The sequence below is a fragment of the Acidovorax sp. genome, from assembly GCF_046341535.1.
Lineage (GTDB): Bacteria > Pseudomonadota > Gammaproteobacteria > Burkholderiales > Burkholderiaceae_C > Acidovorax.
This window is the reverse complement of the sequence record NZ_JBKDRI010000123.1, coordinates 1-55,250: the sequence shown is the minus strand read 5'-3', so window position 1 is coordinate 55,250 and position 55,250 is coordinate 1. Positions and strand designations below refer to the sequence as shown.

The window sequence follows — 55,250 nt, the reverse complement described above, 5'->3', positions numbered from 1 at the left end:
ATCGCGCATCCATAGCTGCGTGAGGCTGTGGTCACCCGCGCCGTCCCACTGCCGCGGGATGGCACCGGTCACAGGCCGCATTTCGTAGCGGCTGAGCCATTCCACACCGAAAGCGGGCGGGATGGCAGGGTGGTCGGCCGGACCCGGCACGGGCGGCATGGGCACATCGCCCGCGCTCCAGGTGTCACGGCGCACCGCCGTCACGGCAGTGGCGGTCGTGGTGACCACAGGGGCGCCGTCGGCATCAGCCTGCAGCACCGACAGCGTCCAGTGCTGGGTGGATCGGTTGGTGCGCACCGGCGTGGCCTGCACGGTGAACGGCCCGGCAGCCAGGGCGCCGGCGTAGTTGACGGTGAGCGACAGGGGCTCACCGAGCAGGTCTGGATGCTCCAGCACCGCGCGCAGCAAGGTGGCCGCCGTGACCCCGCCGAAGGGGCCCACCATGTTCCAGTAACCAGCATGGGTCTGGCCCGTGTAGTGACCGGGCGAGGCTGATGTGAGCGCAAGCGCCTGGTCTAAGGGATGAATGGATGAAGTCATGCCACCAGTGTGCCGCGAAACACAGCGACAGAGCGTCGTCCGAGTGACTGCGGAGAGGATCGCACAATAGCACCTGGTGTCTGCGTCCTTGCACGGAGGGCGGACCGCAATGGTTTGAAAAGACAACGCGGGCGGGGAAGGGGCCCTGGCTTCGACAGGCTCTGCCTGACCGGGTGGGGGGGGTGCGGCCCTGGCTTCGACAGGCTCAGCCCGAACGGGTTGGGGCGGCCCTGGCTTCGACACGCTCAGCCCTAACGGGCGGGGAGAAGGCTGGCGGGCGTTTTGCGGGCCGCTGGGTGCGCACTCCCCCAGCCCGTTCAGCCTGAGCCTGTCGAAGGCCGATACTAGTCCTTGCCCAGGAGCCTGTCACAGGGCCTCGATGATGCCGGCAGCGCCCTGGCCTGTGCCCACACACATCGTGACCATGCCGTACTTGAGCTTGTGGCGGCGCAGCGCATGCACCACCGTGGCGGCGCGGATGGCGCCGGTCGCGCCCAGCGGATGGCCCAGCGCTATCGCGCCGCCCATCGGGTTCACGTGGTCAGGGTTCAGGCCCAGGGTGTTGATCACTGCCAGCGACTGGGCTGCAAATGCCTCGTTCAACTCGTACCAGCCGATGTCGTCGCTCTTGAGCCCGGCGTAGCGCAGCGCGGCCGGGATGGCTTCGATGGGGCCAATGCCCATGATGTGCGGCGGCACGCCGCGTGCGGCATAGCTCACGAAGCGCGCCAGCGGCGTCAAGCCAAACTGCTGGACGGCCTTGTCGCTGGCCACGATGAGCGCACCCGCGCCGTCGCTGGTCTGCGAGCTGTTGCCCGCCGTGACGCTGCCGCGCGCAGCGAACACGGGCTTGAGCTTGGCCAGGCCTTCGAGGGACGTGTCGGGGCGGGGGCCTTCGTCCAGGCTCACGGTGCGGCGGTTTTCCACCACGCCGCCAGTAGCGAGGTTGGGCGAACGCTCCACGACCTCAAAGGGTGTGATCTCGTCGGCGAACTCACCGGCCTTTTGCGCCCGGATGGCGCGCAGGTGGGATTCGAGCGCAAAGGCGTCCTGCGCCTCGCGGCTCACTTTCCACTGCTGGGCCACCTTCTCGGCCGTGAGGCCCATGCCGTAAGCAATGCCTACGTTTTCGTCACGCGCAAAAATTTCGGCGTTGAACGAAGGCTTGTTGCCGCCCATGGGCACCAGGCTCATCGACTCGGCACCACCGGCAATCAGCACATCGGCCTCACCCACGCGGATGCGGTCGGCGGCCATTTGCAGCGCGGTAATGCCCGATGCGCAAAAGCGGTTCACGGTGACGCCACCGACGGGATGGTCAAACGCCAGGCCCACGGCCATGCGCGCCATGTTCATGCCCTGCTCGCCCTCGGGGAACGAGCAGCCGATGATGGCGTCTTCAATCGCCCTGGGGTCCAGTGTGGGCACCTGGGTCATGGCGCTTTTGATGGCGGCCACCAGCAGGTCGTCGGGGCGGGTGTTCTTGAAATAGCCGCGGCCCGAGCGCCCGATGGGCGTGCGCGTGGCCGCAACGATGTAGGCGTCCTGGACTTGCTTTTGAGCCATGGTGATGAAACTCCTTCAATTCTTTGTGGCGGGGCGGCTGGCGGGAATCCAGGCCCACGTGAATGCACATTCGACCGGCTCCACACCCGCCTCGTCGGTCACCGTGACGGTGACCTGCACCTCGCCCTTGTCATTGGCCTGCATGGCGGCGCGCTGCTCGGCAGTGAGCGTCGCCACGGCCTTGAGCCCGCCGGTGGCGCGCCTTTTGAACGCCATGCTGAACTCTTTGGCCAGGGGCAGGCAGTCGTCGCGCACGTTCATGCCCACGACCATGCCGGTGGCCGTCTCGGCCAGCAGGTTCATGGCCGATGCATGTACGCCGCCGATGTGGTTGCGCACGCGGTGCTCGTTGGGCAGGTGGGCCTCGACGCGCTCGGGCGTGAGCGATACAAACCTCACCCCGGCGGTGCCGGTAAAGGGCACGGCACGGCGCAGGATGACGTTCTGCACGAAGCCGCGCATGAAGGCGGGCGCCTCGTCCAGGCGCATCAGCGAGCGCTGGAGTTTGTTGGGGGCTGGTGGTACCGCGCTCATGCCTGATACCCATCGCACTGCACACAGCGCACATCGCGTGATACTGGCGCAGCCCAGACCCATGCGCCCGCGGAACTGGCTTTGCCAGGCCACCGGGTGCGTCCCCCTCCCGCAGGAGACGGGAAAGGCGCGAAGCGACTCAGGGGGTGCATCATCAATTGCGAACGGGTTTGCCCGTGGACAACATACCCAGAATGCGCTCATGCGTCTGGGGCTGGGCGATCAGGTGGCAGAACACCTTGCGCTCGAGCGTGAGCAGGTACTCCTCGCTCACGAGCGCACCGGCATCCACGTCCCCACCACAGACCACATCGGCGATCATTGCGCCGATCTTGAAGTCATAGGCGCTGATGAAACCGCCATCGCGCATGTTCACCAACTGGGCCTTGATGGTGGCCAGGCCGCTGCGGCCCGCCACAGGGAACAGGCGCCTGTGGGGCGCGCGCCAGCCGCTGGCCGCCATGGACTTGGCTTCGTTGATGGCCACGAAAAGCAGTTCGTCCTTGTGCGGCACGATGATGTCGCTCTCCAGCAGGTAACCCAGCTTGCGCGATTCCAGCGCGCTGGTGCCCACCTTGGCCATCGCGGCGGCGGTGAAGCCTTCGGTCAGGAAGGGCAGGATGTCCTTGCCCGTGGACGCAGCCATGTTTTCGGCCGCACGGCGGGCAATGTAAGTCAGGCCACCGGCACCGGGCACCAGGCCCACGCCCACCTCCACCAGGCCGATGTAGCTTTCCATGTGCGCCACGCGCCGGGTCGAATACACGGCCAGCTCGCAACCACCGCCCAGCGCCATGCCGTGGATGGCCGCCACCACCGGCACCTGGGCGTAGCGGATGCGCAGCATGAGGTTTTGCAGCTCTTGCTCCACGCTTTCGATGACGGGCGCACCACCCACCAGGAAGGCGGGCATCGTGGCTTCCAGGTCAGCCCCGACGCTGAAGGGCGCGTCACCCGACCAGATCACCATGCCCTGATATTCGCGCTCGGCCACATCGACGGCCTCGGTCAGGGCTTCCATCACCTCGGGGCTGATGGCGTGCATCTTGTTCTTGATGCTGGCGATCAGCACCTGGCCATCGAGCGTCCAGGTGCGCAGCGCTTTCGATTCCGCGATGGTGGTGCCAGCGGTGCGCCAATCGGGCAGCTGGGTTTCGCCCAGCAAGGTTTCAGGAAAGATCTGGCGCTCGTACACAGGCAATTGGCGGCGCGGCACGAACTGGCCTTGCGATGCGCTCCACGAACCCTGCGCGGTGTGTACGCCACCCGCCTCTGCCACAGGGCCCTTGAACACCCACTCGGGCAGCGGTGCCTTGCACAGCGCTTTGCCAGCGTCGATGTCTTCCTGGATCATCGTCGCCACATCCAGCCAGCCGGCTTCCTGCCACAGCTCGAAGGGGCCCTGCTTCATGCCAAAGCCCCAGCGCATGGCCTGGTCCACGTCGCGGGCGTTGTCGGCAATCGTGGCCAGGTGCACGGCAGCGTAGTGGAAGCTGTCGCGCAAAATAGCCCACAGAAACTGGCCGGGCGCGCCTTCTACGTTTCGCAGCAGGCGCAGGCGCTCGGCAGCGGGCTTTTTGAGCATGCGGGCGTAGACCTCGTCGGCCTTCTGGCCGGCGGGCACGTACTCTGCGCTGCCCAGGTCAAAGCGCATCACGTCGCGACCGACCTTCTTGAAGAACCCGACCTTGGTCTTTTGGCCCAGGTGACCCAGCTCCAGCAGCTTTTGCAGCACGACGGGGGTACCAAAGCTTTCGTAGAACGGGTCGGTCTCCAGGCTCAGGTTGTCCTGCAGGGTTTTGATGACGTGGGCCATGGTATCGAGGCCCACCACATCGGCCGTGCGGAAGGTGCCGCTGGATGCACGGCCGAGTTTCTTGCCGGTGAGGTCATCCACCACATCGAACGTGAGGCCGAAGTTTTCGACTTCCTTCATGGTGGCCAGCATGCCTGCAATGCCCACGCGGTTGGCGATGAAGTTGGGTGTGTCGTGCGCACGCACCACGCCCTTGCCCAGACCGCTGGTCACAAAGGCTTCGAGCTGGTCGAGCACTTCGGGCTGGGTGGTGGGCGTGTTGATCAGCTCCACCAGCGTCATGTAGCGCGGTGGGTTGAAGAAGTGGATGCCGCAAAAGCGCGGCTTGATGCGCTCGGGCAGCACTTCGGAGAGCTTGGTGATCGACAGGCCCGAGGTGTTGGACGCCAGGATGGCGTGCTGGGCCACATGGGGCGCAATCTTGGTGTACAGGTCCAGCTTCCAGTCCATGCGCTCGGCAATGGCCTCGATCACGAGGTCGCATTCGCCCAGCAGGTGCATGTGCTCTTCGTAGTTGGCCTGCTGGATCAGTGCCGCGTCGTCGGCCACGCCCAGGGGAGAGGGTTTGAGCTTCTTCAGACCTTCGATGGCCTTGCTGACGATACCGTTCTTGGGGCCTTCCTTGGCTGGCAGGTCGAACAGCACCACCGGCACCTTCACGTTGACCAGGTGCGCGGCAATCTGCGCCCCCATCACGCCTGCGCCGAGCACGGCGACTTTTTTCACTTGGAATCGAGACATGGATGTTGGTAGGTTCAGTCGGCTCGGGCTGAGTGTGAAGAAGCCTTGGCCAGGGGTGGATCAATGGATGAGAAGGCGCGCATTGAATGGACGCTGGAGCCGGTCTGGACGCTGCCCCATGGCCCAATGGATCCGCGCGCTTCGAGCGTGTTGCCGCCATCGGTGGGGGTCATATGCAGGGCCTCGTTGTAGTTGCCTTTAGGGACACCTGCGCCAGGGCGGGAATCGCAGCAACTATAAAAATGATAGCTAACAATGGCTTCAAAACATGCGCTCCCCGGCGAAAAAGCTTGAAATTTGCACGCAGCCGCCCGCATCAGGCAAGCGCCAGATCGGTATCCATCAGCACCTTGCTGCCGGCACGGGCCGTTTGCATGAGCGTGGCGGTTTCGGGGAACAGCTTGGCAAAGTAAAAGCGCGCGGTTTGCAGCTTGGCTCTGTAGAACGGGTCGGTGTTGCCAGCGGCGATCTCGCGCAGCGCCACCTGGGCCATGCGGGCAAAGAGGTAGCCAAACACCAGATGCCCCGCCACGCGCAGGTAGTCCACGGCGGCTGCGCCCACTTCGTCGGGGTTTTGCATGCCCTTAAAGCCAATCTCGGTGGTGAACTTGGTCATCTGGTCGCCCAGCATGGCCACCGGGTTGATGAACTCGGCCATCTTCTCGTTGACCCCTTCTTCTTCCACCAGTTGCCCGATCAGCTTGCCCAGCTTCTTGAGCGTGGCCCCGTTGTTGCCCAGCACTTTGCGGCCCAGAAGATCCAGCGACTGGATGGTGTTGGTGCCCTCATAGATCATGTTGATGCGGTTGTCGCGCACATACTGCTCCATGCCCCATTCCTTGATGAAGCCATGGCCGCCAAAGACCTGCAGGCACGCGTTGGTGCTGATGTGGCCGTTGTCGGTGATAAACGCCTTGACGATGGGCGTGAGCAGGGCCACGAGTTCCTCGGAGTCCTGGCGCACCTGTTCATCCGGGTGGCTATGCACCTTGTCGAGCAGCAGCGTGCAATAAAGCTGCAGCGCGCGGCCACCTTCGGCATAGGCCTTGGCGGTGAGCAGCATCTTGCGCACGTCGGGGTGCACGATGATCGGGTCGGCATCCTTGTCCTTGGCCTTGGTGCCCGACAGACTGCGCGACTGGATGCGGTCCTTGGCGTAGGCCAGGGCGTTCTGGTAGGCCACCTCGGTCAGGCCCAGCGACTGGTTGCCGACGCCCAGGCGCGCGGCGTTCATCATCACGAACATCGCCGCCAGGCCCTTGTTGGGCTGACCCACCATGGTGCCCATGGCACCGTCGAGCGCGATCTGCGCCGTGGCGTTGCCGTGGATGCCCATCTTGTGCTCCAGGCCCGTGCAGAAGATCGGGTTGCGCCCGCCCAGCGAGCCATCGGCGTTAACGTGGAATTTGGGCACCACAAACAGACTGATGCCCTTGCTGCCCTTGGGCGCATCGGGCAGGCGGGCCAGCACCAGATGGATGATGTTGGCGGCCAGGTCGTGCTCGCCTGCACTGATGAAGATCTTGTTGCCAGTGATCTTGTAGGTGCCGTCCGCCTGGGGCTCGGCACGGGTGCGCATCAGGCCCAGGTCGGTGCCGCAATGGGGTTCCGTCAGGCACATGGTGCCGGTCCAGTCGCCGCTGGTCAGCTTGGGCAGGTACAGGGCCTTTTGCGCATCGGTGCCATGGGCATGCAGGGCTTCGTAGGCACCGTGCGACAAGCCGGGGTACATGGTCCAGGCCTGGTTGGCCGAGTTCAGCATTTCGTACAGGCACTGGTTCAGCACAAAGGGCAGGCCCTGGCCGCCGTAGGCAGGGTCGCACGAGAGCGAGGCCCAGCCGCCTTCGACATACTTGGCGTAGGCATCCTTGAAGCCCGTGGGGGTTTTGACTTCGTGCGTGGTCTTGTTCAGCACACAGCCTTCGGTGTCGCCGCTGATGTTCAGCGGGAAGGCCACTTCGGCGGCAAATTTGCCAGCCTGTTCGATCACGGCGTTGATGGTGTCTGCATCCACGTCAGCGTGGGCGGGCATCGCCTTGAATTCATCGCTGACCTTGAGCACTTCGTGCATGACGAATTGCATGTCGCGCAGCGGCGGCGTGTAGGCAGGCATGGTCTTACTCCTCGGACGTGGTAATTGGGGCGGAAACTTTTCTGCGCCCGGCCGCCCGCGCGCGAGCAGCTGGTTTGTGGCTGGCCACCGTGGGGGCGCCATAGCGCGACAGGATGCTTTGGAAACCGTTCACGGCGCGCTCTGGCGAACCGGTATTGCGCAGGAATCGCGCTTCGTAATGCAGGGCCAGGATCAGGCCGTGGATCTCGAACAGCATCTGTGCGGGGTTCACATCGGCCTGAATTTCGCCCAGTTCCTGGCACTGCTCAATGGCGCGGCGCATGGCGTCATGCCAGGTCATGACCGAACTGGCCAGCGCGTCGCGCACGGGACCGGTACGGTCGTCAAATTCAACCGCCCCGCTGATGTAGATGCAGCCCGAATCAATTTCGATGGACGTGCGCTTCATCCAGTTGTCAAACAGCGCGCGCAGGCGTGGCAGACCGCGCGCGGCAGACATGGCCGGGTAGAACACCTCCTGCTCAAAGCGGGTGTGGTACTCGCGGATGACGGAAATCTGCAACTCCTCACGCGAGCCGAAATGGGCAAAAACGCCCGACTTGCTCATGCCGGTCACATCGGCCAGCGCGCCAATCGACAATCCTTCCAGCCCGATATGCGTGGCCAGACCGAGCGCCGCATCGACGATGGCGGCCTTGGTTTGCTGCCCCTTGTGCACGGCGGGACCTACCGCGCTGCGTGAGCGCGGTCGGCGATTGACGGATACAGAACTGGCAGGCATGGACACGAATAAAAACGAACGTTCGTTTTATTCTGCAACAGATTCGCGTCGCGGCTCAAACCCATTCAAAAAATAGGGAGCATCCCCCATCTGGCGCGCGGCGGGGTGGCCAGCGGGTGACCGGGATGGGCCCATTAAAGTCGCGCGCACCGGCACGCACGCACTTGCTACAGCAACAGGCCGAGGCTGGCCTCGAGATGCTCGGTTGGCAATCGGCGAAAGCCCGACCGGGCGTAGCGCTGAAGCCGCCCCAACGCAAACGATGTGAGCACACTGGCAGCCACCTGGGCATCCACGGTGGGCGTTCCTGACTGCGCCGTGACCCGCCGCAAGGACTGTCGCAGCGTGGATTCAATGCGGTCAAAAAACTGGCTCATGCGCTGCTGCAGGCGTTCGTGCTCAAACACCAGCGCGTCGCCGACCATGACACGCACCATGCCTGGGTTTCGTTCGCCAAACTGAAGCAACAACGCCACCACGCGCGCGGCCTCACGGGCAGCCTCTTGTGCCGACCGGGCATTGGCAGCGTCGGGCACGTCGCGGCCGATGATCTGCTGCACCAGCGAGAAGACGGTGTGCTCAATAAAGTCGATGAGCCCCTCGAACATCTGGGCCTTGCTGGCAAAGTGGCGGTAGAGCGCCGCTTCACTGACTGACAAGCGCGCCGCCAGCGCGGCGGTGGTAATGCGCTCGGCACCCGGCTGCTCGAGCATCGACGCCAACGCCTGCAAAATCTGCTCGCGCCGCTCGCCAGGTTTGGGCCGCTTGCGAGCCGCAGCCAGCACGTCTTCAGGCGAAGACGCGTCCGCAGCGGCGGCAGATTCGGTGCTGGGCAACGTATCGGACATGCGGGCAGTGCTGTGGGTGTGAGATGCGTCGGGGTCCCTGGTTGGGCCGCTTGGCCACCATCCATCCTAGGAGCCTGTCGGACTTGGAAATCGTCGGCTGCAAATCGACCGCAGCGGTCCATTTTTAACCGCCTTTTTGCCCCATAGCTCGGCTATGGGGCTGCAAATTCGGCAAAAACTGTCCTCGCTGGGGTCGATTTTCGCTTTCGACGCTCCAAGTCCGACAGGCTCCTAACTTCAATTCATTCTCGCACAGCCCCGGGCCCGCCGGTGCGACGCGGCGGGACAGAGCTGCAATCACAGGGGAAAGATGACCGTGATCCGCAGCCCGCGCTCGTTGGCCCCCGCGCCCAGCGTCAGCGTCGCGCGATGCACCTGCGCAATCTCGTCGGCAATGGCCAGCCCCAGCCCTGTACCCTCCCCCACGGCGCCAGGTACACGGTAAAAGCGCTGCATCACGCGGGTGCGCTCCGCCAAAGGCACGCCCGGACCATCGTCCTCGACTTCAAGGAACACCCGCGCAGGCCCAGGGCTGCCCGCGCGAGTACCACAACGAATGGTGACGACACCACCACACGGCGTGTACTTGATGGCGTTGTCCACCAAGTTGGACAGCATTTCGCGCACCAACCAACCATGCCCGTTCACATGCACCGGCTCGACCTCCAGCCCAAGATCCAGGCCCTTTTCCGTGGCGGCGTTCAGGAACGTTTCGAGCAGCGCTTCGCACAGGTCCTTGAGGTCCAGGCGCTGGGGGGGCAACGCATCGAGGCTGCGCGCATCCGCCCGGGACAGGGCCAGCAACTGGTGGGCCAGCTGGGACGTGCGTCGCGTCGCGTTGCGCAGCCTCTCGATCTGGTCCACGCGCAGCATGATGGAGCCGGGTGGGGTCTTCTCGGTTTCGGAAGTCAACCCCTCGGGGGCATCGACTGCCGGGCTGCGCGCCGGAATCGCAGCCTTTGCCATCATCGCCCAGGCTTCGACCTGGGCCTGCAAGCCCGCCAGCGGCGTGCGCAGCTGGTGCGCGGCATCTGCCACAAATCGCCGCTGCCCCTCCGCCTGCGCATTCACCAAGGCAAACAGGCGATTGAGCGAGTGCACCAGCGGGCGCACCTCGGTGGGCGACGATGCTTCGTCAATGGGGCTCAGATCCCGGGGCGAGCGGTGCTCCACCGCATCTGCCAGATCCAGCAGTGGCTTGAACGCCCGACGCACCGCCCAATGAATGGCCAGACCTGCCGCTACCACCAGCACCAGGTTGGGCAACAGCACGCGCGTCAGGAGTTGCTGCGCCCACTGCTGGCGCGGGTCGGAGCCGTCGGCCAGCGCCACCACCAGCTCGCCGGCTCCTGTGCGGCCCAGCTGCACGGCCACGCGGTAGGTTACTCCGCCAAACTCCACGCTGTGAAACTCCGGCGCATGCGTCGTCGGTACCGCCTCATGAATCCAGGCCTCTCCCAGCAGCAGCTGACCGTCGCGGTCACGCACGCTGAAGCCGGAGAACCCCTGGTTCTGACGCAGAAACTCTTCAATCGGCGGCGCAAGCAGCAACAAAGGAGAGTCGTCCTGACGAAAGGCGGGCGCCAGGATCGAATCGGCCAGCGCCGGCAGCAAGCGCACCAGCCGCTGGTCGTGCTGGACTGCCGCCTCGTCTGCCGACCGGTAGTCCAGCCACACGCCAAGCAGCGCCAGCGCGCACAACGGGAGCACCAGCAGCAGCAGCAGGCGATTGCGCAGGTCGGAGGTCATGGCCAGTAGGCCCGGACGCTGGAAGCCTTCAAATCGTGCCATCATGGAATCCGAGCCGCAACCACGCAGCGGCGGGCGTCAGCCGCCCTGCGATTCCAGGCGATAGCCAAAGCCACGAATTGAGCGCAGCGCCACGCCGTGCGGCTCGAGCTTGCCACGCAGACGAGACACATACACCTCCACGGCATTGGGCGTGATTTCCTTGTCCCAACCCGTCAGCGCCTGAAGCAGTTTGTCCTTGCTGGCAGGCTTGGGGGCGTTGATGAGCAGATATTCCAGCACCGTCCACTCGCGCGGCCCCAGCTCCAGCACCTGTTCGCCATCGGCCGTTCGGATACTGGCACGCCGCGCGGCTGTATCGAGCTCCAGCGGGCCAAAGCTCAGCACCGCCGAAGTCGCCGCCTGTGACCTTCGCAGCAAGGCACGCAGCCGGGCCAGCAGCTCGGGCAATTCGAACGGTTTGACCATGTAATCGTCGGCGCCCAGGTCCAGCCCCTGTACCCGGTCATGCAGCGCGTCGCGTGCCGTGAGGATCAGCACCGGCATCGCCGGACTGGCCATCTGCGGCCGGCGCAGGCGGCGCGTGAGCTCCAGACCATCCATGCCTGGCAATCCGATATCGATGATGGCTGCATCAAACGATTCGGCACGCAAGACCTCTTCGGCACGCTCACCGCTGCCCACCCAGTCCACCGCGTAGCCCGCGTCGCTCAAGCCCAGCTTGATGCCGCTGGCCAACATCAGGTCATCTTCGACGAGTAAAAGTCTCATCGCGCCTCCTGCAACATGCCCACAGGGGCAGCGACCACCGCATCGGACGTGTTGCAGTCAATCAAGGCTATGCAGCGCGCGCGACCACTCCAGACGAAGTGCGGGCAACCCAGGGTGCGGTTGTTCCTGGATGGGGTCAGTACGCTGGCCGGCGACATGGAAGGGTCAACTCGACATCCGTCAGTGCGAGCGGATCATGGTGCCGTAGGCCTGGTCCGTCAGGATCTCCAGCAGCATGGCGTGCGGCACCCTGCCGTCGATGATGTGCACGGCATTGACACCGGCCTTGGCAGCATCCAGCGCCCCGGCAATTTTGGGGAGCATGCCACCAGAAATGGTGCCATCCAGAAACAGCTCGTCGATCCGACGGGCCGTCAGGTCGGTCAGCAGGTTGCCCGCTTTGTCCAGCACGCCGGGGGTGTTGGTCAAAAGCATGAGCTTCTCGGCCTTGAGCACTTCGGCCAGCTTGCTGGCCACCACATCGGCGTTGATGTTGTAGCTCTCGTTGGCCTCACCAAAGCCGATCGGGCTGACAACCGGAATGAACGCGTCATCCTGCAGTGCCTTGACCACGCTGGGGTCGATGGAAACGATATCGCCCACCTGGCCTACGTCGTGCTCGAGGCTGGGGTCCTTGTTGTCCAGCATCTTGAGTTTGCGCGCCCGGATCATCCCGCCATCGCGTCCGGTCAGGCCCACCGCCTTGCCTCCTGCCAGATTGATCAGGCCCACGATGTCCTGCTGCACCTCCCCCGCCAGAACCCATTCCACCACTTCCATGGTTTCGGCGTCGGTCACGCGCATGCCCTGGATGAACGCCCCCTTCTTGCCCAGCCGGTTCAGCGCCGTATCGATCTGCGGCCCCCCCCCGTGGACCACAACAGGGTTCATGCCCACCAGCTTGAGCAAGACGACGTCTTCGGCAAAATCAGCCTGCAGGTCCGGATCCGTCATGGCGTTGCCGCCGTACTTGATGACAATGGTCTTGCCGTGAAACTTGCGAATGTAGGGCAGCGCCTGGGCAAGGATCTCAGCCTTGTCGCGGGGAGCAATCGAAGAAAGGTCGGTCATGGAGGCGGGCCAACGGAAGAAACGGGATGCGCAAATTGTGCCGCATTCCCAACAGGCTTTGACGGCACTGCGCGCGGGCACATTCAGTGCCTCAACCAGTTGGGTACTTTGAAACGAACAATCGCGAAATACGCCATCACGTAGCTGATGACGAACAGCGCGCAGAAGGCCATCAGCAAACCGGTATTGCTCCAAAAGAGCACAGCCGGCACAACCGTCAGCAGGGTAAAGCCCCACAGGTAGGGCGAAGTACGGTTATTGCGCATCAGCACGCGGCGCGACTCATCATCGTGAAACACCCCACGCACGATGCGCCGGTAGATGAGTTGGTGGAAGTGCAGCGCATCGGCAACGCCCGGTGACACGCCACGCACGGTCTTGCGGTAAATCGAAAAAACGGTCTCCCAGACCGGGTAAATCAGCAGCAGCATGGGAAACCAGGGGGACACCTCCGGATTGCGCTGAACCAGCGAGATGCTCGCCAGGGCAATCACGACGCCCCAGATGTAGGCCCCACCATCGCCGGCAAACAGCATGCCTCTGGGGTAGTTCCAAATGAGAAAACCAGCGGTTGCAGCAGCCGTGGACACCAACAGTGCTGCCAACGCCCGGTCCCCGACCTGAAGGGCCACATGCGCCAGTGCCAGGCATACGATCAGGGCCACCATACCCGCCAAACCGTTGTACCCGTCGATGATATTGAAGGCGTGGGGCAATCCGGCCACCGCCAACACCACAATGGCAACACCGAGCCAGGGCGCCAGCGCCAGCCAACCATCCAGCCATTGCAAGCCCGTCCGCGACAGGGTCAGATTCAACAGCAGCACCGCAAGGACACCCGAAGCGCCCGTGAGCAGCAATCGGTATCGCACCGATAGCCGCTGTGTCATATCCTCGGCAATCCCACCGAGCACGGACGGCAGCAACACCACCATCCACCCTCCCACCCAAATCCCCAACCGGAGGGAACCCGGGTCGCCCCATCGCATGGATTGCACGACACCAAGCCCCCAGCTACAGGCAATCCCCACCAGCAACGCCGCACCGCCCAGGCGCGGAATGTCGCCCAGGTGAAATCGCTGCGGCATTCCATCGCCGTACATGGACGCGTGACTGCGCATCCAGCGCACGATGTAGCCCGCTGCCAGCGCTGATGCGATAAAGGCGATAAACGACAGCCAGATCATGCGTCACCTGCCGGTTTCACGGGCACCAAGCAGTTCTCGCGCGCGTCCATTTCGGTCGATGACAGGGGCGAATGGTTGTGGGTCATGCCAGCGTCACCTCACCAGGCTGCGATAGATGCGCATGACCTTCGCCACATATTGCTGCGTCTCGGGGTAAGGGGGAATCTGGCGACCATACCGGATCACGGCTCCCTCGCCGGCGTTGTAGGCTGCCAATGCCAACTCGTGGTCGCCATCAAACATCCGCAGGAGGTCCGCCAAATAACGACTGCCAACTTGCGCATTCACCTTGGGCTCCATGACAGCGTGCTCCCCTGCGGCCGACGATCTGGACGCGACACCATAACGTTCAGCCGTTGCTGGCATCACCTGCATCAACCCCAGTGCGCCCTTGCTTGACACGGCTTTGTCGTTGAACGCCGACTCAGCAGCCGCGACCGCAATCACCAACGCCGGATCCAGTGAATACGACCGAGCCGCAGCCTCCAGATGAGGTTTGGCGGCATCGAAACCGGGATACCGCAATGCTGGCGTTGCGCCCTCCTTCACAGTCCGGTCCGACGCTACACGGGGAGTACGACTCAGCCATACTACACCTCGCGACGCAGGAGGGGCGACATTTCCCATGTGCACCACCCCCTCGCGATCGACGAATTGCCAGACTTGTTCTGCCTTGGCGGTCGCTGGCGCAACGGGCCACAACCCGACAAACAACCCGGCAAACAAGATCATGGCGCAGGGCAACCGGCCCACACCCGGCCGGGCCTCTGCTTTTGATTGCTTCTCAAGGCATCCTGAAACCATGGGCTTGTCTCTCACACTCGCCGCCAAATGACATTAAAAACGGACCGAGCCCAACTCCGCCCTCTGGATGGAGCACCGGTGGCAGGCCATGCCTGCCCGCGCCGTGACCGGATCAGGCGCGCTGGCATCCCGGCCGCGACCATTCCGGCCGGCACATCCTGGCGCACCACGGCTCCGGCCGCAACCACCGCACCCCGGCCAATGTTCACACCCTCGAGCACAATGGCTCCCGCACCAATCCAGGCCCCGTCTCCAATGGAGATCCTCGCGCGGGTGATCCGGTTTCGCGCAATGATTGCATCCCCCTCATCAATGGCATGACCGGCCGATAGCAGCTTGGCATGGGGCCCGATGAGCACGTCCTCCCCAATGGTAAGACCGCCCTCACCCGACAGGTACGCGCCCACATTAACGATCGTCCGGGCGCCAATCTGGATGCCTACGCAAGGGTCTGCAACCACATCACCCAGCACCAGCCGGGTATGGGCATAGATGCTGACACCATCGGCCAGTTGAAGCACCCCACCACGCTCGCCAAATCGCATCACCGACACGGTAGGGTCAATACGGCAGTCAGCGCCGATAACGTCTACTCCCGCGTGTGAACGCGTGATGTCGGGTACCCCTAGCAACATCTTGATTCCGTCCTCACCGAGCGTCAGCCACGGCTCCAGAGTCTTCGCAATCGCTGCAAGAAACTGGCTGCATGGGCCTCCTGCTCACGCAGCCTCAGGGCCAGGTCGGCTTCGATGGCACTCTTTTGGCTGCGAACGACATCATTTTCCGCGCGTAACTCACGGATTTCTGACTGCAACCTGCCAATGATGTCCTTGGCTTCAGAGAAAGCCTTTTGATGCTCCAGCAACGACGCGCGCTCGGTCTGATGCAGCACGGTCAGCGCCTGAAAGTCGCTTTGAAGCATTTCTGCGGCATTGCGCAAATCGCGAACCTCCCAGGCCGAAACATCCACGGTCGGCGTCACGACGACCATCCATTGATAGACATCAAAATCCTGCCAGCCCGCCAACAGCGCCTGGCGAAGATCCCCCGACAAGGCGCTCCAATACCAGGCGAATTCACTGTGCTCGACAGGCACTCGATTGGCCTCCCAGGCTCTGGGCGACCAGCTGCCCTCCAGGAGGGTTTTCTCGATGCTTCGCCGGGTGAAGAACCGGATATGGGTGCTGTCCAGTTGCCCTTTTTCAGAATAGTCAAAGATTCCGTGCCGCATCGCCGCCACAACGCCGGCGTAGGCAATATTGGGCACGGAGATCACAAGTCGGCCCATCGGATTGAGAAACGCACCCAGTCGCCTCAATAAATCCTCCGGATTTCGAAGGTGTTCCAGCAGATCGCATGCCAGCACCGCGTCAAATCGCCGACCGGCGATGGCGTCAAGCCAGTCCGTACCATCCAGGTTTCCCTCGATCACCTCCGCCCCCAGCGTGCGCAGTACCTTGAGCGCCTCGGGGTCATTCTCCACCACGGTTACACGATGACCTCGGGCCAGGAGAACACGGGTCATCGCCCCAGGGCCAGGCCCCAGTTCCAAGATGGACGTGCAGTCCAGCGGCACACGGCGCAGCAACCTGGCAGCCCATGCATCCCCCTCAGGATCGAAGGCGTAGTTGTAGCGCTCGACGTTGGTCATGGATTCCCCTCCGGCTTTTCTTCACGCGTCCACATCTGATCCCACAAACCCCACTGCCACCAGGCCCAAGGGCGTTGTACAACATCCCTCTCGAGCGTCTGCACCACCATATCAATGGCGTCGCGGGGGTTTTGCGGTAGCGGCTCAACAACCACCTCCAAATGACCCGGGTTGCGGGAATACGTGACAGCCTGCAGCATGGGCACGCCGGTGGATTGTGCAAGTCGCTCGATGCCTGTGGGCAAGTGCAGATACCCCCCCAGAAAGGGATGCGCGCGCAGGCGTCCGAACTCGGGCCGCCACGCATCCGCCAAAATCACCCAGCCCTGCCCCGCTTTCAGGCTTTCGTGTACCGCTCTCAGACCATCAGCGGTCGTATGCCATTTTCCCCCAGTCGCGCGTGTATACCCGTGGATTTTTCGCAGCAGGAAATCGCGCTGCGGTGCTGAAAGCTCGGGGTTGTCCAACACGGGCATGGTCAGGACGTTGGTCGCAACGCCTGCGCGAGCCAGCGCTACCGGCGCTGTCAAGAGCCGGTCATAGTGGTTGAGCACGAGGATGAAACCCTGGCCGCTGCCGATGAGCTTTTGTCCCAGGTCACCCCCGCGCAGCTCCACCCGCGGCCCTCCAAAGCGCCCCAGCCGGTCGAAGGCCATGGCATCGACCATTTCCTGCGCCAGCATTGCCAGGTGGGCTCTGGCCCACTGGGCGTATTGATCTGCCGACCGGCCAGGAAAGGCCCGGGCAAACAGGGCCTCCAGCCAACGCAGCACCGGCTGCCGCTCGACCGCAGACTCACGGCCGATGTACCCGGCAAGCCTCCAAGGTAATGCCGTGGGCAGCCGCGCCATGAGCGGGAACAACCGGTTCCGCGACAACGCAAGCGTCATTCCACCAGCACCCATTCATGCTCAAGCCAGGTGACCCCGAACTCGCGGTGCCTCTGGTTGAGCACCGTGAACGGCTGAATGAGTTCGGCCATGTCCAAGACCTGGATGCCAGAATCGTCCAGCACATACAGGCTCCAAAGGTATTCGCCGGAAAGCAAGGCAAGTCGTGGGAACCGCATGCGAATCCGGTGCGTGCCGGTTCCCTGCAGGGGCTTTCCATCGGCACGAAATTGGGTGCTGGTTCCGAAGACGTTGTCTTTGTCTGGACGGACAATCGCGAACAGCACATGAAAAGGCGCGTCGGCATACGACTCGATCACGATCTCAACCGACAGATCCTGGAATGAATCGACCTGTGCCGGGTTGATGCCATCGCCGGTCTCAATCGTGAGCCCGCCGATTTTCACCAGGGGCGCGCCCGATACCTGGGACGATGGCTGCGCCTCGGGCTCCTTGCCGATGGACTCTGCAGGCTCCACCCGCAAGTGGGCATACCGGCGCCGTTCGTGCGACTCATAGGCCGTCACCACATCTTCAGTCGCGCCGATGGCCTGAATGCGCCCACCGTGTATCCACGCCGCACGCTGGCAAAGACTGCGCACCTGATACAGGTTATGCGAGCAAAACAGCACCGTGGCACCCCGCTCGCGAAGCTCCAGAATGCGATTAAGGCTTTTTTTCTGGAAATGCAGATCCCCGACCGAGAGCGCCTCATCCACGATCAGAACGTCCGGATCGATCGCGGTGGCGGCTGCAAAGGCCAGCCGCATGAACATGCCCGAGGAATAGGTCTTGACCGGTCGCTCGAGGGTTTCCTGCGTCAGTTCCGAAAACGAAGCGGCATGGAGGATGAATTCCTCCATGGGCTCGCACTCCAGGCCATGCAAGGCGGCCATGAAACGAATGTTGTCATAGCCTGATTCCTCCGGGTGAAAGCCCGCGCCCAACTCCAGCAGCGCCGCCACGCGCCCCTCCTGGGTAACCTTTCCGTGTGTGGGTCGGATGGTGCCTGCAGCGATCTTGAGCAGCGTGCTCTTGCCTGCGCCGTTTTCCCCAATGAGCCCAAACGTTTCGCCCGCCTTGACGTCGAAATCCACGCCGGTGAGGGCTACATGGACGCGGTGCCGCTGCGAACGCGTCACCCACTCCCACAGCCTGTCTTGCGGGCGGGCATACACCATGTAGGTCTTTTCGATCCCTTCAAAGCGGATGGCCATGATTACAGCGCCTCGCCCAAAGCGGGTTTCATGGAGCGGAAGAACCACCAGCCCCCGCCCGCCAGCAGCACTACCCACGCCATCAGCGCGAAAGGCGTCCCCGGGGGTACCGGCATGTGCAACACGGTCGCCTGAACCATCAACACCAGGCAAGCCAGGGGGTTGAAAAGAAACCAGCTGTGGAATTTCTCGGGCACCTGCGACAGGGGGTACACGATGGGGGTGAGATAGAACCACAACTGCAGCCCAAAGGCCACCATGGAGCCCACATCGCGCCACAGAAAGTGCGCCATGCTCAATAACAGCGTGAGTCCGTAGGTCAGTGCAATCTGGGCCAGCACGAGCAGCGGCAACCACGCGAGCGAAGCGTGCAGCCCCAAACCCTCGCTGACGGACAGCACCAGCAAGAGCGCATACCCGATGGCGAGCACCAGGAGGCTTCCGCCGACCGATACGGCGGGAAGGATCTCCGCTGGCATGGGTTGTTTGCGCAAGAAGTCTTCATAGGCCGCCAGCGATCCAACGCCGCGACCGACCGCATCGGTAAACGGAAGCCACACTGCCAACCCGGCCAGCAAGTGCAGCAGGTAGCCGTTGTTCACATCCAGGCCCGGCACCCGTACAGCCAGCACCAACCCAAACAGCACATAAAAAATCGCCAGCGATGCCAGTGGCTGCACAAATGCCCAGGCAAAACCCAGCACCGATCCAGCGTAACGGGTCTTGAACTCCCGGACCAGCCAGTACCGCCACAAGACCCACAACTGCCGCGCCGTTCTGGGGGCCGCCGAAGACACAGCGGTCGAGGGGGGTTTCGCAACGGTCATGGAGCCGTCCGCAGCCACTGCACCGACATGGCCACGCCCTCTTCAAAGTTCATTTGCGGCATCCAGCGCAGCTCTTGCTGCGCCAGCCGGATATCGAGAACATTGACAGGCGGATCAAAGGGGCGGGCGGGATGGGCCCGTCGCTCCACGCGCTTGCCGAGCAGCTTTTCAAGCGTTTGGATGATGTCGTTGACGCTGTGTCCGACACCCCCGCCAATGTTGAAGGTGCGCGCCCGGCCATCATGGCGCGCTGCGGCCACAAAGGCACTGCCCACATCGGCCGCGTACACGAAATCGCGCACCACAGACCCATCGCCCCACACATCCACCGGCAACCCATTGAGTGCCCGGTGCGCGAATACCGCGATCACGCCCTGCACGCCATGGGGTTGCTGCCATTCGCCGTAAGGATTGCTCAGGCGCAGGATGCGGCAAGGCAGTCCGAACTGGGCCTCTGCGATACGCAAATGGTGCTCAATGGCGAGCTTGGTCGCGCCGTACGCACCCATGGGCAGGGTGGAATGGTCTTCGCTCAGCGGCACGGTGTTCGGGCGTCCGTACACCGCACCGCCAGACGACGCGAAGAGGAAGCGCGGGCGTGCCTGTCGTTGGCGCAGCGACTGCACCAGCCGCAGCGTGCCGACCAGGTTGGTTTGTGCATCCTCGACCGGATCCTCGCTCGCCGTGGCGGGAACCGTCGATGAGGCCAGGTGCACCACCACCTCCGCTCCACCCATTTCGTCCCACCACGAAGCGAGGTCAAAGCAGTCGGCATGCACTTGGCCCGCCAGCCAGGGCGCGGTGCCTGGCGCTGAGAGCATCCGGTCGATGGACCAGACTTCCATGCCGCTTGCCGCCAGCGAACGGCCGATATGGCGCCCCAAAAACCCGGAGCCCCCGAGAATCGCGCACCGCATCAGGCCACGCCCCGCAGTGCCTGCGCGCGGGCGCGCAAGAGACCTGCTTCAAAGTCCCGGGCTACGGTGTCCCAGGTCTGGGCCCGTGCGAATCCTTCGGCCTTCTGGCTGATGAGACGGCGTCGTTCGTTGTCCTGCAGCAAGGCGCACACCGCTTCGGCAAGCGCCTCCGGCGATGACTCCGCCAGGGTCACGACGTCGTCGTTGAGCAACCATTCCACGTTGGGGCCGCGATTGGAAACCACGGCGCATCCACTGGCCATCAGTTCCAGGGGCAGCAGCGACGCATTGGTGAGCGACAACACCAGGGCCGCATCGCACTGGCTGTAGAGATCAGGCAAGTCGTCAAGCGCCAACGTGCCGCATCCGAGGTGTGGAAACGGAATGTGATAGCCAGCGGTGTCCCAGCCCGCAAGCACGAACTGCACATCAGGCAGGCGCTCCCATACGGCATTGAGCACGAGCAGGCCGATTTCAAAAGCGCGGCGCGGCGTCGGAGGCCGGGCGTAGAAGAACACGCGTCGGATCTCAGGCTCGCGGCGTGGAAGACGTCGATAACGCTCCAGCTCGACGCCGAACCCCACGGCATGGGTGGTCATGCCGTATTCATGCGCCAGCTTTTGAGCCAGCCAGCCGCCCGCCGTGATGCCAAAGAATCCGAAGCGGTAGGTGTTTTCTGCCAGCACCGACTCGGACCCCACGGGGTAAAAATGGGGCTCGTAGTCCTGCACAAAATACAGCCTATACCGCGCACCGGTGAAGGCGCGCACGGAATACGCAGTGTCCCAGCCGGTGGCCAATGCAAATTCGCAGGGCGGCAGGGCATCCAGCCCCAACAGCACCTCGGCCTGCAACGGGAAGAAATGCTGGCAGATTTCATCGCGCGCTTGCTCGGCGTCCTGATGCATCACAGGGTTGCCGATCACGATCGTTGAGGTGTACCCCATCTGCTCAAGATGCCAGATAGTGCGAAAGATGTTCAGGTGCCCGCCCGAACCTACGTTGAAATCGGGTATGAACCAGAGCAGCGTGCCTTCGCGCACTGCCCCCGGTAGAGCTGGAAGCACATGCGGCAAAGCAAAGCCGTAGTGACGAAACACATCGACGTACCGCGCTGGCCCCATTCGCAACCGGCGCACTACGGCACGCATGGCGGGAATCACCCCTTCCTTGCGAATGATTTCGCTGACGCGCCAGACTTTCTTTCTAATGCTCAAGGCCATGGTCACGCAGTCCCGACGCGCTGCAGTTTTTCATCGCGCGATACTGAGCCCAGCAACCAAGTGGGCAGACGGTCATGGCAGGTACCCAGGTATTGCCCCAGAACGCGGGCAAGTTCAATGCAGGCCATGTACCCGGCGTTCTTGAACAAACGCCAGCCCCGCAGCCCACCGCTGCGCAGCCAGCCCAGGTCGCGCCGGGCCAGATGGGCGGCTGACTTCAACGCCCCGATCAGGCTGGCCTGGATGCGGTATCCGAAATACAGATGGAACGACCGGGCTTCGTCAAAATTGCGTTGCAGGGTTTCCCACACCCCGAAGTCGTGCGAGTGGTACACCACGGCATCCGGGACGAACGCTTTGGCATATCCGGCCTCGATGGCCCGCAAGGCCCAGGTTTGGTCTTCAGCAAAGGCCACTTCAGGCAAAGGAAGCTTTTGCCACACCGAGCGACGGATGCAGGCATTGTTGCTGGAGAAAAAATGCAGCCATTGCCGGTAGCCGGTATCGGTGGCGAAGCGGGCCGTGTCGTCCAGCCGCACCACTGCCAGGGCGCTTCCAAAACCGGCGAAATGCTGGTTCAGTTCGCAATGCGTGACGTGCCGCGCCTCAGGATGCGCGCGGTGCGGGCCAAACGCGCCCGCCACGTCAGGCCCTGCATCGCAGCCACGCACCATGTTGGCCAGCCACTGCGGGCTGGCGGGGCGCGCATCTTGCGTGATGAATACCAGAAACTCCCCGGCGGCCATCGAGGCCAGCTGGTTACGGGTGCGCCCGTGTCCAAAGTCGGCTGGCGCGATGACCTCGACGCGCACGCCGTAACGTCGGGCGAGTTCGACGGACCCGTCGGACGAGCCCGAATCCACCACAATCACCTCAAAAGGCCAAGGTGCCTGCTGGGCCAGTACTGCTTCAAGCACCTGGCCCAGAAGTGGACCGCCATTTTTGACTGGTATTAATACAGACGCTCGAATATCAGCCATGCGATGCAAAAGCAAGTCCGGGAAAAGGCCAACCCGGGAGTCTAACAAAGTCGCCTGCGCGCACCCATGGCCCGGCCAGCGCTGCTGCTACTTCGCCCCCTGCCCTCCAGGCTGACTTTCAGCCTTGCCCAGCGCCGCGCTGTTGGCCTTGGCCACCATCGCGCGAATGGACGCACGATCAATCTCCACGCCGTATCGCTTGAACAAATCGGTCCGTACCTGGTTTTTGGCTTCATCCCGGCAGTGGCTGACCGCACGGGTGGCGGCAAAGGATTTGGCCTCATCCCAGGTCAACTGGCGGGGTTCGCGCTTTTGCACCACCGCAAAAAGATACACAAAATCATCATCCTGCACCGGGCCGAGCAGCTCGCCCGCTTTGACCGTCTTCAGTGCGCGCATGATCATGTGATCGCCTTCGAGCGTGATCCAACCAAGATCTCCCTGCGCGTCTAGCGAATACTCGTTCTTGGCTCGCAAGGCGATGATGCCAAACGGGCGTTTCCCCTGGATGACGGATTGGGCCTGATCCTGAAGCCAGGCCATGGCCGACCCCCCGCCGATCTGCGTGGCTGCAGGCAAGATGATGCGCTCCACGCGGGCCTGTGCGGGCAGTTCAAACGCCTGGGGATTCGCGTCGAAGTACTTGCGTGCCTCTTGCTCATTGGCTGGCAGTTCGCAGGCGGGAGCCAGCTTTTTGTATGCCGCCAATGCATAGACATCGTCAAAACGCTTCAGAGCGCCCTCGCCGGTTCGTCGCGGCAAGCCCACACGCTCGGCATCGAGCACCAGGGTTCGGGTCATCGCCATCTCTTGCACAACACCTTCCACGCCCCACGCGTTGCGCGCATTTTGCCGAAGGTCAAGACGCGTGCCCAAGTAGTCCGACAAATCCTGCTCGGTGATTAGCTCGCCATTGGCCAGTCGCGCCAAAGGAGTTGCTCCGGGAGCCGGCTGGGCCCAGGCGCATCCCATTGCCGTAACCAGCAGCGTGCCAACCATCCAATTCATTTTCTTCATCCACATCGTTTTTCGTCCTGTCTATTGCTTGAAGGGCCGCGCCTGTTCCCACAGGGGGCCGTAGAGTATTTCGATGCCCATTTTCTTTGGCAGCACCGCCGAGTGGTAAGCCACGAGGTCCTGCACACCGTCCGCATCAGCGTCGATCAACTGTAGCGCTGTCGCAAAACCGTCGAGTGGGAGCCAGCGCGTTTCGAGCACATCGCCCTGGTCACCAAGGCGCTGCATGAACATGCGCGAGTCCATGCCCCAAATCACCAGGTCATCGCTCAACGGCAGAACACTCACGGTACCAACCTCTTGGGGTGCGGCGATCCACTGGAGTTCCCCGCTGTCCATGTTCATGCGCAAGTTGCGGCCACCCGTCTCCACGGCCACGTAGAGCCAGCGCCCGGAGGGGGAGGGCCGAGTGTGGCGCGGGATCACGCGGATGGGCACGGGCACGGTCAAGAGGTTGCGGGCAGGCTCCAGCAGCTTGTCAGAAGGGGCTATGGCCACACGCTGTTCATCAAGGCAGGCGGCCACCATCCCCCCTGCGGGCGCACCGGGAGCGCGCTGCACGCGCACGGGGTGCCAGGGTGCCTCGCACCATTGGACGCGCGTCACGGTGGTGGCGCTTTCTGGCTGGTCCGGCATAAAGTCAACCCACACGACTTCCTTGCCCGAATAGGGGGTTGCCAGCATGCGGAAGCGCCCTTGCGAGGCCTCCACCAGCACCACATCTCGGGGCGAGATACCAATGGGAATTTGCCTTAGCAGTTGCAAGCGCCCTTGCACCACGCGGAACACATCCAGGCTGAAGCTGTTCTCTACGGCGGCCACGACCAGATCGTCGGCGATCCAGATGGCGCTATCCGGGTGGTAGGCCAAAGGCTGGCGGTCCAGCAGGCGGGCCTGGCGGCCCTGCACCTCATAAAGCACCAGCGTGCTCTTTTCGTGCTCTACCGCCACCAGTCGGCACCCCGCAGCCGTGCAGCGCATTTGCCCGCCCCACGCCATGTCTACATCCATGCCGGTGCGCGCAATCGGCTTCACGGCAGTTTCGCTGCTGGCGGGCGCAGCACCGCCTGCCGTGGCCAGCCCAGGAACAGGCGCGGTTTGACAGGCAAGCAACATCAGCGGTGCAAGCACAGCTGCCGCGATTCGCAAAGAACGTCCCAGAATCATCATCAATGTCCTACTTTGAACCCACCAAAACAAATAGCGCCCGAGGGCGCTATTTGTTTTGCAGGTTGCACAACACAACCCCGTCTAAGCCTTAGCGGCGCGGCGAGCCGCGCCATCAAGTACTTAGTTTGCGTTGGCCAGGCGGTGTGCGCCCAGCAGCGTTTGAACAGCACCAAAGCTAGGAGCGATGATGGTGGAGAAAGACACCACGGAGCCGTTTGCGAGGGTGGCCAAGGCACCGGACGTTGGAGCACCCGATGGAAGCACGCCTGGGTTCCACTCGATGATACCGTCCAGGAACGCAGCTGGGCGGCCAGCGATGGTTTCTGGGTCGAACCACGACAGTTCGCTTTCAGCCAGCGGGAAGTTCACCGACTGACGGTTTTGAGCGTTGTCATAGATGTTGACGGTGTGGGTACCCTTTTGGTTACCCGTCGACCACACGGCGATACGGGTGTCGTTACCCGAATTCACGGTGCCGTCGATAAAATAACGCATGGACACTTGGGTCGTGGCAGCTACATCAGCGCCGCCAGCCACTTTGACCAGGCTATCAGCGCCCAAGGTGGTCAGGTTGGCCGCACCAGTGGTGGTCAGCGTCAGAGGGCCGTCGATCACAGGCGTGAAGGCCACGCTCTTGCTGGCGATGTCCACAAAGAACGCGTTACCAGCCAGCTGGCCGGAGGTTGCTGCGGACGTTTGGTCTGCCAGAACAGCGTTGGCAACATTACAAGCGTTAGCAGCCGTAGCGGTCGTACCGCCAGTACCCACAGCGAACACCATGTAGCCGCGTTTGCCTTCCATGCCAACACCAGACACAGCAGACCAGTTCACGCCGGTGTACTGCTTGTTGGTCATTGCAAAGCAGCCGTCCACGCCGTGGTTGGACTCTTGGTCGAACCAGGTCCAGAAAACGGGGATGGTACGGCCAGACTGGTTCACCAGACCGATAGCGGTGGTGCTGGCAGCGCCGTTGTGGATCACGTTAGGAACCACCAGGCCGTTAGAGAAAGTACCGACGGTATAAGCCTGAGCCACACCAGCCGACAGCGCAGCTGCCGCAACGGCTGCCAGAGCAAATTTTTTCATCTTAAATATCCTTAGAAAAAAGAAGGAAGCTTCCCACCCTTGCGGGCTGTGCAACCCATCCGTCAAACCGTTTGGGCTGCTGGTATCTTAGCCCGTGAACACGGGGTTTTCAATCCTTGCACCACTTTCATTTTTTTAGCCTCTGTTTTGTTGCGGTAACACAACGAAGCTCGACGTCGTGGTGGCCTTACAGGATGTTCTTGCGGTCGGCGTGGTACCACACGCCCTCAATCCGGACCCATTCGTCCTTCAAAACCACTTCCTGATTGTTCATCCGCAAGATAGGCACCGAATATTTTATCTTCACGTTGACGAGGGCTTTGTCGCCTTCGAGCGAAAGGACATCCTGCACCTCCACCGCGTCGTAAACGATGCCTTCGCGCTTGAGGTAGGCCTGCAAGGTCCACCCTGGTTTCTTGGACAGTTCCTCGTACTTCCAGGATGTGACGGGGTCGTTGTCCTGTACGGATTTCCAAAACTCCTGGGCCCGTTGCAGCAGCACAGCCCGGTCTCTGGCCGGTGAGGGCCCGCTTGCACAAGCCGACAAGGCAGCCACCAGCGAAACCGCCACTGGCGCAGCCAGGAGCCCCAGCACACGACGACGTTCAAACGCATTTTTTTTCATGTATCTCTCCTAGAAAACACTAATAGACCCAGCAAACCGACTCTATAAATTAGCGGAAAGTTCAGCGGGAAGGTTCAGGCGCGGTCAGGTCGCGCTCTAGCATGGGAAACGACTGAGCTGACATGGCGCGCATGCGCTGGCGCATCTCGGCGCTGGCGCTTCGCAGCGCGTCGTCGTCTTCCAGCGCCCGCGGCGTCATCAGTACCAGCAACTCGGTGCGGTTGTTGTTGTTGGTGTGGTTGCCAAACAATGCGCCCACCACCGGAATTGAGGATAGCAGGGGCACGCCGTTGCGGCCGGTGGTGTCGTTTTCGCGGATGAGGCCGCCCAGCACAATGGGCTCACCCGAGCGCACAGCCACCCGTGTCTGGATCTGGCGGGTCAGGAAGGCGCGCTGGCCGGTGGCGGTGTCCAGATCACCCACATCGGTGACCTGCTGCGAGATATCCAGGGTGATCAGCCCGCCTGCGTTCACCGATGGGGTGACCGACAGCATCACGCCCGTGTCCTTGTAGATGATGGATTCCGTGACCAGGTTGCCGGTGGTGACCGAGGTCGAGCTCTTGATGGGCTGCTGCTGGCCGACCTGGATGGTGGCGTTGTGGTTGTTGAGCACCATCACAGACGGGCTGGACAGCAGGCGCACCTGGGAGTTTTCTGCCAGGGCGTTGAGCGTGGCGCGCACCACGCCCGCCTTGTTCAATATGGTGTAGGAGAAACCGGGTTGCTTGGGGCCGATGTCGCCGGTCTGATTGAAGTTGAGCAGCGCCTGCCCGTCGCGCCCCCGCGAAAGGTTGTTTTGCACAAACCATTCCACACCGTATTGCAGGTTACCGGTGAGGCTGACTTCGACGATGCTGGCCTCGATCAGCACCTGGGAGGGCGCCTTGTCAAGCTCTCTCAGCGCCTGTTCGATGCGGCGGTATTCGGTGCGCGGCGCGCGAATGAGCAGGGCATTGCGCTTTTCGTCGGCCACCACGCGCACGTTCCCGTCGAGCTGGCTGGTGGATGTGAGGGATGCATTGTTGGGTGAGGTCCGGTTGGCGCCCGCCGAGGACTGCAGACCGCCGCTACCGAACATGCCGGGGTTGGTGCTGCCAGCCGCGCCTGTGCCCACGCGGTTGGCAGTGCCACCGGCCAACGGGGTGGAACCGAAACCGCCGGTGCTGCTGGCAGCCTGGCTGAACTGCGTGGGCGCTGATCCCGCCGCCACCCCTGGCCTTCCTTGTTCAGAGGCGCCGCCGAATAGGCCGTTGAGCATTTCGGCCAGCTGCAGGGCAGACCCGTTTTGTACCGGGTACACAAACAGGCTTGCTTCCAGCGAATCGGTCGGGCGGTCCAGCCGCCGCACCCATGTTTCGACCTGCGTGAGCAGATGGGCCCGGGGGGTGACCACCACCAGCGCATTGAGGCGCTCGACCGGGAACACGCGGATCAGCCCTCCGAGAGGGCCGGTGGGCTGAGATGTGGCGGCCGACGCTGCGCCAGCGCCAGCGCCGGTTGCCGCACCGCCTTGCCCGCCACGGCCTGCGGCGGTGGGGGCCGGCGTAGCAGCCCCGGCCGGCGCGTCGGCAGCCCCCAGCAGGGCCTGCATCGCGTCGCGCACCACGTTCACATTGGCGTTTTCCAGCACGAACACGCCCAGGGACATGCCGGAAAGGAAGTCAACATCAAATGACTCGACCATCTCCAGCCAGCCGCCCAGTTGGGCCTTGCTGCCCTGCAGCACCAGCAGGTTGCGGGTGCTGTCCACATAGACGATCGCCTCGCGCGGTGCAATGGGCGCCAGGATCTTGGCCATCTCGGCGGCGGCGATATGGTTCAGCGGCACGATGACGGTGCCCGAGCCGGACAGGTCCTTGAAGTTGGCCGCCCCCAGCACCGGGCGCGCCCCCAGCGTGACGGTGCGCTTGGTGACGTGGTAGACCCCGGCGTTGTCGCGAACGATGGCCAGATCGTGCGGCAGCAGCACGGCATCCAGCACATCCAGCACCTGGCTGCGCAGCAGCGGCTGACGGGTGTGCAGACTGACCACGGTGTCGCCGCCCGCGTCGATCGTGTAGTTGAGCTTGAGCAGGTCGCCCAGCAAGGCGGTGGCAAGGTTGCCGACCGTGACGTTTTCAAAGTTCAGCGACACCCTGTCCCCCTGGGCCAGCACGGGGTCCACCCGGGGTGCCTTGTCGCGCTTGAAGAGCTTGTCGTCGCCGGGGAACAGCTTGGTTCCTGCGGCAGGCCGGGTTTCGGGTGGTTTGACCGCCTCGGCTTTGGGCGCTGGAACGGCATTGCCAGCCGGCAGGGCAGGCGCGCTGGTGGCAGCCGCAGGTGCCGCCGCAGCGGGGGTGGACGCAGCCCCTCCCTGGGTGCTGCTGGCGCAACCCGAAGCCAGCAGCGCTAGCACGAGGATCGATGGCCGGATGTTCATAGGGTGTAACTCCACAATATGGGGTGCGCTGCAGCGGCGTGCCGCCGTCTAGGGGCGTGCCGCGGGGCTGCGGGCACGGTCCGCAGCCCCTGACTCCAGAGGGCGGTCCACGCGCTCATTGTCCGCAGAGACAAACGTGGCCCTGCGGCCATCGAAGGACTCGATGCGCCACGGACTGCTTTGCGCGGTGACTTTGAGGATGCTGCCATCGGCCCGTTGCAATATGGCCACGCTCTCGCGCCCGGACTCCAGGACCGCCGTCAGTCGCGCCTGCATCAGCTCGTTGGTCGTTCGGGTCTTTTTCTCTTCGACCACAATCGGTCGCCGGGAAGACCAGAGAACAGGGCGTTCTATCGCCTGCCGGGCCAAAACACGCGCATGCTGCTCCAGAGGCTCGACCTTCGGCAGATCGGGTTTGCGCGGGGGTGGTGGGGTCCATCGGTCTTTTTCGGCCAGCCACCAATAGCCACTTGCAGCCAGGGCGCCGGCGGCCACCACGGGTAAAAAGTGCCAGGGCTTGATCATTGCGTGGCTTTCTCGGGCGCCAGCGGCGCCTCCAGCTGCACCGTCAGGCGGGCGGTTTGCGGCCCCGGCCCTGACACCCCCCCTTCGCGCGTGATGTTGACCGTGCGCACCCAGAAGGGCGGGCGGTGAACCTGCAGGTTTTCCATGAAATTCACCAGCTTGACCCACTCGCCGGTCACCGTTGCGGTCAGGCGAATACGCGCCAGCTTTCCGTCAGCGGCGGGCTCCAACGCCACCTGCGACGACACCAGGGTGCTGCCGGAGTCCATGATCAGCTTGCGCAGCTGTTGCTGCACGTCGTTTTGCGCAGCCTCGCCCGATGGGTGCAGCCAGGGCGTCACCACCGTGTTGGCGGTATCCAGCAACGCCTTGATTTCAGCCTCGGCATTGACCACCCCTTCCAGCCGTTCGCTGCGCGGCTCCAGTTGCCCCAGCGCTTTTTCGTAGCGCACCCAGAGCATGCGGTAGGTGACCGCAGCGCCTGCCAGAACAATCAAAAATAATAGCAATAAAACGATTACAGACTTGCGCAACCAGGTGTTTTTATTCATGGTTTGGCCCCCTCGCTGCGCCAGCGCATCTCGAAGGCAAAGCGCTCCTTGCTCAAGGTGCCGTCGCGCACGTTGGCAGCCGTGGCGCGCACCTCCGCAAACCCCGGCTGACGACTGAGGTGCGCAATGAGATCGGTCGCATTGGATGTGAGGCCGGTGATGCGGATTTCGTTGCCGCTGATCTCGATGCGATCGAGCCAGGTATCGCCGGGCAGGGCAGCCGACAGACCATCGACCACGCTGGCCAGGGGGAGGTCGAGGGCGACGCTCTTGCGCAGGTCTTGCGCGATGTCTGCCTGACGCCGCAGATCGTCCATGTTCTGGCGCAGCGGGGCGGCTTGCGGAACCAGCAGGTTCACATGCTGCACCGCCCGCACCACGGCCTGGCGCTTGAGCACCAGCGGCATCAACGCAGGCAGCGACAACGCGATCAGCACCACCGCGAGCAGCGTCAGGCCGGCTGCATCCAACCAGCGCTGGCGCTTCACGGCCGATTGCCACGCCCGGCCCCGGACCGCCAATGCCTGCCCCTGCCTTGGCAGAAACACGGCCGCGCCGTCGCGCAGGCCATGCTGGGCAATCATGCGCTCAGAGGCGTTGCGTCGGCACATTGCCCACTGAACGGTCCATCCATCGCCCGGCGCTGGCTCAACGCGCCAGGCCGAGAGGATTTGGTCTGGCGGCAACGGCGAAACACGCCAGAGGGCCTCCTGTACCGCACCGCCCAGCGCTTTCGCGGGCATGGACGGGAGCTCTACCGTTCCCCACAGGCACTCGGACTCGGGAACCAGCACGCCCACGGCTTTGCGTTGGCCTGCCTGCTTGCGCAGGCGCTGGCCGGTCACGCGCCATCGCTGTCCGTCGGCGGCGATGACCATGCTGGAGTTGGCAGGCCAAAAGCCGCGTTCGGACAACACGCGCCGGAGGTCGCCCAAGCCCCATCGAAGCCGATCAAGCGTAGCTTGCAAGCGAACAGCCAGCTGCTTCCAAACTGTCATGGGTTGAATTCCTGTTCCGGCTTTTGAAAGCGGCGTGTTGGCTCGATGGAAAGCGTTGTCCAGGGCGTCAGCGAATCCGGGCGCTCGCTGAGGTCCATCCAGACTTCGCGCAGCCACCAGCGATCGCCCTCCGTTCGCACAAAGGCCCGCAAACGCAACGTTGGCGAGCCTGATGACCGGGATGGCGAAAAATACTCGGCAGCGGCTCCGGACAGAAGCACACTGGCACGCATTTCCGGTGGAGAGCTTTGCAGGCGAGCACCCAGACCCGGCTGACCCGTCAAGACGTCGATCAGCGCGGGAGGCGCAGAATCCACCTCGATGCGCTGCTGCCCGTTGATCCCCAAATGGGGCGCGATTATCGCATACAGCTCCGGTGTCATTCCGAGCACCGACATGAGTTCGGAGCGGTCTTCCAGAGCCGCATTGCGCGGCAGGGAGGGCCATCCGGCGGCACGGTACTGCGCGGCCTCGGCGCCCCCGACCCCACTGGGGGTGTCGTCTGGATCGATGAAATCCTGCACGCGCGAATTCAGGATGGCGGCCTCTCCCGCCGACATCCGCCCGGCGCGCTGGAACAGGGTCTGCAAAAGCCCCTCGCTGGCCACGTTGACATCCACCAGGCCGGACGATGGCGTGATTTCGACCCACACTTCGCTTTGACCCAAGGTCATGCGCTGCACCCGGTAGCCCAGCGGCTGGCCCTTTTCGGCGTTCAGCCGCTGCGCGACCAGCTGGACTGCACCGTCCAGCATGGACTCGGCGCGCAGGCGTTCAAGGTCCAGCGCCGTGCGTTGCGTCTGCTGGCGCGCGCCCCGCGCCCCGGCGGCCGCGACCAGCGACAAGGCGGCAACGAGCCACAGCACCATGATCAGGGCGGCTCCGCTCATGTTGCGCCGGGAGACAGGGGCGTTGGCGCGCAGCGTCATCAGCGGGCCCTCGCCAGCGAAAAGACCAAGGGAGGCCAGGGCCCGCGCTCATCGGCAATCTCGACCCGCACCCGCGACGGATATCTGCCTCTGGAGCCATCCCACTGCTGCGTCCATTGCCCGGTCTGGCCGTCCTGGTAATGCCATTGCAGCGTGCGTACATCGGGCAACAGTGTCTCGCGCACCGCAGCGCTCCAGTCCAGCGCCATCAGCGCGCCCTGATAGGGAACAGCCTCGATCGAGAGATCGATGCGCCCGGAATCCTGGCGCAACGGCGTGGCGCGAAAGACGTGGAGCCCGCCCGCGTCGCCGCGCTCAGGAAGCGGCGCGACCCAGATGGCGCCCGCAGCGTTACCACTGAAAAAGCTGACGAATACCGCCCCATCACGCCGACTGAGAAGCCGCAATGCGTCGAACTTGCGCCCCAGCCACTGGCTGACCACGAGCATGCGCTCGGAGCGCTCCATGACGCGCTGGTTGCGCTCTTCCGACCGCCCCATCGCGCCAAAACCGGCAAACATGAGGGCCACCACGGCGGCGGTCACGGCCAGCGCAATGAGCAGTTCCAGCAGGGTAAAGCCGCGCTCGTCTCGTATTGAAGCGCGGCTCATGAACCCGCCCGATAGGGTTTCCATGTGGACCAGGTCAGCACCACGGAGCCATCCACGACGCGGGCCACCTCGACGGTGACCCGGGCAGCGCGCAATGGCTTGCCCGCCACCGCACGCCCATCCCCGGCACTCAGGGCAATTTCTTCGGGCTGCAGGACCAGGCGCCACTGCCAGTCACCCGCCACGCCCTGGGGCTGACTCTGCGCATCTTCTGCGAAGGTGCTGCCCGCCAATGCAGAGCGGGCCACCAAGGCGGCCTCGATGCGCGACTCGACGTCCATCGCCACCTTAGAGCTTTGGCCGACCGTCCGGTAGAGGCTGGCCAGCGCAATGGATGCGATGGACATCGCCACCAGCGCCTCCAGCAGGCTGAATCCGGACTGCCGCCGAGCCCGTGCAGGCCAGCGCTTGCTGCATCGTTGCCGAAACCGACACCACGCGCGCCCAGCGGATGCCATGGCGGTCATGACTCGGACGCCACTGCAATTTGCTCGACGGTTCCCAGGAGCCAGTTCACCCGAAACTCGGCACCCTTGGCACCCCGCGACACCACCAGCCGACCGCCCCGCGCCCCGCCATCCGCATTGAAAACAAAAATGGGAGCGCTCGCTGAGGGCGGCGCTGCGGGGTTGCGCTGGGCCACGTCCCATTGAACCGTGAGCGAATCGGGTATGTCGAGCGACATCTGCTCACCGACCATCAGCCTGCGGGTTTGCGGGTCGTACACCACGGGGACGGGGCGCCCCTCCTGGACGCTCAGGGCGCGTGCCTGGCGCAGTTGACCGGCAATATCGCGCACCGTCTGGTGGTAGCGCGAGCGCTCCAGATAGGACTGCCCCCCCAAACCTGCAAACGCCGTAGCAACCGCTGCCACGGCCAGCACCACCAGGAGTTCCAGCAGGGTGAAGCCGACCGCAGGGCCGCGCACGCACCTGGCGCGAGACAGCCGCATCATGCGATGGGCATCACCCGACGGACACATCGATACGCACGATGCGCACGATGCGCATCAGTTATAGACATCGGCGTTTTCGCCGTCCCCACCGGGTTTGCCATCGGCCCCCAGCGAAAACACGTCGGGTCCACCATTGCGGCCCTGGCTCTTGTACAAATAGGCAGCGCCCCACGGATCGGTCGGCAAGCCTTTTTTCAGGTAAGGGCCCATCCACCCCTGGGCAGTGGCTGGCCGCTCGACCAGGCCGCGCAGACCTTCGGCGTCGTTGGGGTAACGCCCGACGTCCAGCTTGAACAGGTCCAGGCTTTGTTCGATTTCAGAAATCTGAACCCGCGCGGTCTTGGACTTGGCACCGCCAAGCTGGTCGAGCACCCTGGGGCCCACCAGCCCGGCAAGCAATGTCAGGATGACCAGCACGACCAGCAGTTCGATCAAGGTAAAGCCGTTTTGACGCCGCTGGACATAGGGCGCGGCATGGCATGTTTCGGTCATATTCATGGCGGTGTGGTTTGGCTTTTGGTAAGTTTAGATCGTGTCGTTGATCGACAAAACGCCACCCAAAATGGCGATGATAATGAAGGCCACCAGGGCACCGAGAACGATGATGATCAGCGGTTCCATGGCAGCAAGCACACGCCCCATGGTGCGACGGCCTTCGTCCTCGTAGCGGTCGGCCAGCCCCAGCAGGGTGGAGTCCAGTTGCCCGGTTTCTTCGGCCACGCGGATCAATTGCGGCGTGCTGGACTTGCCCAGGTAGGGCGACACAAACCCGCTGGACAGCCGTTTGCCCGCCTTGACCAGGCCGACCAGGGGCTCGATGTCTTTGCGCAGGGCGGCGTTGGTCAGCGTATCCACCGCGATGCGCAAGGCATCCACCATGGGCACACCGCGTTGCAGCAGGATGCCAAAGGTCCTGAAGTACACCGCAAACTGCAGATTGCGCAACACCTTGCCAAAAAGTGGCAGGCCCAGCAGCAGGCTGTCGATTTGCAGACGCCCCCCGTCCGTGGCCGCCCAGCGGGAACCCACGAAAAGCAGGCCCGTGGCCCCGGCCAGCAGCGCCATCCAGTGCATTCGAATCAGGTCGCTCAGATCCACCACCAGGCGTGTCGAGTAGGGAAGCTTGTCGCCCATGGAGTCGAAGATTTCCCGAAACTGCGGCACCACAAACGCCAGAAGCAAAATCACCGAGAGCACCGCAACCACCAGGAGAATCACGGGGTACATCATGGAAGAGATGACGTAATTGCGCAGTTTGTCAGCGGCCTCCAGCTGCACGGTGAGTTCCTTGAGAACCACGCTGAGCGAGCCCGAGGTTTCTCCGGCACGGATCAACACCAGGTATTGAGGCCCCAGTTCACCCTCGAAGGGCAACAGCGACTGGTAAAGCGACTTGCCCCCGCGCACGCCCTCTTCCACCTTGGCGATAAATGCCTTCAACCGCTCGGTCTCGGCGGTTTCCTTGAGCATGGTCAGCGCCTTGTCCAGCGGCATGTTGGCCTGCTTGAGGTGCGCCATTTCGCGGGTGAACAGCAGCACCTCGGCCCGCTTGAGGCGGGTTTTGCGGCCGTCGGTCTCCTGCGGCTCCACCGTCCCGGCACCACCGGCAATGCGCACGGGTGTGATGCCTTGGCCAATCAGCCGCAGCCGGGCAGTCTCCTCGCTCGGGGCGCGAATGGCCCCGCGGCAAGCCTTGCCATCGGAGGCGACCCCCTCGTATTGAAAATCAATCATGTTGACGCGCAACGCGCAGTACTTCCTCGGCGGTCGTCAAGCCGCTGAATACCTTGGTGGCCCCATCGTGCAACAAGTTCCCTCCGGCGTAGGCACCGTCGTCGCCGCTCAGCGAGGAGCCCCTTTCGAGCACGGTCTTCTTGACCTCGTCGGACAGCACCAGCAGCTCGTGTATCGCCACCCGCCCCCGGTACCCTGTGCCACGGCAGGCAGGACAGCCCTGCGAGCGGTAAACGGGCTGGCCAGGGGGCAGCAGCGCGCCCAGGGACGCGGCTGCCTGGTGCGCCTGCTCGGGCGGCAGCGGGGTCTTGCACTCGTCACAGAGCTTGCGAACCAGACGCTGCGCCAGCACCCCGACCACCGACGCCGTGATGAGGTAGGGCTCGACCCCCATATTGATCAGGCGAACGATGGCGCCCAGGGCGCTGTTGGTGTGCAGCGTGGAGAGAACCAGGTGACCGGTCAAGGCAGCCTGGACGGCGATTTCGGCCGTTTCTCCATCGCGCATCTCACCGATCATGATGACGTCCGGGTCCTGCCGCAAAAATGAGCGCAGCACCTTGGCAAAGGTCAGGCCGATCTGCGGCTGCACCTGTACCTGGTTGAGCCACTGCAGTCGATATTCGACAGGGTCCTCCACGGTGAGGATCTTGAGGTTGGCCCCCTCCAGCTCCTGCATGGAGGCGTAGAGTGTGGTGGACTTGCCCGAGCCTGTCGGCCCGGTCACCAGAAAGATTCCGTGCGGCACGCTGAGCATCTGCCGCATGGCCTTGAGCGTGGGCGCGGTGAAATGCAGGCTTTCGAGCGAAAGCAGATCGACATTCTTTTCGAGCAAACGCATCACGACCGATTCGCCAAACATGGTGGGAATGGTCGATACGCGGGCATCCATCTCCTTGCCCTGCACCCGCAGCTTGGTGCGCCCATCCTGGGGCATGCGCCGCTCTGCGATGTCCAGCTGCGAAAGAATCTTGATGCGGGAGACGATGGCGGGAGCGTCTTTGTTGTCAATCTCGTCGATCGGAAACAGTTCCCCATCGACCCGGATGCGGACCACCGACTTCTCCTCGTAGCTTTCAATGTGGATATCGGAGGCCTGCGCCGCCACGGCCTGCGCCAGGATGTGGCTGACCCGCTGGATGATGGGCGCCTCGGAGGCCATGTCACGCAGGTGTTCGATGAACTCCGACGCCTCGGGCTGACCCTCTTGGCCCTCTTCGCTCTGGGAAGAATCCTCCAGATACCAGTCGCTCAACTGGCTTGAGATTTCCGACTCCAGCCCGAAACACATCCGTGGGGCCCGGCCAAACACAAGCCGCAGGGCGTCCTGGAGCGAGGCGCTCAGGGGATCGACGGATGCAAAATCAGGGATCGGCTCTGCACCCGGCGCGCCGTCCGTGTCGCCCAGCGGCAGCAAATGATGGGTGAGCAGGAAGCTGGTGTTGAGTCGGGCCGTCTGCGGCTTCACCTTGGGAAACGCATCCCGGCGGACGAGAGGAAGGCCAGCCTGCCGCGCCAGCGCGCCATAAACGTCGACCTCCGCGACCAGCCCGAGACTGATGAGCAGACGCCCCAGTCGCCCGCCCATGGAGCGCTGGACTTCAAGGGCCCGGTCCAGATCGTTGCGGGACAGCCTCTGTTCGGCCAGAAGCATTTCCCCAAGCCTGGGCGCAGCGGTAGCGCTGCGTTCGAGCTCAATCATTTCTGCCGAAGACTTCATCAACCGCGCCTTTGCTTGTTTCCGGTTCCCATTTTCTCGAATCTTCGCAGACTACCCGCGAGACTCATTCAAACCACAGCAAACAGCGGCTCAGTCGATCCAGTTCAGGGCCGACGTAATAGTGGCGGTAGCCCGCGAGCCGCTGCCACCATGGCCTGCGTCTCCAGGCAAGGTATTCTGACACGGCCCGTTCGTCCACACCCCGGTCGCGCAGACGCCGCTCCAGGGCTTGGGCCTGTTGGTAGGTGGCGGCTCCCAACACTCGCACCCGCCGCAATACGCCTGGCCCATCGGTGAACAGCCGCATCAGCCGGGTTGTCAGTCCACGGTCCTTGGCCCCGACCTGGTTTGCGCCGTGCTGCCGGTACAGGATCATCGGATCGATGAGGAACACCCGTCGCCCAGCACCACTGACGATGGCGCACCACCAGTCGTGCAGGATGGCTTCCGGCGGCACCGGCAGGGCCAGTTGCAACAGCGCCCGGTTGATCATCATGGTGCACCCGGTGACCTGGTTGACGCTGAGCAGCGACAAGCCCGAGTAGGCTGCCGGGTCCATCCGCTGGTATCGCGCAAACGAAGCGGAACGGACGGTGAGCTGGTCGTCCACCACGGTCAGGTCCGTATGCACCAGGCATGGCACCCGCTCTCCCTGACCGGCTTCGATGCGTGCCATGGCCGCCAGCGTCACCGCCAGCTTTTGAGGAAGCCATACATCGTCCTGATCGGCAAAGGCCATCCAGCGGGCCACCCCGTCACGGAGGCTGGCCTGCATGAGGTTTTCGAAATTGCGGACCAACCCCCGACCCGGCGTTGGATAAGGCACCAGAACCAGGCGTTCGCCCAGCGTGGTGCGATACCGCAACAGGATTTCCATGGTGGCGTCGGATGACCCGTCGTCGCTGACCAGAATGCGGAACTCCTGGTGTGTTTGCGCGAGGATCGATTCGATCTGCTGCGCCAGATAGTTCGCTCCGTTGTAGGTGGCCAGGAGCACATCGACCAGAGCCTGACTCATCCGGCCCGCCCCATGGCTATCCGCAGGGATCGTCTGCACTGACCCATGATCAACGTCCCGTTCCCGTTTCTGCGGCACGTGGGGCACCGAGGCATTCGCGGAGCATCAGGGCTTCGTAGGCATCGGTGATGCCGTCCCAGGTGTAGTGCTCTGCCACGATGGCCCGCGCGCGCTGCGAGCGAAGAGCGTGCTGCCCGGCAGCCGTGCGTGTCAGCGCATCCAGGATGCGCGCCAGCTGCTCGGGGCTGCTGAAGTAGTCTGCGGCGTCCCGAGCGACTTCGCGGTTGTAGGGGTTGTCGTGGGCAATGACCCAGTTACCGCAGGCCAGCGCTTCCAGAAGCGATGGATTGGTCCCGCCCACGGAATGCCCATGCAGGTAAGCGAGCGCATGGCATCGCAGCCCCTGCAGCTGGGCGCTGTCGTAGACGCCCCCCACAAAGCGTACCCGATCGCTGGCAAGCGCCTTGAGTTGCTGCTGGTACGGTGTTGCGCCCGAGACATCCCCCACCACGACCAGCGGCAAATCGCCCCCGTGCAGCAGGTAGCCCTGGATGATCTCCAGCACATGGTTTTCAGGTTCAGGCCGTGCCACCACCAGCAGATACCCGTGGGCCTGCAGTTGCCAGGTGGCCAATACCGATGCGTCGGTCGCTTCCGGCTGGGCCAGCTCGGCACCATAGGCGATGAAGCTGCTGGGCGCTCCCCGAGGGTAGGTGGTGCGAAATCGCTGTGCAATCGCCTGCGCGTCTGCAATCAGCCTGGTGGCGGCCCGGGTGGCCACCCACTCCATGCATCGCAAATAGGTGCGCGCGGCCCACCCCCACTTGCTCCGCGCCCATTCCAGTCCATCCACATTGATCCAGACCGGGACCCCGAAGACCCGCGGCCACCAGCAGGCCCAGGCGGCTCCGTACCCCAGCATGTAGACGAGGTCGTAGCCGCGACGCGCATCCCACAAGCAAGCGCTGTCGTACGCCAAAACAGAAGCAGCCCCCCATCGCGGGCGACGCCGGGATCGGACCCTGACCCCCTGGTAGACGCGGTCTGCGACGGGTGCGTCACCGCACTCTGCATAGACCGTGACATCATGCCCACGGGCGGCCAGCCGCGTGGCCAGCTGCTCAGCGAACGTTTCAAAGCCGCCGTAGTTTGCGGGAATCCCACGCGAGCCCAGGATCGCGACCCGCAGGCGGGCGGGCGGCGCCACCTGCGCTTCGCAGCCCGGCGGCGTCGGCACCAGCGAACCGGTCAAAGCTCGGCCTCGGCCAGTAGCCTCCCGGCCTGGTCCTTGGCAGACAACTGGACCGCAACATCCACCTCGGGCCATGCGATCGCCAGCTGCGGGTCATCCCACCGGATGCAGCGCTCATGCTCGGGGCTGTAGTAGTCGGTGGTCTTGTAGAGAAAATCCGCAGATTCGGACAGCACCAGAAAACCGTGCGCCAGACCTGGCGGCACCCACAGCTGCCGGTGGTTATCTTCCGTCAGCAGGGCACCCACCCATCGGCCAAACGTGGGGGAATCCTTGCGAATGTCAACCGCCACATCGAACACCGCACCTCGGACCACGCGCACCAGCTTGCCCTGGGCCCGGGGCGGCAGCTGGTAATGCAAGCCGCGCAAAACGCCCTTGCTGCTGCGGCTGTGGTTGTCCTGAACGAAGGCACAGGCAACGCCCGTTTTTTCGCGGAAAACCTGCTCGTTGAAACTCTCGTAGAAAAAACCGCGACTGTCGCCGAACACCTTGGGTTCGATCAACACCACATCGGGAATGGCTTGCCGAGTTGCTTGCATGGCAGATCAATACACCCGGTCGTTGAGCAAGCGCTGCAGGTACTGCCCGTAGCCGTTCTTGGCCAGAGGCTGGGCCAGCCGATGCAGTTGCTCGCTGTCAATCCACCGGGATCGCCAGGCAATTTCTTCGGGGCACGCGATCTTCAGGCCCTGGCGATGCTCCAGCGTGGCGATGAACTGGCTGGCCTCCAGCAGGCTCTCATGGGTGCCCGTATCCAGCCACGCATAGCCGCGCCCCATGATCTCGACGTTGAGCTGCCCCTGCAGAAGGTACAGGCGGTTCAGATCGGTGATTTCCAGTTCGCCCCGGGGCGATGGCTGCAGGCTCTTGGCCATGGTGGCGACCTGTCCGTCGTAGAAATACAGCCCCGTCACCGCATAGCTGCTCTTGGGCTGGGTGGGTTTTTCTTCCAGGCTCAGCACCTTGCCGTGGGCGTCGAACTCCGCCACGCCGTAGCGCTGCGGGTCATGCACATGGTAGGCAAAGACGCTGGCGCCCGCAGTGCGTTGCTGCGCGTTGCCCAGCAGTTCGTGAAAGTCGTGGCCGTAGAAGATGTTGTCGCCCAGGACCAGTGCACTGGGCGCTCCAGCGAGGAAGTCCTCGCCAATGATGAAGGCCTGGGCCAAGCCGTCGGGGCTTGGCTGCACGGCGTACTGAAGGCTCAGCCCCCACTGGCTGCCGTCGCCCAGCAGTTGTTCGAAGCGCGGCGTATCCTGCGGCGTGCTGATGACCAGAATGTCGCGAATGCCCGCCAGCATCAGGGTGCTGAGCGGGTAGTAGATCATGGGCTTGTCGTACACCGGCAGCAGTTGCTTGCTGATGGCCAGCGTGGCGGGGTGCAGGCGGGTGCCGGAGCCCCCGGCGAGGATGATGCCTTTGCGTTGCGTCATGTGGGGTGCCAATCAGAGAATTTCCGCCAGCATGCGCGCCACGCCGGCCTGCCAATGCGGCATCTTGAGGCCAAAGGTGGCTTGCAGTTTGCCGGTGTTCAGGCGCGAGTTGTGCGGGCGCACCGCGGGGGTGGGGAAGGCGCTGGTAGGAACCGGCGCAACTTCTTTTGCTATTATATTGATAGCGCTTTGCATAAGCTGGGCGCGCGCGATCACGTATTTTGCGTATTCATTCCAGTTCGTTTCGCCTGCGGCGACGCAGTGATACAGGCCCGCGTCCTGCGGGCGCTGCTGCAGCTGGCGCAGCGCATGCGCCGTCACGTCGGCCAGCAGGTCGGCCCCGGTGGGCGCGCCCCACTGGTCGTCGATCACGGTCAGGCGGTCGCGCTCCTGCGCCAGGCGCAGCATGGTCTTGGCGAAGTTGCCGCCGCGCGCGGCGTAGACCCAGCTTGTGCGCAGGATCAGGTGCTTCGCGCCGGATTCTGCAATGCGCTGCTCGCTTTCGCGCTTGGTGCGGCCGTACACGCTCAGGGGCGCGGGCGTGTCGGTCTCCACCCAGGGGCGGCTGCCGCTGCCATCAAAGACGTAATCGGTGCTGTAGTGCACCATCCAGGCGCCCAGCTTCGCGGCCTCGAGCGCGATGGCGCCAGGGGTGGTGGCGTTGAGCGTGCGGGCCAGGTCGGGCTCGGTCTCGGCCTTGTCCACGGCCGTGTGGGCCGCAGCATTGACGATCACATCAGGGCGCAGCGCCCGCACGGTGTCGGCCACGCCCGAAGGGTTGGCAAAGTCGCCGCAGTGGTCGGTGCTGTCAAAGTCAAGCGCCGTGACGGTGCCCAGCACGGACAGGCTGCGCTGCAGCTCCCAACCCACCTGCCCCCCCTTGCCAAAGAGCAGGATGTTCATGCAGGTGCGCCATCCGCATATTGGGTCTGAACCCAGTCGCGGTAGGCCCCGGTCTGCACGCTGGCCACCCAGTCGGCATGGTCGAGGTACCACTGCACCGTCTTGCGGATGCCGGTGTCGAAGGTTTCGGCAGGCTTCCAGCCCAGCTCGCGCTCGATCTTGCGTGCGTCGATGGCATAGCGACGGTCGTGGCCGGGGCGGTCTTTCACGTAGGTGATCTGCGTGCGGTAGCTTTGCCCGTCGGCACGTGGTCGCAGCTCATCGAGCAGGCTGCAAATCGTGTTCACGATCTCGATGTTGGGCTTTTCGTTCCAGCCGCCCACGTTATAGGTCTGGCCGGGCGTGCCCGCCTGCAGAACGCGACGGATGGCGCTGCAGTGGTCCTTCACATACAGCCAGTCACGCACCTGCATGCCGTCGCCGTACACGGGAAGCGGTTTGCCTGCCAGGGCGTTGACGATCATCAGCGGGATGAGCTTTTCAGGGAAATGGAAGGGGCCGTAGTTGTTGCTGCAGTTGGTGGTAAGCACTGGCAGACCGTAGGTATGGTGCCAGGCACGCACCAGGTGGTCGCTGGCGGCCTTGCTGGCGCTGTACGGGCTGTTGGGCTCAAAGCCACGCGTTTCCGTGAAGGCCGGATCGGTCGGTGCGAGGGAGCCGTACACCTCGTCGGTGGACACATGCAGAAACCGAAAGCCCGCGCGCTCGGCCTCGGGCATGTGGCTCCAGTAGGCCCGCACGGCTTCGAGCAGGCGAAACGACCCCACGATGTTGGTCTGGATGAAATCCTCGGGTCCATGAATGGACCGGTCCACATGGGACTCGGCCGCAAAGTTGACCACGGCGCGCGGCCGGTGCTCGGACAGCAGGCGCGAGACCAACGCGGCATCCCCGATGTCGCCCTGCACGAAGATATGCCGCGCATCACCCTGGATGCTGTCCAGGTTGTGCAGGTTGCCCGCGTAGGTGAGTTTGTCGAGGTTGACCACCGGCTCAGCCGAGGCCGCAAGCCAGTCAAGAACAAAGTTGGCGCCAATGAAACCCGCGCCGCCAGTAACCAGAATCATAGGGTGGGCTGTGTGAAATGCCTGCTTGGCAAAGCTTTGGATTATCCCATTGCGCCCGCCCCTTGCGCGGCGGGCCCGGGCGCGGGTGCGCCGGGCACACGAACGCGTGTCAGAAGTGAATGCCCCGCATCATCTGCTGCAGCGCCACGGCCTCCGCCGACAACTGCGGCCTGGCCCCCTTGTCGCCCTTGTCCCCCTTGGCGGCCGTGGAGTCCGGGAACATGCGGAAACTGGTGTTCATGGAAATCTGCGCAACCCGCGGCACCAGCGCATGCAGGATCTGCCCGGTGATGCCCAGGCGGGTGGCAATGCGCACGGGCTTGAAGATGCAGGCCTGCGCGATCATGTCGGCCGCCTCCTCGGGGCTCAGGGTGGGCACGTTGTTGTAGATCTTGGTGGGCGCGATCATGGGCGTGCGCACCAGCGGCATGTTGATGGTGGTGAAGGTGATGCCCTGATCAGCAAACTCGCTGGAGGCGCAGCGCGTCCAGGCGTCGAGCGCCGCCTTGCTGGCCACGTAGGCCGAAAAGCGCGGCGCATTGGTCAGCACGCCAATGGAGCTGATGTTGACCACGTGGCCCTTGCGCTTTTGCACCATGCCCGGCAGCAGCCCCATGGTCACGCGCAGGCAGCCAAAGTAGTTGAGCTGCATGGTGCGCTCGAAATCGTGGAAGCGGTCGTAGCTCGACTCGATGGCGCGGCGGATGGAGCGGCCTGCATTGTTGATGAGGAAATCCACGCCGCCGTGGTTGTCGATGAGCAGCTTGATGAACCGGTCGCAATTGGTCATGTCGGCAATGTCGGCCGGGTAGGCGATGAAGGCGTAGCCCTTGGCCTTGGCTTCGGCGCAGGCTTCATCGAGCTTGTCCTGGTCGCGCCCGCAGATGATGGTGGTCGCGCCCGCCTCGGCAAACTTGTGCGCGGCGGCCAGGCCAATGCCGGATGAGCCGCCGGTCACCAGCACCACCTTGCCGGCCACCGTGCCCTTGAGGGTGCGGTCCATGAACAGCTCGGGGTCGAGGTGACGCTCCCAGTAATCCCACAGGCGCCAGGCGTAGTCCCGCAGGTTGGGACACGACACGCCCGAACCCTTGAGCGCAGCCAGCGTCTCGCGGCAGTCAAAGCGCGTGGGGTAATTCACAAACGTGAGCATGTCCTCGGGCAGGCCCAGGTCTTTCATGACCGCATTGCGCACCCGGCGCACGGGCGCGAGCGCCATCAGGCTTTTCTTGATGCCCTTGGGAATGAAGCCCAGCAGCGCGGCATTGACAAACAGGTTCATGCGCGGCGCATGGGCGGCGCGGCTGAAAATGTCCAGCACATCACCCACGCGGTAGCCCACCGGATCGACCAGGTGAAAGCACTTCTTGCCGATGTCCTTGCCGTGGCTGATGACGTTGATGGCATTGACCACGAAGTCCACCGGAACGATGTTGACCCGCCCACCCTCCAGGCCCACCATGGGCATCCAGGGTGGCAGGATTTCGCGCAGGCGCTGGATGAGCTTGAAGAAATAGTACGGGCCGTCGATCTTGTCCATCTCGCCGGTCTGGCTGTCGCCCACCACCATGGCCGGGCGGTACACCGTCCAAGGCACTTTGCAGTCCTGGCGCACGATTTTTTCGCTCTCGTGCTTGGTCTGAAAGTACGGGTGGTCCAGGCCTTCGGCCTCCTCGAACATGTCCTCGCGGAACACGCCTTCGTACAGGCCGGCGGCCGCGATGGACGACACGTGGTGGAAGTGACCCGCATCAATGGCCTTGGCCAGCTCGATCGTGTTGCGGGTGCCTTCGATGTTGACGGCGACCTGGGTTTCCTCGTCGGCACCCAGGTCGTACACGGCGGCCAGGTGGTGGAAGTGGTCGATCTGGCCCTTGAGCTTCTTGATGTCGTCTGCAGCCACGCCAAGCTTCTTGGCAGTCAGGTCGCCAAACACGGGGATGGCCCTGGTGGCGCCCACACCCCAGAAGCTGCGCAGGTCAGCCACCTTGTCGGCGCTTTCCTTGCGAATCAGGAAGTGCACGACCGCACCCTTGCGCTCCAGCAGCCTCTTGACCAGCCGCTTGCCGATGAACCCTGTTGCCCCCGTCACAAAATACTGCATGAATGACTCCTGTGAGAGCGCACATTCTTGCCCAGAGGGTCGCTGCCCGGGTTCAGCAAAAACCCGCGTGGCTACTAGACCGCGCCCTCTACGTTTTTAGGAGCGCATGCCTACACCCCGGCGGCCGTGCCGCGTACAGTCAAGGCATGCGTCAGGGGCGGCGAGCTTCTGACACCACCCAACCCCAGGCATACGGAGGCCACATGGTCAAGAAACTGCAGAAACTCAGCGCCAACAGCAAAAAGAGCAACACCCAGCTGTCCAGCACTATCAAGGACTCCGCACAGCAGATCTGGCTGGCAGGGCTCGGTGCCTTCTCCAAGGCCCAGGAAGAAGGCAGCAAGGCGTTTGAAACTCTCGTCAAGGAAGGCCTGACCATCCAGCGCAAGACGCAGGCTGTGGCCGAGGAGCGTATCTCCGAGGCCGCCAGCCGCGTGACCCACATGGCGACCGACATCGGCTCCAAAGCCCAGGGTCAGTGGGACAAGCTGGAAACCATTTTTGAAGACCGCGTGGCCAAAGCGTTGTCCAAAATGGGCGTGCCTTCGGCGCGCGACCTGCAGGCGCTGAGCGACCGCATCGACGCGCTGGCCAAGGCCCAGGGCGCCCGCGCCAGCAAGCCCGCGGCCACCAAACCCGCCACCAAGGCCCCTGCCCGCAAGGCAGCAAGCGCAGCGGGCAAGGCTGCCAGCGCCAAGCCCGCCAGCAAAGCCGCCGTGGCCAAGAAGCCCGCCGCTCGCAAGTCGGCGGCGCGCGCTGCGACAGCATCCGATACGGCAACGCCTTCCGCAAGCTGATCGCGCAGCCCTTGGGCAGGCCTGGTTGACAGGCACTGCCATCCCAACGGCCGACACGCATCCACGTGCCGGCCGTTTTGCTGTGCGCTGCCCGCTGGCCTGCTTGCATTCATGACGCAATGCAACAACGGCGCGTGCGTTAGAGTATCCGCCACGCATTCCGCAATCCAAGCCGCAAACCGACGCGAAGGGGACCGCATCCATGGCCAAGAAGGCGCCACGCCGCACCGCCGAACGCATTCTCGAAGTCACGCTCGATCTGTTCAACCGGTTTGGCGAACCCAACGTCTCCACCACCCTGATCTCGGCCGAATTGCGCATCAGCCCCGGCAACCTGTACTACCACTATCCGGCCAAGGACGAGCTGATCAACGCCCTGTTCGACCGGTACGAGAGCGCTCTGAATGAATTGCTGTCCGCCAGCGACGGCGTGCGCAATGTGGAGGACGCCTGGTTCTTCACGCACACGCTGTTCGAGCTGATCTGGCAGTACCGCTTTTTGTACCGCGATCTCAACGATCTGCTGTCAAAGAACCGGCGCCTGGAGACCCACTTCCAGACGATCCTGATCAACAAGACCCGCGCCGTGCGCGCCGTGCTCGACGGCATGGGCCGTGCCGGCAGCCTGCACATCGACAGCCGCGAACTGGAGGCCACCGCCACCAGCATGGTGGTGGTGCTGACTTACTGGCTCAGCTTTGAATACGTGCGCGACCCACGCCGCGCGCTGGAGCCCGACAGCGCGCAGGCGGCCCTGGTGCGCGGGGCGCACCATGTGCTCAACCTGCTCATGCCCTACCTGGAAGCCAGCCAGCGCCTGCACTTGGCCGATCTGGCCGGGGCCTATGCGCCCCGCACGGCCCGCAGCGCCTGACGCCGCCACCGCCTGCTGCACACCACCCCACCGGACCCATACCAACCCACAACAACGACAGGAGACCCGCCATGCCCAAATGGACGCCTTTCCCGCACGCAGGCGACTACGCCTTTGACGCTGCCACCACCAAGAAGCACTGGGCCCGCCTGCACACCGGCGATGCCGAGCCGTGCCCCAAGGATGCGGCCGTGCTCGATGCCTGGGCGCTGTTTCACTGCGGCGACTTCGCGGGCGCTACGGCGGCAGGCCTGGCGGCGGGTGGCGCGGGCATCACCGTGGCCAACAAGGCCACTGCCATCTACGCCAATTACCTGGAACCCAAGGAAAAGACCCGGCTGGACCTGTTCATGCAGGTGGCCGAACGCGCCGAGGCCCAGGCTGCCGCCGAACCCGGCAATGCCAACGCCTGGTACTGGCAAGCGTATGCGCTGGGCCGCTACAGCCAGGGCATCAGTGTGGCCAAGGCACTTGCGCAGGGCCTGGGCGGCAAGGTCAAGGAATCGCTGGAAAAAGCAATCGCGCTTTCACCCAAACATGCTGATGCGCGCATCGCGCTCGGCGCGTTTCATGCCGAAGTGATCGACAAGGTGGGCTCGCTGATTGGCGGCATGACCTATGGTGCCAAAAAGGATGCCAGCCTCAAGCTGTTTCAGGAAGCCCTCAAGCTCAACCCCGGCTCGGCCATTGCGATGGTCGAGTACGCCAACGCGCTGGTCATGCTCGAAGGCGACAAGAAAATGAAGGAAGCGACCGCCCTGTACGAAAAGGCCGCCGCCTGCGAGCCCGCCGACGCCATGGAGCGACTGGACGTGGACATGGCGCGGGCCGAGCTGGAAGAGGAGTGAGGGGGCATCCCCCCTGAGGCGCTGCGCGCCTTCCCCCTTCTCTCGAATCGCTGGCGCGATTCGGGAAGGGGGACGCAGCCCTCGCTGCGGGGCGGCCCTTGCTTGGCTGCCCTGGTGTTTGCAACGCGCCGGTTGCGGCGATCGTGACGAAGCGGCGTACCTGGAAGCGGCTTTGCGAGCGGTAAGCCCCACCCGTTCGGGCTGAGCCTGTCGAAGCCTTGCGGAGCACTTGATCGGACCCGCGCCGGTGACAGCGATCGCGACAAAGCGGCGGGGTGCGGAGCATCCCTGGGAAACCCCGACACCCGTTCGGGCTGAGCTTGTCGAAGCCTTGCGGGGCACTTGATCGGCCCCGCGCCGGTGACAGCGATCGCGACAAAGCGGCGGAGTTCAATGCAGACCTAGGAAACCCCAACACCCGTTCGGGCTGAGCTTGTCGAAGCCTCGCGGGGCACTTGATCAGACCCGCGCCGGTTGCAACGATCACGATAAAGCGGCGGGGTGCAAAGCATCCCTGGGAAACCGCAACACCCGTTCGGGCTGAGCCTGTCGAAGCCTTGCGCGGCACCGGATCGGCCCCGCGCCGGTTGCAACGATCACGATAAAGCGGCGGGGTGCAAAGCAACCCTGGGAAACCCCAACACCCGTTCGGGCTGAGCCTGTCGAAGCCTTGCGGGGCGCTTGGTCAATGCGGTCCCTGCCCGTGAAAGCCCCCGTTTGTCCGGCCTCCGCAGCCGCAGCCCTCAGCCCGCAAAGCGCCGCGAAGCAATCTCCAGCAGACCGTCAAAGATCAGGTTGTCCAGCAGCTCAAAGGGGCGCGTCATGCTGGGGGCCATCTTCCACGCAGCGCCGCCCGTCATCAGGCACACCGGCTCTTGGCCGCAGTGCGCGATCATGTGCTGCACCATGCGCTCCACTGCGCCGGCAATGGCGTAGGTGCCCCCGCTGGTGAGGGCATCGCTGGTGTTGGTGGGGAAGATGCGTACCTCGCCGGTGGGGACATGCAGGCCTGCGGTGCCGGACTCGAGCGCGCGCAGCATGATGCCGTGGCCCGGCAGGATAAGGCCGCCCAGAAAGCGGCCCTGGGCGTCGATGCACTCCACCGTGACGGCCGTGCCCACCATCACCACCACGAGCGGCCGCGCCGGCCCGCGGGCAAGCACATGGTGGCGCGCACCGATCATGGCCACCCAGCGGTCCGAGCCCAGGCGCGCGGGGTGGTCATAGCCGTTGGTCAGGCCGGCCTCGGCGGCAGACGACACCACCCACGAAGGCGACACGTCCCAGATCTCCATCTGTTCCTCCACCCGGTGCTTGATGGCATCGCCCGCCACCACGCAGCCCAGCATGCGCTCGGGCGGTGGCGCGATCTGCGACCAGCCGCCTTCTGCCAGCTTACCGATGTGGTCCAGAAACTCTGCGCCGTGGGCCAGCAGCAACGCGCCAGGACGGGGAGCGTCGTACAGCGCCCATTTGAGACGCGTGTTGCCCACATCGATGGCCAGGAAAGTCATGCGGCGGATTATCCCGAGTTTTGCGGTGCGCAACGCAGGGCAAGGGCACCGTCAGGCAGTCCGCCCTCAGCGGAGCGCGGAGGGGAAGATCATGCGGTGCCGCAGCCATGCAGCCCATGCGTCCCGCGTCGAGAACCTGATGGGTGTGTGCAACGCCAAGCCTGAGGCGCACCAGCGTATCGTGGCGGGGGCCATGCCCGCCCAGGGGACAGCTTGATCAGTTTTGCCGCCAGGGCAGCCCATGAAACCGCCAGCCGCCACGCCGCCCACGGTGGCCGTCGGCATCGGCATCCCCCTCAAAGCCTTCCAGGATATTGAAGGCCTCAATGCCCAGCTCGGTGGCACGGCGCGCCGCAGCGATGGAGCGCACGCCGCTGCGACACAGCATCACCGCGCGGCCGCCTGGGGGCACAGCGGCAAGCAGTTGCGCGTCGAACGCGGCGTTCATCGCCATGCCGGGCCACTGCTTCCAGGCCACCGGCACAGCGCCGGGCACCATACCCACCCACTCGCGCTCAGCGTCGCTGCGCACGTCGATCAGCACGGCCTCACCGGCCTGCACCCACTGCCAGGCCTGCTGGGGGGTCACGTCGCCGGCATAGCCCTCGGCAGGGGAAAAGCGGGGTTCGGTTGCAGTCATCGAGCAGTCTCCTTGTCAGTGAGCAAATCAGCGCGCGCACGGTCGCACGCAGGGGGCGGGGCGGGCGCGGCTTGGTGTGTGCAGCGCTACTCCCATGGCGGCACGGGCTCCTTGCGCAGGTGCTGGCGCAGCGCCGCATAGTCGGGCACCACGGCAGCCACGGTGTCCCAAAAGCGCGGGCTGTGGTCCATCACGCGCAGGTGGGCCAGTTCGTGCACCACCACATAGTCGATGATGGCCGGGCGGTAGTGCAGCAGCCGCCAGTTCAGGCGAATCGACCCATCCGACTTCGCGCTGCCCCAGCGTGTTTGCGCGCTGGACAGCCGCAGGCTGGCCCACTGCACGCCCAACTGCGGCGCGAAGTGGTCCAGCCGCTCTGTGAAGTGGCGGCGCGCGTCGTGCATCAGCCAGGCCTGCACCGCATCGCGGATCTGCGCCGGGCTGGCGCTGTGCGGCAGGCCGATGTGCAGCGCGCGGCGAGGGTGCTGCACGGCAAGCCCGTCCCCCAAGGCTTCATCGGGTGCGGTGGCTGCGGCGCGGGCCGAAGCATCCAGTTCGACCAGCGCCCCGCCTTTGCCGACGAAGCGGTGTCCAGGGTCCAGCACCAGGCGCAGCGGCTGCCCCAGGTAGGGCAACTCGGCACCATCGGCCCAGACAAGGCGGTCGCCCTGCAACCGGTCATGGCGCTCGCGGGTTTCGGACAGCTTGCGAAGAATCCAGTCCGCCTTGCCGCGCAGCGCAGCATCCACCGCGCCGAGCGTGACCCAGGTCGGCGCGCGCACCGACAGGCCGTCGGCCCCCACGGTGAATCCAATGGTGCGCCGTCGCGCCCGCTGCAGGGCATAGGCCACCACGGCATCGCCCAGCAAAACCTCGCGGTTGGCGCGGGGGTGGCGAAACTCGGCGGGTGACAGCAGGGAGGGCAGCGGCGCGGCAGGCACTCCAGGGGCCAGCGGGCGGCTTGCTATATTTTCAGGAGCTTGCAAGGCTTTATCAACGAGCGTAGAAGGCTTATCCGGATCGGAAAATGCCTCCCGTGGCGCGGGGTCGGGCGGCTCGAACAGGTCCAGCGCCAACTGCACCAGTCGCTGTATCACGCCGGCCTCTCCGTTGGATATTCAGCCGCCATCCGCAGCGCGCGGGGATGGCGCTGTGGCAGCCGGGGGGTAGGCATCGGGGTCCAGACGCCGCATCTCTGCTTCGATCCAGGCCTCGACCTCGTGCATGAGCTCATCGGGCTGGCGGCCAACGCTGGGAATGGGCTTGCCGATGGACACATCGACCACACCGGGACGCTTGATGAACGCCTTGCGCGGCCAGGCCTTGGCAGACGTCACGGCGATGGGAATGACCGGAGCGCCCGTGTCGATGGCCAGACGCGTGCCGCCGGTCTTGTAGTGGCCCTTGTGCCCGCGATCGATGCGCGTGCCCTCGGGGAACATGATGATCCAGACGCCCTTGGCCAACAGGTTCTTGCCCTGCTGCACCACCTTGTTGAAAGCCTGCGTGCGCTGGTTGCGGTCGATGTGGATCATGTCCAGCCGGCCAATGGCCCAGCCAAAGAACGGCACGCGCAGCAGTTCCTTCTTGAACACATAGGCCAGGGGGTGCGGCATGATCACCGGCATCAAAAAGGTCTCGTACGTGGACTGGTGCTTGACCAGCAGGATGGCTCCTTCGTTGACGCCCTGGGGCAGGTTGTCCATGCCGGTCACGTTGGCGCGGATGCCCAGCACCACGCGCGCGCCGCTGATGCACAACGACAGCCACGCCCGCGCGATGCGGTACAGCGGCACACCCCGCACGCCCAGCAGGGTACCCAGCATGATGGCCAGCGCATAGGGCACCACGGTGATGCCCATCCAGATAAGGTGTATGACCGAGCGGATGAAATCCATTTTTTTGGGTTGTTTTATGCCGCTAGCGCCTGTTCCATAAGCACCAAAAGCTATTGAATAGATAGCAACCAAGCCCTGAGGGCATTACGCCTGCACAGCGGGCCCGGCGACCGGCACAGCCGGCAGCAGACGGCTGACAAAATCGGCCAGGCTGGCGTGCAGCTGCGTACCCAGCGGCATACCGGCAGGCAACTGCACCGCAGCGGGGTCCAAATGGGCCGAACGGCCGGTACACACCAGGTGCAGCGTTGCGCCCAGCGCAGCGCCGGCCTGCAGATGGGCCGCACAACTGCCCACCACCTGCACATCGGAGCGCTCGGCCCCATAGCGCTCGCAAATCTGCTCCATCAGGCCCGGCGCAGGCTTGCGACAGCTGCATTCCTCGTCGGCCGCATGCGGGCAGTAAAAGATGGCATCGATGCGCCCGCCCATGGCCGCCAGCTGGCGGTGCAGCTTGGCATGGATAGCGTTGAGCGCCACCACGTCAAACAGGCCGCGCCCCAGGCCTGGCTGGTTGGTGGCCACCACCACATGCCAGCCGGCGTGGTTGAGCCGCGCGATGGCTTCCAGCGCGCCCGGCATGGGAGACCACTCATCGGCGGACGTGATGAACTCATCACCCAGCGGGTTGAGCGTGCCGTCGCGGTCGAGGATGACGAGTTTCATGGGATCGGTTTGCCTCGTGAGAGCAGCCAGCCTAGCAGAAGCGTCTCAGCCGCTCAGGGGGATGAGCCATGTTCAGGCGGCCAGACGTGACAGGTCGGCCACGCGGTTCATGGCCTTGTGCAGGCTTTTGAGCAGGCCCTGGCGGTTCAGGCGCAGATCGATCTGCTCGGCGTTGACCATCACGCGGTCAAAGAAGGCGTCCACCGGCGCGCGCAGCGCGGCCAGTGTCTGCAGGCTGGCGGTGTAGTCGCCCGCGCCATACTGCGCGTCGGCCTCGGGCACGCAGCGCTCAAGGGCCGCGAGCAGGTCCTTTTCGGCCTGCTCCTGCAACAACGCGGGGTTGACATGGGCGTCCACCGGGCCTTCAAGCTCGGCCTTTTTCAGGATATTGCCCACACGCTTGTTGGCGGCGGCCAGCGCGGGCGCCTCGGGCAGCGAGGCGAAGGCGCGCACTGCCGCGAGTTGCTTTTCGATCAGGGCCAGGCGCTGGGGGCGCAGGGCCAGCACGGCATCGACTTCCTGGGCGCTGTAGCCCTGCTCACGCAGGCTGCCGGCCAGGCGGTCGTAGACGAAATCGGCCAGCGCAGCCGTTGCATCGGTGATCTTGTCACCAAAGGCAGGCACGGCAGCGGCCAAGAGAGCGCTCAACTCCAGCGGCAGGTTTTTTTCGACCAGCATGCGGATCACGCCCAATGCATGGCGGCGCAGCGCAAACGGGTCGCGGTCGCCAGTAGGCAGGTTGCCGATGCCGAACATGCCCACCAGGGTTTCGAGCTTGTCGGCCAGCGCCACCACCACGCCCGCCATGTTGCGCGGCAGCGCATCGCCGGCAAAGCGGGGCTTGTAATGGTCTTCAATGGCGTGGGCCACGGTCTCGCCCAGCCCGTCGTTCAGGGCGTAGTAGCCGCCCATGATGCCCTGCAGCTCGGGGAACTCGCCCACCATGTCGGTCACGAGGTCGGCCTTGGCCAGTTGCGCGGCCAGGTCGGCATCCTGCACCAGTGGCGCATCGCCCAGCTGCCGGGCGATGGCCTTCGCAATGGTGCGCACGCGCTCCACGCGCTCGCCCTGCGAGCCCAGCTTGTTGTGGTACACCACCTTGCCCAGACCTTCGACGCGCGAGGCCAGGGTCTTCTTGCGGTCCTGGTCAAAGAAGAACTTGGCATCGGCCAGGCGCGGGCGCACCACGCGCTCGTTGCCGCCGGTGACCAAGCTCGTGTCTTCGGGGCGGATGTTGCTCACCACCAAGAACTGGTGGGTCAGCTTGCCTGCGGCATCCAGCAGCGGAAAGTACTTCTGGTTGGCCTTCATCGTGAGGATGAGGCACTCCTGCGGCACGTCGAGGAACTGCTCTTCAAACTGGCAGATGAGGACATTGGGCCGCTCGACCAGCGCCGTCACCTCGTCCAGCAGGGCGTCGTCTTCGATGGGGCGGGCGCCGTTGCCCACCTTGGCAGCGGCAGCAGCGAGCTGGCGGGCGATCTCGCCCTTGCGCTCGGCAAACGATGCGATCACCGCGCCGTCTTGTTGCAGGGTGGCGGCGTAGCGGTCGGCGTCTTTCAAGACCACCGGGTCCACGGCGGCTTCAAAGCGGTGGCCCTGCGTGCGGTTGCCCGCCGTGAGGCCCAGCGCCTTGACCGCCACCACGTCGGAGCCATGCAGCGCCACCAGACCGTGCGCAGGGCGCACAAAGTGCACGCTGGTCCAGCCGGGTAACTCGCAGTCGGTCTCGAGCTGGTAGCTCATCACTTTGGGAATCGGCAGCTTGGCAATGGCCTCATCAAGCGCCTTTTGCAGACCGGCTTGCAGCGTCGCGCCGGGCACCAGGCTGTCGTAAAACAGCGCCTCGGCCTTGCCGTCGGGCGCGCGCTTCAAGGCAGCCACGGCGGCGGCCGGGTTGGCCACATCAGCACCCAGCGCCTGCAGCTTTTTGAGCAGTGCGGGCGTGGCGTTGCCGCTGGCGTCCAGGCCCACGGATACGGGCATGAGCTTTTGCTGCACGGCCTTGTCGGCAGCCTTGTCGGCGACGGCGGTGACGTGCGCGGCCAGGCGGCGGGGCGAGGCAAAGGGTGTCACGACCGAGGCGGCACTGGCCAGCCCCTGGGCCTTGAGTTGATCTGCCAGCACGGTGGCAAACGCATCGCCCAGTTTCTGGAGCGCCTTGGGGGGCAGCTCTTCGACAAAGAGTTCAACGAGAAGATTTTGGGTGGTCATGGTGTTGTTTCCCTCGGCGCTCAGGCGGCTTTCTTGGCGTCTGCCTTGGCCATCTCGGCCAGCACCGCGTCGCTCCAGGCCTTGGGCGCCATCGGGAAGCCCAGGCGCGCGCGGCTGTCCAGATAGCTGCGTGCGACCTTGCGCGCCAGTTCACGAATGCGACCGATGTAAGCGGCGCGCTCAGTCACGCTGATGGCCCCGCGCGCATCCAGCAGGTTAAAGCTGTGCGCGGCCTTGAGCACCTGCTCATACGCGGGCAGGGCCAGTTGTTGTTCCATCAGGTACTTGGCCTGCTTCTCGTGCGCGTTGAAGGCGGTGAACAGAAAATCGGCGTCGGAGTGCTCGAAGTTGTAGGCAGACTGCTCCACCTCGTTTTGCTTGTACACATCGCCATAGCTCAGGCTGTCGGTCCACTTCAGGTTGTAGACGTTGTCCACGCCCTGCAGGTACATGGCCAGGCGCTCCAGGCCGTAGGTGATCTCGCCCGTGGCGGGTTTGCAGTCAATGCCGCCCACCTGCTGAAAGTAGGTGAACTGGGTGACTTCCATGCCATTGAGCCACACCTCCCAGCCCAGGCCCCAGGCGCCCAGCGTGGGGTTTTCCCAGTCGTCTTCCACAAAACGGATGTCGTTCTTCTTGAGATCGAACCCCAGGGCTTCGAGCGAGCCCAGGTACAGCTCCAGAATGTTGGCCGGTGCGGGCTTGAGCACCACCTGGTACTGGTAGTAGTGCTGCAGGCGGTTGGGGTTCTCGCCGTAGCGGCCGTCCTTGGGCCGGCGGCTGGGCTGCACGTAGGCGGCCTTCCACGGCTCAGGACCAATGGCCCGCAGAAAGGTAGCGGTGTGCGAGGTGCCAGCGCCCACTTCCATGTCATAGGGTTGCAAAAGCGCGCAACCCTGCGCGTCCCAGTAGGACTGCAGCTTCAGGATAATTTGCTGGAAGGTCAACATGGTCTGATTGGGGGCACTGGCGCGCCTGGCCAGCTTTGGATAGATGAAAACAGGAGGGGCTGACTGCGAAGAGGCACCACAGGCCCCACGGGCCCGCGTGCAGTGCAGCACGCACAGCCTTGGGATTTTACGGCGGTCGCACGCCGCGAAAGCTCACCGTGCACAAACTCAGAGCGTAGGGAAGCTCTGCAAAACCCTTGCGCGGTTGCGCTGGCGTGGATCGGGATAGGCCACAAGGCGTTGTTTGCAGCTCATAGCGGAGCTGTGGACCAGAAAAGCAACGCAGTAGACTGCCCGAGCCGAAGCCAGTGCATCTCGCAGGGAGTTAAACAGATGTTTCCCAGAGCTGCCAGGGCGATTCAATTTTTACGCCAAGCATCACATGACCAGCAGAACGCAAATTTCCAATCAATCACAGCAACCTGCACCGCAGCTCGTTGAGCTTGATCCAGAGACAGCAATAGTTTTTCAGCATGGTTTGGCTTCACACCAGCGCGGGCAGCTAGCACAGGCCAAGACTGCATATGAACAAGTACTTGCCA

The 55,250-nt window shown here is 64.0% G+C and carries 53 protein-coding genes; 4 read left to right on the top strand and 49 right to left on the bottom strand.

The features are described 5' to 3' along the window. The 42 genes from ACK543_RS08995 to ACK543_RS08790 all read right to left on the bottom strand — a co-directional run. Positions 1-540: acyl-CoA thioesterase (locus tag ACK543_RS08995; protein ID WP_409942506.1), on the bottom strand; the 540-nt coding region annotated here is incomplete at its 3' end. A 366-nt stretch (positions 541-906) separates the two neighbouring features. Then, complete coding sequence (locus ACK543_RS08990) at positions 907-2,106, bottom strand: acetyl-CoA C-acyltransferase (protein WP_409942505.1); 1,200 nt, start codon at positions 2,104-2,106, stop codon at positions 907-909. Positions 2,107-2,121: 15 nt separating this feature from the next. Beyond that, the gene (locus ACK543_RS08985; protein WP_409942504.1) at positions 2,122-2,640 is read right to left on the bottom strand and encodes a DUF4442 domain-containing protein; all 519 of its coding nucleotides are present in this window, start codon (positions 2,638-2,640) and stop codon (positions 2,122-2,124) included. 154 nt (positions 2,641-2,794) lie between these two features. Further along, a complete protein-coding gene (locus ACK543_RS08980; protein WP_409942503.1) occupies positions 2,795-5,197 on the bottom strand; it encodes a 3-hydroxyacyl-CoA dehydrogenase NAD-binding domain-containing protein in 2,403 nt (800 codons plus the stop codon). A gap of 316 nt (positions 5,198-5,513) precedes the next feature. After that, the gene (locus ACK543_RS08975) at positions 5,514-7,310 is read right to left on the bottom strand and encodes an acyl-CoA dehydrogenase C-terminal domain-containing protein (RefSeq protein ID WP_409942502.1); all 1,797 of its coding nucleotides are present in this window, start codon (positions 7,308-7,310) and stop codon (positions 5,514-5,516) included. A gap of 4 nt (positions 7,311-7,314) precedes the next feature. Beyond that, positions 7,315-8,052, bottom strand: a complete 738-nt coding sequence (locus ACK543_RS08970; RefSeq protein WP_409942501.1) for a TetR/AcrR family transcriptional regulator — start codon at positions 8,050-8,052, stop codon at positions 7,315-7,317. Between the two features lie 167 nt (positions 8,053-8,219). Beyond that, positions 8,220-8,900: a nucleoid occlusion factor SlmA gene (slmA, locus tag ACK543_RS08965; protein ID WP_409942500.1), complete on the bottom strand. Its 681-nt coding sequence runs from the start codon at positions 8,898-8,900 to the stop codon at positions 8,220-8,222. Positions 8,901-9,197: 297 nt separating this feature from the next. Next, on the bottom strand, positions 9,198-10,649 hold the full coding sequence (locus tag ACK543_RS08960; protein WP_409942509.1) for a sensor histidine kinase: 1,452 nt from the start codon (positions 10,647-10,649) through the stop codon (positions 9,198-9,200). Between the two features lie 78 nt (positions 10,650-10,727). Continuing rightward, positions 10,728-11,420 carry a response regulator transcription factor gene (locus ACK543_RS08955; RefSeq protein WP_409942499.1) on the bottom strand — a complete coding sequence of 231 codons (693 nt, stop codon included), beginning with the start codon at positions 11,418-11,420 and terminating at the stop codon, positions 10,728-10,730. 180 nt (positions 11,421-11,600) lie between these two features. Next, positions 11,601-12,491 (bottom strand): acetylglutamate kinase, encoded by an 891-nt coding sequence (gene argB / locus ACK543_RS08950; protein ID WP_409942498.1) that lies wholly within the window; start codon positions 12,489-12,491, stop codon positions 11,601-11,603. A gap of 83 nt (positions 12,492-12,574) precedes the next feature. Beyond that, positions 12,575-13,678 carry a glycosyltransferase family 4 protein gene (locus tag ACK543_RS08945; RefSeq protein ID WP_409942497.1) on the bottom strand — a complete coding sequence of 368 codons (1,104 nt, stop codon included), beginning with the start codon at positions 13,676-13,678 and terminating at the stop codon, positions 12,575-12,577. Between the two features lie 93 nt (positions 13,679-13,771). Beyond that, positions 13,772-14,410, bottom strand: coding sequence for a lytic transglycosylase domain-containing protein (locus tag ACK543_RS08940; RefSeq protein ID WP_409942496.1), 639 nt, complete (start codon positions 14,408-14,410; stop codon positions 13,772-13,774). A gap of 83 nt (positions 14,411-14,493) precedes the next feature. Beyond that, positions 14,494-15,117: an acyltransferase gene (locus ACK543_RS08935; protein ID WP_409942495.1), complete on the bottom strand. Its 624-nt coding sequence runs from the start codon at positions 15,115-15,117 to the stop codon at positions 14,494-14,496. 23 nt (positions 15,118-15,140) lie between these two features. Further along, positions 15,141-16,133, bottom strand: a complete 993-nt coding sequence (locus ACK543_RS08930; protein WP_409942494.1) for a class I SAM-dependent methyltransferase — start codon at positions 16,131-16,133, stop codon at positions 15,141-15,143. After that, the gene (locus ACK543_RS08925; RefSeq protein ID WP_409942493.1) at positions 16,130-16,984 is read right to left on the bottom strand and encodes a lysophospholipid acyltransferase family protein; all 855 of its coding nucleotides are present in this window, start codon (positions 16,982-16,984) and stop codon (positions 16,130-16,132) included. Before ACK543_RS08925 ends, ACK543_RS08930 begins: the two co-directional genes overlap by 4 nt. A 35-nt stretch (positions 16,985-17,019) precedes the next feature. Then, positions 17,020-18,240 carry an ABC transporter ATP-binding protein gene (locus tag ACK543_RS08920; RefSeq protein WP_409942492.1) on the bottom strand — a complete coding sequence of 407 codons (1,221 nt, stop codon included), beginning with the start codon at positions 18,238-18,240 and terminating at the stop codon, positions 17,020-17,022. Positions 18,241-18,242: 2 nt separating this feature from the next. Further along, on the bottom strand, positions 18,243-19,067 hold the full coding sequence (locus ACK543_RS08915) for an ABC transporter permease (protein WP_409942491.1): 825 nt from the start codon (positions 19,065-19,067) through the stop codon (positions 18,243-18,245). Continuing rightward, entirely contained in the window at positions 19,064-19,984 is a 921-nt protein-coding gene (locus ACK543_RS08910) for an NAD-dependent epimerase/dehydratase family protein (protein WP_409942490.1), read from the bottom strand. The genes ACK543_RS08915 and ACK543_RS08910 overlap by 4 nt, the downstream gene beginning before the upstream one ends. Continuing rightward, entirely contained in the window at positions 19,984-21,207 is a 1,224-nt protein-coding gene (locus tag ACK543_RS08905) for a glycosyltransferase family 4 protein (protein WP_409942489.1), read from the bottom strand. The genes ACK543_RS08910 and ACK543_RS08905 overlap by 1 nt, the downstream gene beginning before the upstream one ends. A 2-nt stretch (positions 21,208-21,209) precedes the next feature. Beyond that, positions 21,210-22,187 carry a glycosyltransferase family 2 protein gene (locus ACK543_RS08900; RefSeq protein WP_409942488.1) on the bottom strand — a complete coding sequence of 326 codons (978 nt, stop codon included), beginning with the start codon at positions 22,185-22,187 and terminating at the stop codon, positions 21,210-21,212. An 87-nt stretch (positions 22,188-22,274) separates the two neighbouring features. Then, positions 22,275-23,195 carry a peptidyl-prolyl cis-trans isomerase gene (locus ACK543_RS08895; protein ID WP_409942487.1) on the bottom strand — a complete coding sequence of 307 codons (921 nt, stop codon included), beginning with the start codon at positions 23,193-23,195 and terminating at the stop codon, positions 22,275-22,277. Between the two features lie 30 nt (positions 23,196-23,225). Further along, positions 23,226-24,371, bottom strand: coding sequence for a hypothetical protein (locus ACK543_RS08890; RefSeq protein ID WP_409942486.1), 1,146 nt, complete (start codon positions 24,369-24,371; stop codon positions 23,226-23,228). 123 nt (positions 24,372-24,494) lie between these two features. After that, positions 24,495-25,460 (bottom strand): hypothetical protein, encoded by a 966-nt coding sequence (locus tag ACK543_RS08885; protein ID WP_409942485.1) that lies wholly within the window; start codon positions 25,458-25,460, stop codon positions 24,495-24,497. Between the two features lie 187 nt (positions 25,461-25,647). Further along, positions 25,648-26,085: a hypothetical protein gene (locus ACK543_RS08880; protein ID WP_409942484.1), complete on the bottom strand. Its 438-nt coding sequence runs from the start codon at positions 26,083-26,085 to the stop codon at positions 25,648-25,650. 61 nt (positions 26,086-26,146) lie between these two features. Next, positions 26,147-28,507, bottom strand: coding sequence for a type II secretion system secretin GspD (gspD, locus tag ACK543_RS08875; RefSeq protein ID WP_409942483.1), 2,361 nt, complete (start codon positions 28,505-28,507; stop codon positions 26,147-26,149). 48 nt (positions 28,508-28,555) lie between these two features. After that, positions 28,556-29,032, bottom strand: coding sequence for a hypothetical protein (locus tag ACK543_RS08870; protein WP_409942482.1), 477 nt, complete (start codon positions 29,030-29,032; stop codon positions 28,556-28,558). Then, positions 29,029-29,583 (bottom strand): type II secretion system protein GspM, encoded by a 555-nt coding sequence (gspM, locus tag ACK543_RS08865; protein WP_409942481.1) that lies wholly within the window; start codon positions 29,581-29,583, stop codon positions 29,029-29,031. Before gspM ends, ACK543_RS08870 begins: the two co-directional genes overlap by 4 nt. Then, on the bottom strand, positions 29,580-30,581 hold the full coding sequence (locus tag ACK543_RS08860; RefSeq protein WP_409942480.1) for a PilN domain-containing protein: 1,002 nt from the start codon (positions 30,579-30,581) through the stop codon (positions 29,580-29,582). Before ACK543_RS08860 ends, gspM begins: the two co-directional genes overlap by 4 nt. Then, on the bottom strand, positions 30,578-31,510 hold the full coding sequence (locus ACK543_RS08855; RefSeq protein WP_409942479.1) for a general secretion pathway protein GspK: 933 nt from the start codon (positions 31,508-31,510) through the stop codon (positions 30,578-30,580). The genes ACK543_RS08860 and ACK543_RS08855 overlap by 4 nt, the downstream gene beginning before the upstream one ends. Continuing rightward, on the bottom strand, positions 31,510-32,145 hold the full coding sequence (locus ACK543_RS08850; RefSeq protein WP_409942478.1) for a prepilin-type N-terminal cleavage/methylation domain-containing protein: 636 nt from the start codon (positions 32,143-32,145) through the stop codon (positions 31,510-31,512). Before ACK543_RS08850 ends, ACK543_RS08855 begins: the two co-directional genes overlap by 1 nt. Beyond that, positions 32,118-32,579 carry a prepilin-type N-terminal cleavage/methylation domain-containing protein gene (locus ACK543_RS08845; protein WP_409942508.1) on the bottom strand — a complete coding sequence of 154 codons (462 nt, stop codon included), beginning with the start codon at positions 32,577-32,579 and terminating at the stop codon, positions 32,118-32,120. The genes ACK543_RS08850 and ACK543_RS08845 overlap by 28 nt, the downstream gene beginning before the upstream one ends. A 5-nt stretch (positions 32,580-32,584) precedes the next feature. Then, positions 32,585-33,076 carry a GspH/FimT family pseudopilin gene (locus ACK543_RS08840; protein ID WP_409942477.1) on the bottom strand — a complete coding sequence of 164 codons (492 nt, stop codon included), beginning with the start codon at positions 33,074-33,076 and terminating at the stop codon, positions 32,585-32,587. A 54-nt stretch (positions 33,077-33,130) separates the two neighbouring features. Next, positions 33,131-33,574 (bottom strand): type II secretion system major pseudopilin GspG, encoded by a 444-nt coding sequence (gene gspG, locus ACK543_RS08835; protein WP_409942476.1) that lies wholly within the window; start codon positions 33,572-33,574, stop codon positions 33,131-33,133. A gap of 27 nt (positions 33,575-33,601) precedes the next feature. Beyond that, on the bottom strand, positions 33,602-34,810 hold the full coding sequence (locus tag ACK543_RS08830) for a type II secretion system F family protein (protein WP_409942475.1): 1,209 nt from the start codon (positions 34,808-34,810) through the stop codon (positions 33,602-33,604). Then, a complete protein-coding gene (locus ACK543_RS08825) occupies positions 34,803-36,530 on the bottom strand; it encodes a GspE/PulE family protein (RefSeq protein WP_409942474.1) in 1,728 nt (575 codons plus the stop codon). The genes ACK543_RS08830 and ACK543_RS08825 overlap by 8 nt, the downstream gene beginning before the upstream one ends. 64 nt (positions 36,531-36,594) lie before the next feature. After that, positions 36,595-37,548, bottom strand: coding sequence for a glycosyltransferase family 2 protein (locus tag ACK543_RS08820; RefSeq protein WP_409942473.1), 954 nt, complete (start codon positions 37,546-37,548; stop codon positions 36,595-36,597). 49 nt (positions 37,549-37,597) lie between these two features. Continuing rightward, positions 37,598-38,800: a DUF1972 domain-containing protein gene (locus ACK543_RS08815; RefSeq protein WP_409942472.1), complete on the bottom strand. Its 1,203-nt coding sequence runs from the start codon at positions 38,798-38,800 to the stop codon at positions 37,598-37,600. Beyond that, a complete protein-coding gene (gene rfbC / locus ACK543_RS08810; RefSeq protein ID WP_409942471.1) occupies positions 38,797-39,342 on the bottom strand; it encodes a dTDP-4-dehydrorhamnose 3,5-epimerase in 546 nt (181 codons plus the stop codon). Before rfbC ends, ACK543_RS08815 begins: the two co-directional genes overlap by 4 nt. A 6-nt stretch (positions 39,343-39,348) precedes the next feature. Then, a complete protein-coding gene (gene rfbA / locus ACK543_RS08805) occupies positions 39,349-40,233 on the bottom strand; it encodes a glucose-1-phosphate thymidylyltransferase RfbA (RefSeq protein WP_409942470.1) in 885 nt (294 codons plus the stop codon). 12 nt (positions 40,234-40,245) lie between these two features. Continuing rightward, positions 40,246-41,136 carry a dTDP-4-dehydrorhamnose reductase gene (gene rfbD / locus ACK543_RS08800; protein WP_409942469.1) on the bottom strand — a complete coding sequence of 297 codons (891 nt, stop codon included), beginning with the start codon at positions 41,134-41,136 and terminating at the stop codon, positions 40,246-40,248. After that, entirely contained in the window at positions 41,133-42,203 is a 1,071-nt protein-coding gene (gene rfbB / locus ACK543_RS08795; RefSeq protein ID WP_409942468.1) for a dTDP-glucose 4,6-dehydratase, read from the bottom strand. The genes rfbD and rfbB overlap by 4 nt, the downstream gene beginning before the upstream one ends. A gap of 109 nt (positions 42,204-42,312) precedes the next feature. Continuing rightward, positions 42,313-44,307 carry an SDR family oxidoreductase gene (locus tag ACK543_RS08790; protein ID WP_409942467.1) on the bottom strand — a complete coding sequence of 665 codons (1,995 nt, stop codon included), beginning with the start codon at positions 44,305-44,307 and terminating at the stop codon, positions 42,313-42,315. A 203-nt stretch (positions 44,308-44,510) separates the two neighbouring features. Here ACK543_RS08790 and ACK543_RS08785 point away from each other — a divergent pair, with 203 nt between their 5' ends. From ACK543_RS08785 to ACK543_RS08775, 3 genes are all read left to right on the top strand, one after another. Next, on the top strand, positions 44,511-45,104 hold the full coding sequence (locus tag ACK543_RS08785; protein ID WP_409942466.1) for a phasin family protein: 594 nt from the start codon (positions 44,511-44,513) through the stop codon (positions 45,102-45,104). 202 nt (positions 45,105-45,306) lie between these two features. Next, positions 45,307-45,978, top strand: a complete 672-nt coding sequence (locus tag ACK543_RS08780) for a TetR/AcrR family transcriptional regulator (RefSeq protein WP_409942465.1) — start codon at positions 45,307-45,309, stop codon at positions 45,976-45,978. 71 nt (positions 45,979-46,049) lie between these two features. After that, the gene (locus ACK543_RS08775) at positions 46,050-46,826 is read left to right on the top strand and encodes a tetratricopeptide repeat protein (RefSeq protein ID WP_409942464.1); all 777 of its coding nucleotides are present in this window, start codon (positions 46,050-46,052) and stop codon (positions 46,824-46,826) included. A gap of 743 nt (positions 46,827-47,569) precedes the next feature. Here ACK543_RS08775 and ACK543_RS08770 read toward each other — a convergent pair. Further along, complete coding sequence (locus tag ACK543_RS08770; RefSeq protein ID WP_409942463.1) at positions 47,570-48,340, bottom strand: type III pantothenate kinase; 771 nt, start codon at positions 48,338-48,340, stop codon at positions 47,570-47,572. A gap of 91 nt (positions 48,341-48,431) precedes the next feature. Here ACK543_RS08770 and ACK543_RS08765 point away from each other — a divergent pair, with 91 nt between their 5' ends. Next, complete coding sequence (locus ACK543_RS08765) at positions 48,432-48,557, top strand: hypothetical protein (RefSeq protein WP_409942462.1); 126 nt, start codon at positions 48,432-48,434, stop codon at positions 48,555-48,557. Here the strand turns inward: ACK543_RS08765 and ACK543_RS08760 are convergent, their stop codons facing one another. From ACK543_RS08760 to glyQ, 6 genes are all read right to left on the bottom strand, one after another. Next, a complete protein-coding gene (locus tag ACK543_RS08760; protein ID WP_409942461.1) occupies positions 48,558-48,980 on the bottom strand; it encodes a rhodanese-like domain-containing protein in 423 nt (140 codons plus the stop codon). It lies immediately after the preceding gene. Positions 48,981-49,066: 86 nt separating this feature from the next. After that, positions 49,067-50,074 carry a M48 family metallopeptidase gene (locus ACK543_RS08755; protein ID WP_409942507.1) on the bottom strand — a complete coding sequence of 336 codons (1,008 nt, stop codon included), beginning with the start codon at positions 50,072-50,074 and terminating at the stop codon, positions 49,067-49,069. A 24-nt stretch (positions 50,075-50,098) separates the two neighbouring features. Further along, positions 50,099-50,878: a lysophospholipid acyltransferase family protein gene (locus ACK543_RS08750; RefSeq protein ID WP_409942460.1), complete on the bottom strand. Its 780-nt coding sequence runs from the start codon at positions 50,876-50,878 to the stop codon at positions 50,099-50,101. 84 nt (positions 50,879-50,962) lie between these two features. After that, positions 50,963-51,544 carry a D-glycero-beta-D-manno-heptose 1,7-bisphosphate 7-phosphatase gene (gene gmhB, locus ACK543_RS08745; protein ID WP_409942459.1) on the bottom strand — a complete coding sequence of 194 codons (582 nt, stop codon included), beginning with the start codon at positions 51,542-51,544 and terminating at the stop codon, positions 50,963-50,965. Positions 51,545-51,616: 72 nt separating this feature from the next. After that, the gene (gene glyS, locus ACK543_RS08740) at positions 51,617-53,758 is read right to left on the bottom strand and encodes a glycine--tRNA ligase subunit beta (RefSeq protein WP_409942458.1); all 2,142 of its coding nucleotides are present in this window, start codon (positions 53,756-53,758) and stop codon (positions 51,617-51,619) included. A 20-nt stretch (positions 53,759-53,778) separates the two neighbouring features. Continuing rightward, a complete protein-coding gene (gene glyQ, locus ACK543_RS08735) occupies positions 53,779-54,708 on the bottom strand; it encodes a glycine--tRNA ligase subunit alpha (protein WP_409942457.1) in 930 nt (309 codons plus the stop codon). Positions 54,709-55,250 lie beyond the last annotated feature (542 nt).

Excerpts from the sequence above, each read along its gene's own strand:
- ACK543_RS08990 (WP_409942505.1), bottom strand. The coding sequence starts at position 2,106 with ATGGCTCAAAAGCAAGTCCAGGACGCCTACATCGTTGCGGCCACGCGC.
- ACK543_RS08985 (WP_409942504.1), bottom strand. The coding sequence starts at position 2,640 with ATGAGCGCGGTACCACCAGCCCCCAACAAACTCCAGCGCTCGCTGATG.
- ACK543_RS08980 (WP_409942503.1), bottom strand. The coding sequence starts at position 5,197 with ATGTCTCGATTCCAAGTGAAAAAAGTCGCCGTGCTCGGCGCAGGCGTG.
- ACK543_RS08975 (WP_409942502.1), bottom strand. The coding sequence starts at position 7,310 with ATGCCTGCCTACACGCCGCCGCTGCGCGACATGCAATTCGTCATGCAC.
- ACK543_RS08970 (WP_409942501.1), bottom strand. The coding sequence starts at position 8,052 with ATGCCTGCCAGTTCTGTATCCGTCAATCGCCGACCGCGCTCACGCAGC.
- slmA (WP_409942500.1), bottom strand. The coding sequence starts at position 8,900 with ATGTCCGATACGTTGCCCAGCACCGAATCTGCCGCCGCTGCGGACGCG.
- ACK543_RS08960 (WP_409942509.1), bottom strand. The coding sequence starts at position 10,649 with ATGACCTCCGACCTGCGCAATCGCCTGCTGCTGCTGCTGGTGCTCCCG.
- ACK543_RS08955 (WP_409942499.1), bottom strand. The coding sequence starts at position 11,420 with ATGAGACTTTTACTCGTCGAAGATGACCTGATGTTGGCCAGCGGCATC.
- argB (WP_409942498.1), bottom strand. The coding sequence starts at position 12,491 with ATGACCGACCTTTCTTCGATTGCTCCCCGCGACAAGGCTGAGATCCTT.
- ACK543_RS08945 (WP_409942497.1), bottom strand. The coding sequence starts at position 13,678 with ATGATCTGGCTGTCGTTTATCGCCTTTATCGCATCAGCGCTGGCAGCG.
- ACK543_RS08940 (WP_409942496.1), bottom strand. The coding sequence starts at position 14,410 with ATGATCTTGTTTGCCGGGTTGTTTGTCGGGTTGTGGCCCGTTGCGCCA.
- ACK543_RS08935 (WP_409942495.1), bottom strand. The coding sequence starts at position 15,117 with ATGTTGCTAGGGGTACCCGACATCACGCGTTCACACGCGGGAGTAGAC.
- ACK543_RS08930 (WP_409942494.1), bottom strand. The coding sequence starts at position 16,133 with ATGACCAACGTCGAGCGCTACAACTACGCCTTCGATCCTGAGGGGGAT.
- ACK543_RS08925 (WP_409942493.1), bottom strand. The coding sequence starts at position 16,984 with ATGGCGCGGCTGCCCACGGCATTACCTTGGAGGCTTGCCGGGTACATC.
- ACK543_RS08920 (WP_409942492.1), bottom strand. The coding sequence starts at position 18,240 with ATGGCCATCCGCTTTGAAGGGATCGAAAAGACCTACATGGTGTATGCC.
- ACK543_RS08915 (WP_409942491.1), bottom strand. The coding sequence starts at position 19,067 with ATGACCGTTGCGAAACCCCCCTCGACCGCTGTGTCTTCGGCGGCCCCC.
- ACK543_RS08910 (WP_409942490.1), bottom strand. The coding sequence starts at position 19,984 with ATGCGGTGCGCGATTCTCGGGGGCTCCGGGTTTTTGGGGCGCCATATC.
- ACK543_RS08905 (WP_409942489.1), bottom strand. The coding sequence starts at position 21,207 with ATGGCCTTGAGCATTAGAAAGAAAGTCTGGCGCGTCAGCGAAATCATT.
- ACK543_RS08900 (WP_409942488.1), bottom strand. The coding sequence starts at position 22,187 with ATGGCTGATATTCGAGCGTCTGTATTAATACCAGTCAAAAATGGCGGT.
- ACK543_RS08895 (WP_409942487.1), bottom strand. The coding sequence starts at position 23,195 with ATGAATTGGATGGTTGGCACGCTGCTGGTTACGGCAATGGGATGCGCC.
- ACK543_RS08890 (WP_409942486.1), bottom strand. The coding sequence starts at position 24,371 with ATGATTCTGGGACGTTCTTTGCGAATCGCGGCAGCTGTGCTTGCACCG.
- ACK543_RS08885 (WP_409942485.1), bottom strand. The coding sequence starts at position 25,460 with ATGAAAAAATTTGCTCTGGCAGCCGTTGCGGCAGCTGCGCTGTCGGCT.
- ACK543_RS08880 (WP_409942484.1), bottom strand. The coding sequence starts at position 26,085 with ATGAAAAAAAATGCGTTTGAACGTCGTCGTGTGCTGGGGCTCCTGGCT.
- gspD (WP_409942483.1), bottom strand. The coding sequence starts at position 28,507 with ATGAACATCCGGCCATCGATCCTCGTGCTAGCGCTGCTGGCTTCGGGT.
- ACK543_RS08870 (WP_409942482.1), bottom strand. The coding sequence starts at position 29,032 with ATGATCAAGCCCTGGCACTTTTTACCCGTGGTGGCCGCCGGCGCCCTG.
- gspM (WP_409942481.1), bottom strand. The coding sequence starts at position 29,583 with ATGAATAAAAACACCTGGTTGCGCAAGTCTGTAATCGTTTTATTGCTA.
- ACK543_RS08860 (WP_409942480.1), bottom strand. The coding sequence starts at position 30,581 with ATGACAGTTTGGAAGCAGCTGGCTGTTCGCTTGCAAGCTACGCTTGAT.
- ACK543_RS08855 (WP_409942479.1), bottom strand. The coding sequence starts at position 31,510 with ATGACGCTGCGCGCCAACGCCCCTGTCTCCCGGCGCAACATGAGCGGA.
- ACK543_RS08850 (WP_409942478.1), bottom strand. The coding sequence starts at position 32,145 with ATGGAAACCCTATCGGGCGGGTTCATGAGCCGCGCTTCAATACGAGAC.
- ACK543_RS08845 (WP_409942508.1), bottom strand. The coding sequence starts at position 32,579 with ATGGCATCCGCTGGGCGCGCGTGGTGTCGGTTTCGGCAACGATGCAGC.
- ACK543_RS08840 (WP_409942477.1), bottom strand. The coding sequence starts at position 33,076 with ATGATGCGGCTGTCTCGCGCCAGGTGCGTGCGCGGCCCTGCGGTCGGC.
- gspG (WP_409942476.1), bottom strand. The coding sequence starts at position 33,574 with ATGAATATGACCGAAACATGCCATGCCGCGCCCTATGTCCAGCGGCGT.
- ACK543_RS08830 (WP_409942475.1), bottom strand. The coding sequence starts at position 34,810 with ATGATTGATTTTCAATACGAGGGGGTCGCCTCCGATGGCAAGGCTTGC.
- ACK543_RS08825 (WP_409942474.1), bottom strand. The coding sequence starts at position 36,530 with ATGAAGTCTTCGGCAGAAATGATTGAGCTCGAACGCAGCGCTACCGCT.
- ACK543_RS08820 (WP_409942473.1), bottom strand. The coding sequence starts at position 37,548 with ATGAGTCAGGCTCTGGTCGATGTGCTCCTGGCCACCTACAACGGAGCG.
- rfbC (WP_409942471.1), bottom strand. The coding sequence starts at position 39,342 with ATGCAAGCAACTCGGCAAGCCATTCCCGATGTGGTGTTGATCGAACCC.
- rfbA (WP_409942470.1), bottom strand. The coding sequence starts at position 40,233 with ATGACGCAACGCAAAGGCATCATCCTCGCCGGGGGCTCCGGCACCCGC.
- rfbD (WP_409942469.1), bottom strand. The coding sequence starts at position 41,136 with ATGAACATCCTGCTCTTTGGCAAGGGGGGGCAGGTGGGTTGGGAGCTG.
- rfbB (WP_409942468.1), bottom strand. The coding sequence starts at position 42,203 with ATGATTCTGGTTACTGGCGGCGCGGGTTTCATTGGCGCCAACTTTGTT.
- ACK543_RS08790 (WP_409942467.1), bottom strand. The coding sequence starts at position 44,307 with ATGCAGTATTTTGTGACGGGGGCAACAGGGTTCATCGGCAAGCGGCTG.
- ACK543_RS08785 (WP_409942466.1), top strand. The coding sequence starts at position 44,511 with ATGGTCAAGAAACTGCAGAAACTCAGCGCCAACAGCAAAAAGAGCAAC.
- ACK543_RS08780 (WP_409942465.1), top strand. The coding sequence starts at position 45,307 with ATGGCCAAGAAGGCGCCACGCCGCACCGCCGAACGCATTCTCGAAGTC.
- ACK543_RS08775 (WP_409942464.1), top strand. The coding sequence starts at position 46,050 with ATGCCCAAATGGACGCCTTTCCCGCACGCAGGCGACTACGCCTTTGAC.
- ACK543_RS08770 (WP_409942463.1), bottom strand. The coding sequence starts at position 48,340 with ATGACTTTCCTGGCCATCGATGTGGGCAACACGCGTCTCAAATGGGCG.
- ACK543_RS08765 (WP_409942462.1), top strand. The coding sequence starts at position 48,432 with ATGCGGTGCCGCAGCCATGCAGCCCATGCGTCCCGCGTCGAGAACCTG.
- ACK543_RS08760 (WP_409942461.1), bottom strand. The coding sequence starts at position 48,980 with ATGACTGCAACCGAACCCCGCTTTTCCCCTGCCGAGGGCTATGCCGGC.
- ACK543_RS08750 (WP_409942460.1), bottom strand. The coding sequence starts at position 50,878 with ATGGATTTCATCCGCTCGGTCATACACCTTATCTGGATGGGCATCACC.
- gmhB (WP_409942459.1), bottom strand. The coding sequence starts at position 51,544 with ATGAAACTCGTCATCCTCGACCGCGACGGCACGCTCAACCCGCTGGGT.
- glyS (WP_409942458.1), bottom strand. The coding sequence starts at position 53,758 with ATGACCACCCAAAATCTTCTCGTTGAACTCTTTGTCGAAGAGCTGCCC.
- glyQ (WP_409942457.1), bottom strand. The coding sequence starts at position 54,708 with ATGTTGACCTTCCAGCAAATTATCCTGAAGCTGCAGTCCTACTGGGAC.